Origin of the sequence: Vibrio sp. YT-17, from assembly GCF_033337375.1 — a bacterium.
Taxonomy (GTDB): domain Bacteria; phylum Pseudomonadota; class Gammaproteobacteria; order Enterobacterales; family Vibrionaceae; genus Vibrio; species Vibrio alginolyticus.
On the sequence record NZ_JAWOQP010000026.1, the window covers coordinates 1 to 57,671 of the forward strand.

At 46.1% G+C, this 57,671-nt stretch carries 50 protein-coding genes, 5 tRNA genes and 1 rRNA gene (1 of these 56 running past the window's edge); 36 read left to right on the forward strand and 20 right to left on the reverse strand.

Annotated elements, in window-relative coordinates; all coding sequences use genetic code 11:
• Nucleotides 1-9 precede the first annotated feature (9 nt).
• Nucleotides 10-126 (forward strand): 5S ribosomal RNA (gene rrf, locus R7F67_RS20130).
• Between the two features lie 91 nt (nt 127-217).
• Here the strand turns inward: rrf and ilvY are convergent.
• On the reverse strand, nt 218-1,108 hold the full coding sequence (ilvY, locus tag R7F67_RS20135) for an HTH-type transcriptional activator IlvY (protein WP_005379097.1): 891 nt from the start codon (nt 1,106-1,108) through the stop codon (nt 218-220).
• A 143-nt stretch (nt 1,109-1,251) separates the two neighbouring features.
• Here ilvY and ilvC point away from each other — a divergent pair, with 143 nt between their 5' ends.
• On the forward strand, nt 1,252-2,736 hold the full coding sequence (gene ilvC / locus R7F67_RS20140; RefSeq protein ID WP_005379098.1) for a ketol-acid reductoisomerase: 1,485 nt from the start codon (nt 1,252-1,254) through the stop codon (nt 2,734-2,736).
• Nucleotides 2,737-3,014: 278 nt separating this feature from the next.
• On the opposite strand, the gene ubiK is transcribed toward ilvC, so the two are convergent.
• The 4 genes from ubiK to R7F67_RS20160 all read right to left on the reverse strand — a co-directional run bounded on the left by ubiK (nt 3,015) and on the right by R7F67_RS20160 (nt 8,239).
• On the reverse strand, nt 3,015-3,266 hold the full coding sequence (gene ubiK, locus R7F67_RS20145; protein WP_005379099.1) for a ubiquinone biosynthesis accessory factor UbiK: 252 nt from the start codon (nt 3,264-3,266) through the stop codon (nt 3,015-3,017).
• 131 nt (nt 3,267-3,397) lie between these two features.
• Entirely contained in the window at nt 3,398-6,520 is a 3,123-nt protein-coding gene (gene vmeD, locus R7F67_RS20150; protein WP_005384257.1) for a multidrug efflux RND transporter permease subunit VmeD, read from the reverse strand.
• A 12-nt stretch (nt 6,521-6,532) separates the two neighbouring features.
• Nucleotides 6,533-7,639, reverse strand: a complete 1,107-nt coding sequence (vmeC, locus tag R7F67_RS20155; RefSeq protein ID WP_005379101.1) for a multidrug efflux RND transporter periplasmic adaptor subunit VmeC — start codon at nt 7,637-7,639, stop codon at nt 6,533-6,535.
• Between the two features lie 18 nt (nt 7,640-7,657).
• Complete coding sequence (locus tag R7F67_RS20160; RefSeq protein ID WP_005384254.1) at nt 7,658-8,239, reverse strand: TetR/AcrR family transcriptional regulator; 582 nt, start codon at nt 8,237-8,239, stop codon at nt 7,658-7,660.
• Nucleotides 8,240-8,409: 170 nt separating this feature from the next.
• Between R7F67_RS20160 and rep the strand changes: the two genes are divergently transcribed.
• Nucleotides 8,410-10,425, forward strand: a complete 2,016-nt coding sequence (gene rep, locus R7F67_RS20165; protein ID WP_005379104.1) for a DNA helicase Rep — start codon at nt 8,410-8,412, stop codon at nt 10,423-10,425.
• 73 nt (nt 10,426-10,498) lie between these two features.
• On the opposite strand, the gene R7F67_RS20170 is transcribed toward rep, so the two are convergent.
• On the reverse strand, nt 10,499-10,912 hold the full coding sequence (locus tag R7F67_RS20170; protein ID WP_005384252.1) for a c-type cytochrome: 414 nt from the start codon (nt 10,910-10,912) through the stop codon (nt 10,499-10,501).
• A 335-nt stretch (nt 10,913-11,247) separates the two neighbouring features.
• Here R7F67_RS20170 and R7F67_RS20175 point away from each other — a divergent pair.
• The 5 genes from R7F67_RS20175 (at nt 11,248) to R7F67_RS20195 (ending at nt 11,844) form a co-directional block, all read left to right on the forward strand.
• Nucleotides 11,248-11,324, forward strand: a tRNA-Arg gene (locus tag R7F67_RS20175).
• A gap of 33 nt (nt 11,325-11,357) precedes the next feature.
• Nucleotides 11,358-11,433, forward strand: a tRNA-His gene (locus tag R7F67_RS20180).
• 69 nt (nt 11,434-11,502) lie between these two features.
• Nucleotides 11,503-11,579, forward strand: a tRNA-Pro gene (locus R7F67_RS20185).
• A 48-nt stretch (nt 11,580-11,627) separates the two neighbouring features.
• Nucleotides 11,628-11,703, forward strand: a tRNA-His gene (locus R7F67_RS20190).
• Nucleotides 11,704-11,767: 64 nt separating this feature from the next.
• Nucleotides 11,768-11,844 (forward strand) — tRNA-Pro (locus R7F67_RS20195).
• 338 nt (nt 11,845-12,182) lie between these two features.
• Here R7F67_RS20195 and R7F67_RS20200 read toward each other — a convergent pair.
• On the reverse strand, nt 12,183-12,908 hold the full coding sequence (locus tag R7F67_RS20200; RefSeq protein WP_005379107.1) for an HAD family hydrolase: 726 nt from the start codon (nt 12,906-12,908) through the stop codon (nt 12,183-12,185).
• A 661-nt stretch (nt 12,909-13,569) separates the two neighbouring features.
• Between R7F67_RS20200 and R7F67_RS20205 the strand changes: the two genes are divergently transcribed.
• The 9 genes from R7F67_RS20205 to R7F67_RS20245 all read left to right on the forward strand — a co-directional run bounded on the left by R7F67_RS20205 (nt 13,570) and on the right by R7F67_RS20245 (nt 23,409).
• Nucleotides 13,570-15,285 carry a dipeptide ABC transporter ATP-binding protein gene (locus tag R7F67_RS20205; RefSeq protein WP_250654319.1) on the forward strand — a complete coding sequence of 572 codons (1,716 nt, stop codon included), beginning with the start codon at nt 13,570-13,572 and terminating at the stop codon, nt 15,283-15,285.
• Nucleotides 15,286-15,377: 92 nt separating this feature from the next.
• Nucleotides 15,378-16,931: an ABC transporter substrate-binding protein gene (locus R7F67_RS20210; protein ID WP_005379109.1), complete on the forward strand. Its 1,554-nt coding sequence runs from the start codon at nt 15,378-15,380 to the stop codon at nt 16,929-16,931.
• A 147-nt stretch (nt 16,932-17,078) separates the two neighbouring features.
• Nucleotides 17,079-18,056 (forward strand): ABC transporter permease, encoded by a 978-nt coding sequence (locus R7F67_RS20215; protein WP_005379110.1) that lies wholly within the window; start codon nt 17,079-17,081, stop codon nt 18,054-18,056.
• 2 nt (nt 18,057-18,058) lie between these two features.
• Nucleotides 18,059-19,009: an ABC transporter permease gene (locus tag R7F67_RS20220; RefSeq protein WP_258475522.1), complete on the forward strand. Its 951-nt coding sequence runs from the start codon at nt 18,059-18,061 to the stop codon at nt 19,007-19,009.
• A 157-nt stretch (nt 19,010-19,166) separates the two neighbouring features.
• Nucleotides 19,167-20,186, forward strand: a complete 1,020-nt coding sequence (locus R7F67_RS20225) for an SPOR domain-containing protein (RefSeq protein ID WP_017636150.1) — start codon at nt 19,167-19,169, stop codon at nt 20,184-20,186.
• Nucleotides 20,187-20,412: 226 nt separating this feature from the next.
• Nucleotides 20,413-21,420, forward strand: coding sequence for a substrate-binding domain-containing protein (locus tag R7F67_RS20230; RefSeq protein ID WP_017636149.1), 1,008 nt, complete (start codon nt 20,413-20,415; stop codon nt 21,418-21,420).
• Between the two features lie 55 nt (nt 21,421-21,475).
• A complete protein-coding gene (locus R7F67_RS20235) occupies nt 21,476-22,411 on the forward strand; it encodes a LysR family transcriptional regulator (RefSeq protein WP_005379132.1) in 936 nt (311 codons plus the stop codon).
• A 267-nt stretch (nt 22,412-22,678) separates the two neighbouring features.
• The gene (locus R7F67_RS20240) at nt 22,679-23,083 is read left to right on the forward strand and encodes an SMR family transporter (protein WP_005379135.1); all 405 of its coding nucleotides are present in this window, start codon (nt 22,679-22,681) and stop codon (nt 23,081-23,083) included.
• Nucleotides 23,080-23,409, forward strand: coding sequence for an SMR family transporter (locus R7F67_RS20245; protein WP_005478614.1), 330 nt, complete (start codon nt 23,080-23,082; stop codon nt 23,407-23,409). The genes R7F67_RS20240 and R7F67_RS20245 overlap by 4 nt, the downstream gene beginning before the upstream one ends.
• Before the next feature lie 891 nt (nt 23,410-24,300).
• On the opposite strand, the gene edd is transcribed toward R7F67_RS20245, so the two are convergent.
• Both edd and R7F67_RS20255 read right to left on the reverse strand, forming a co-directional pair.
• Complete coding sequence (edd, locus tag R7F67_RS20250; RefSeq protein ID WP_115385639.1) at nt 24,301-26,097, reverse strand: phosphogluconate dehydratase; 1,797 nt, start codon at nt 26,095-26,097, stop codon at nt 24,301-24,303.
• Nucleotides 26,097-26,621 (reverse strand): gluconokinase, encoded by a 525-nt coding sequence (locus R7F67_RS20255; RefSeq protein WP_005478642.1) that lies wholly within the window; start codon nt 26,619-26,621, stop codon nt 26,097-26,099. Before R7F67_RS20255 ends, edd begins: the two co-directional genes overlap by 1 nt.
• A gap of 153 nt (nt 26,622-26,774) precedes the next feature.
• On the opposite strand from R7F67_RS20255, the gene R7F67_RS20260 reads away from it, so the two are divergent.
• Both R7F67_RS20260 and R7F67_RS20265 read left to right on the forward strand, forming a co-directional pair.
• Nucleotides 26,775-28,151, forward strand: a complete 1,377-nt coding sequence (locus R7F67_RS20260) for a GntP family permease (protein ID WP_005478622.1) — start codon at nt 26,775-26,777, stop codon at nt 28,149-28,151.
• A gap of 9 nt (nt 28,152-28,160) precedes the next feature.
• Nucleotides 28,161-28,772: a bifunctional 4-hydroxy-2-oxoglutarate aldolase/2-dehydro-3-deoxy-phosphogluconate aldolase gene (locus tag R7F67_RS20265; RefSeq protein ID WP_053307267.1), complete on the forward strand. Its 612-nt coding sequence runs from the start codon at nt 28,161-28,163 to the stop codon at nt 28,770-28,772.
• Nucleotides 28,773-28,877: 105 nt separating this feature from the next.
• Here the strand turns inward: R7F67_RS20265 and xapA are convergent, their stop codons facing one another.
• Nucleotides 28,878-29,702, reverse strand: a complete 825-nt coding sequence (gene xapA / locus R7F67_RS20270; RefSeq protein WP_169644349.1) for a xanthosine phosphorylase — start codon at nt 29,700-29,702, stop codon at nt 28,878-28,880.
• 121 nt (nt 29,703-29,823) lie between these two features.
• Here xapA and R7F67_RS20275 point away from each other — a divergent pair, with 121 nt between their 5' ends.
• Nucleotides 29,824-30,729: a LysR family transcriptional regulator gene (locus tag R7F67_RS20275; protein WP_005379156.1), complete on the forward strand. Its 906-nt coding sequence runs from the start codon at nt 29,824-29,826 to the stop codon at nt 30,727-30,729.
• A gap of 81 nt (nt 30,730-30,810) precedes the next feature.
• Here the strand turns inward: R7F67_RS20275 and gorA are convergent, their stop codons facing one another.
• Together gorA and R7F67_RS20285 are read right to left on the reverse strand one after the other, a co-directional pair.
• Nucleotides 30,811-32,166, reverse strand: a complete 1,356-nt coding sequence (gene gorA / locus R7F67_RS20280) for a glutathione-disulfide reductase (protein WP_005379157.1) — start codon at nt 32,164-32,166, stop codon at nt 30,811-30,813.
• Nucleotides 32,167-32,425: 259 nt separating this feature from the next.
• Nucleotides 32,426-33,265, reverse strand: coding sequence for a 23S rRNA (adenine(2030)-N(6))-methyltransferase RlmJ (locus tag R7F67_RS20285; RefSeq protein WP_005379158.1), 840 nt, complete (start codon nt 33,263-33,265; stop codon nt 32,426-32,428).
• 399 nt (nt 33,266-33,664) lie between these two features.
• On the opposite strand from R7F67_RS20285, the gene prlC reads away from it, so the two are divergent.
• Nucleotides 33,665-35,707: an oligopeptidase A gene (prlC, locus tag R7F67_RS20290; protein ID WP_318057322.1), complete on the forward strand. Its 2,043-nt coding sequence runs from the start codon at nt 33,665-33,667 to the stop codon at nt 35,705-35,707.
• 66 nt (nt 35,708-35,773) lie between these two features.
• Here prlC and asnC read toward each other — a convergent pair whose 3' ends face one another.
• Nucleotides 35,774-36,238 (reverse strand): transcriptional regulator AsnC, encoded by a 465-nt coding sequence (gene asnC / locus R7F67_RS20295; RefSeq protein ID WP_005389595.1) that lies wholly within the window; start codon nt 36,236-36,238, stop codon nt 35,774-35,776.
• Between the two features lie 113 nt (nt 36,239-36,351).
• On the opposite strand from asnC, the gene R7F67_RS20300 reads away from it, so the two are divergent.
• The 3 genes from R7F67_RS20300 to R7F67_RS20310 all read left to right on the forward strand — a co-directional run bounded on the left by R7F67_RS20300 (nt 36,352) and on the right by R7F67_RS20310 (nt 41,105).
• Entirely contained in the window at nt 36,352-39,477 is a 3,126-nt protein-coding gene (locus R7F67_RS20300; RefSeq protein WP_053307269.1) for an EAL domain-containing protein, read from the forward strand.
• 89 nt (nt 39,478-39,566) lie between these two features.
• Nucleotides 39,567-40,346, forward strand: a complete 780-nt coding sequence (locus R7F67_RS20305) for a class I SAM-dependent methyltransferase (protein WP_005379162.1) — start codon at nt 39,567-39,569, stop codon at nt 40,344-40,346.
• A 186-nt stretch (nt 40,347-40,532) separates the two neighbouring features.
• Nucleotides 40,533-41,105, forward strand: coding sequence for a hypothetical protein (locus R7F67_RS20310; protein ID WP_262671412.1), 573 nt, complete (start codon nt 40,533-40,535; stop codon nt 41,103-41,105).
• Between the two features lie 70 nt (nt 41,106-41,175).
• Here the strand turns inward: R7F67_RS20310 and R7F67_RS20315 are convergent, their stop codons facing one another.
• Both R7F67_RS20315 and uspA read right to left on the reverse strand, forming a co-directional pair.
• Entirely contained in the window at nt 41,176-42,054 is an 879-nt protein-coding gene (locus tag R7F67_RS20315) for a carboxylate/amino acid/amine transporter (protein WP_017635030.1), read from the reverse strand.
• A gap of 64 nt (nt 42,055-42,118) precedes the next feature.
• Complete coding sequence (gene uspA, locus R7F67_RS20320) at nt 42,119-42,544, reverse strand: universal stress protein UspA (protein ID WP_005379165.1); 426 nt, start codon at nt 42,542-42,544, stop codon at nt 42,119-42,121.
• A gap of 282 nt (nt 42,545-42,826) precedes the next feature.
• Here uspA and ftnA point away from each other — a divergent pair, with 282 nt between their 5' ends.
• The 3 genes from ftnA to R7F67_RS20335 all read left to right on the forward strand — a co-directional run bounded on the left by ftnA (nt 42,827) and on the right by R7F67_RS20335 (nt 45,142).
• On the forward strand, nt 42,827-43,354 hold the full coding sequence (ftnA, locus tag R7F67_RS20325) for a non-heme ferritin (protein ID WP_005379167.1): 528 nt from the start codon (nt 42,827-42,829) through the stop codon (nt 43,352-43,354).
• 91 nt (nt 43,355-43,445) lie between these two features.
• Nucleotides 43,446-43,769: a universal stress protein UspB gene (gene uspB / locus R7F67_RS20330; protein WP_005382937.1), complete on the forward strand. Its 324-nt coding sequence runs from the start codon at nt 43,446-43,448 to the stop codon at nt 43,767-43,769.
• A 179-nt stretch (nt 43,770-43,948) separates the two neighbouring features.
• Nucleotides 43,949-45,142, forward strand: a complete 1,194-nt coding sequence (locus R7F67_RS20335) for an NAD(P)/FAD-dependent oxidoreductase (protein ID WP_318057323.1) — start codon at nt 43,949-43,951, stop codon at nt 45,140-45,142.
• Between the two features lie 93 nt (nt 45,143-45,235).
• Here R7F67_RS20335 and R7F67_RS20340 read toward each other — a convergent pair whose 3' ends face one another.
• Nucleotides 45,236-46,579: a sigma-54 interaction domain-containing protein gene (locus R7F67_RS20340; protein ID WP_238844391.1), complete on the reverse strand. Its 1,344-nt coding sequence runs from the start codon at nt 46,577-46,579 to the stop codon at nt 45,236-45,238.
• 436 nt (nt 46,580-47,015) lie between these two features.
• On the opposite strand from R7F67_RS20340, the gene R7F67_RS20345 reads away from it, so the two are divergent.
• The 5 genes from R7F67_RS20345 (at nt 47,016) to R7F67_RS20365 (ending at nt 50,339) form a co-directional block, all read left to right on the forward strand.
• Nucleotides 47,016-47,567 carry a BON domain-containing protein gene (locus R7F67_RS20345; protein WP_047103707.1) on the forward strand — a complete coding sequence of 184 codons (552 nt, stop codon included), beginning with the start codon at nt 47,016-47,018 and terminating at the stop codon, nt 47,565-47,567.
• A 45-nt stretch (nt 47,568-47,612) separates the two neighbouring features.
• Nucleotides 47,613-47,789 carry a DUF1328 family protein gene (locus tag R7F67_RS20350; protein ID WP_005379177.1) on the forward strand — a complete coding sequence of 59 codons (177 nt, stop codon included), beginning with the start codon at nt 47,613-47,615 and terminating at the stop codon, nt 47,787-47,789.
• Between the two features lie 8 nt (nt 47,790-47,797).
• Nucleotides 47,798-47,995: a hypothetical protein gene (locus R7F67_RS20355; protein WP_005379178.1), complete on the forward strand. Its 198-nt coding sequence runs from the start codon at nt 47,798-47,800 to the stop codon at nt 47,993-47,995.
• A gap of 103 nt (nt 47,996-48,098) precedes the next feature.
• Nucleotides 48,099-48,530 carry a hemerythrin domain-containing protein gene (locus R7F67_RS20360; protein WP_005379185.1) on the forward strand — a complete coding sequence of 144 codons (432 nt, stop codon included), beginning with the start codon at nt 48,099-48,101 and terminating at the stop codon, nt 48,528-48,530.
• Between the two features lie 144 nt (nt 48,531-48,674).
• Entirely contained in the window at nt 48,675-50,339 is a 1,665-nt protein-coding gene (locus R7F67_RS20365) for a diacylglycerol kinase family protein (protein WP_025768288.1), read from the forward strand.
• A 202-nt stretch (nt 50,340-50,541) separates the two neighbouring features.
• Here R7F67_RS20365 and R7F67_RS20370 read toward each other — a convergent pair whose 3' ends face one another.
• Both R7F67_RS20370 and R7F67_RS20375 read right to left on the reverse strand, forming a co-directional pair.
• Nucleotides 50,542-50,940, reverse strand: coding sequence for a hypothetical protein (locus R7F67_RS20370; RefSeq protein WP_005379193.1), 399 nt, complete (start codon nt 50,938-50,940; stop codon nt 50,542-50,544).
• 155 nt (nt 50,941-51,095) lie between these two features.
• Nucleotides 51,096-51,533, reverse strand: a complete 438-nt coding sequence (locus R7F67_RS20375) for a DUF2383 domain-containing protein (protein ID WP_005379194.1) — start codon at nt 51,531-51,533, stop codon at nt 51,096-51,098.
• Nucleotides 51,534-51,894: 361 nt separating this feature from the next.
• On the opposite strand from R7F67_RS20375, the gene R7F67_RS20380 reads away from it, so the two are divergent.
• Genes R7F67_RS20380 through R7F67_RS20395 form a run of 4 tightly spaced genes read left to right on the forward strand, consistent with a single transcriptional unit; the run spans nt 51,895 to nt 54,136 of the window.
• Nucleotides 51,895-52,143: a hypothetical protein gene (locus tag R7F67_RS20380; protein ID WP_005379196.1), complete on the forward strand. Its 249-nt coding sequence runs from the start codon at nt 51,895-51,897 to the stop codon at nt 52,141-52,143.
• Between the two features lie 48 nt (nt 52,144-52,191).
• Entirely contained in the window at nt 52,192-52,704 is a 513-nt protein-coding gene (locus R7F67_RS20385) for a phage holin family protein (RefSeq protein ID WP_005379198.1), read from the forward strand.
• Complete coding sequence (locus tag R7F67_RS20390) at nt 52,694-53,020, forward strand: hypothetical protein (protein WP_005379200.1); 327 nt, start codon at nt 52,694-52,696, stop codon at nt 53,018-53,020. Before R7F67_RS20385 ends, R7F67_RS20390 begins: the two co-directional genes overlap by 11 nt.
• 45 nt (nt 53,021-53,065) lie before the next feature.
• On the forward strand, nt 53,066-54,136 hold the full coding sequence (locus R7F67_RS20395) for an AI-2E family transporter (RefSeq protein WP_318057324.1): 1,071 nt from the start codon (nt 53,066-53,068) through the stop codon (nt 54,134-54,136).
• A gap of 18 nt (nt 54,137-54,154) precedes the next feature.
• Here the strand turns inward: R7F67_RS20395 and R7F67_RS20400 are convergent, their stop codons facing one another.
• Entirely contained in the window at nt 54,155-56,602 is a 2,448-nt protein-coding gene (locus R7F67_RS20400; protein ID WP_318057325.1) for an EAL domain-containing protein, read from the reverse strand.
• A 194-nt stretch (nt 56,603-56,796) separates the two neighbouring features.
• Nucleotides 56,797-57,671, reverse strand: partial view of a DMT family transporter gene (locus R7F67_RS20405; protein ID WP_258461188.1) — the 3' portion only. Its footprint extends 31 nt past the window's final position; 875 of the gene's 906 nt are visible here — the last part of the coding sequence; its start codon lies beyond the right edge, outside the window; the stop codon is at nt 56,797-56,799.

Genomic DNA, 57,671 nt, shown 5'->3' on the forward strand with positions numbered 1-57,671 from the left:
AAGAATTTGCTTGGCGACCATAGCGTTTTGGACCCACCTGATTTCCATGCCGAACTCAGAAGTGAAACGAAATAGCGCCGATGGTAGTGTGGGGCTTCCCCATGTGAGAGTAGGACATCGCCAGGCTTTAAATTTAAGAAGCCCGCTCGAAAGAGCGGGCTTTTTTGCATCTATAGAGTTTTAAAATTAGCTCACTTTATACCTAAAAAGTGTTCATCTAAGGTGCGATATACTTGCTCTCTGCAACCTTCCAAAAGGCTTTAACAAGCGGATTCTCCAGCTGAGTTTTGTTGCAGCAAACACCAAGTTTAAAAGGTTTAATTGGTAAGACTTTTAAACGATTTATCTTTTCTCTTACCGGACTGTTGTTGATTACAACATCAGGTGCGATACCTACTCCACACCCCAATGCAACCATACTTACGATGGCTTCATGTCCGGAGGTTTGTGCGTAGATCTTTGGCTTTATTTTCATTTGTTTGAGCCAAGTATTGGCCCTGTCCCTTGCCGTTCCTGCTTCTGGGAGTATGAATGGAATGACCGACCAGTCTGGTTTTTCTTTTTGTAGCTCTTCAGCAAACGCACTAACCCCAACAGGTACGATGACAGAAAGTGGGATTTCACTGATCGTTTCAAATGCGATTTTATTTGGCATCTGTTCTGACTTGGCTGATATGGCAATATCGGCTTCATCTGCTAGTATTTTGTCGATCGCTTGAGCTGGATCGCCGGTTGATAGTTTGAACTCAATGAAAGGGTTCTGAATACGAAAGTCAGAGATTAGCTCCGGAAGATGGCTGTAGCTTGCAGTAACAGAACAAAAGAGACGGATTTCTCCTTTCAATTCATCCTCGGTTCCCTTCAGGTGACTCTGATACTGCTGCCATTCGCCAAGAATCTTTAAGGCTACTGGGACTAGCTTTTTACCTTGGATAGTTAAATCAACGCTACGGTTGTCGCGTAAAAACAATTGTTGGCTGGTTTCCTCCTCTAATTTTTGTATCTGTCGGCTTAAGGCTGAAGGGCTAATATGCATTGCCGCTGCGGTCTTGGCGAAACTTTTACTCTCACAGAGATGAATGAAAAGTTGCAGGCTTTTGATATTCATTAAATTTTCATTTCCATGTTGCATAAATTGCAATAACTAATTGTGAATATATCACTTTAAGCAATCTCATGTCTGTTTTAGTATGAAGTTATTCGGTAAGGCAATTACTGACCTCAATGGAAGAATCTCAAAGGAGCACCCAGATGGCTAATTATTTCAATACCCTAAACTTGCGCGAGCAGTTGGACCAATTAGGTCGTTGTCGTTTTATGGACCGCAGTGAGTTCGCTTCAGAAGCGGATTATCTGAAAGGTAAGAAAGTAGTCATTGTAGGTTGTGGTGCTCAAGGTCTTAACCAAGGTCTGAACATGCGCGACTCTGGTCTAGACGTTGCTTATGCGCTTCGCCAAGCCGCGATTGATGAGCAACGCCAGTCATTCAAAAACGCAAAAGACAACGGTTTTGAGGTAGGTAGCTACGAAACGCTAATTCCACAAGCTGATCTAGTAGTAAACCTTACTCCAGATAAGCAGCACACAAACGTTGTTGAGACGGTAATGCCGTTGATGAAAGAAGGCGCAGCACTAGGTTACTCTCACGGTTTCAACGTTGTTGAAGAAGGCATGCAAATCCGTAAAGACCTAACGGTAGTAATGGTTGCACCTAAATGTCCAGGTACGGAAGTTCGTGAAGAATACAAGCGCGGTTTCGGTGTACCGACTCTTATCGCTGTTCACCCAGAGAACGACCCAAAAGGTGAAGGTTGGGATATCGCGAAAGCTTGGGCAGCAGCAACCGGTGGTCACCGTGCTGGCTGTCTAGAGTCTTCTTTCGTTGCTGAGGTGAAATCTGACCTAATGGGTGAGCAAACTATCCTTTGTGGTATGCTACAGGCTGGCTCTATCGTGTGTTACGAGAAGATGATTGCTGATGGTATCGATCCTGGCTACGCTGGTAAGCTTCTTCAATACGGTTGGGAAACCATCACTGAAGCACTGAAGTTTGGTGGTATCACTCACATGATGGATCGCCTAACTAACCCTGCAAAAGTGAAAGCATTTGAGCTTTCTGAAGAGCTAAAAGAACTGATGCGTCCGCTATACAACAAGCACATGGATGACATCATCACCGGTCACTTCTCTAGCACTATGATGGCTGACTGGGCAAACGACGATGCAAATCTACTAGGCTGGCGTGCAGAAACAGGTGAAACTGCTTTCGAAAACTACCCAGAAACTGACGTAGAAATCTCTGAGCAAGAGTACTTCGATAACGGTATCTTGATGGTTGCTATGGTTCGTGCGGGTGTTGAGCTAGCATTCGAAGCGATGACGGCATCTGGCATCATCGATGAGTCTGCTTACTACGAGTCTCTACACGAGCTGCCACTTATCGCAAACACTATCGCACGTAAGCGTTTATACGAGATGAACGTGGTTATCTCAGACACTGCGGAATACGGTAACTACCTGTTCGCTAACGTAGCAACGCCGCTTCTACGTGAGAAGTTTATGCCAGCCGTAAATACTGACGTAATTGGTAAAGGTTTAGGTGAAACGTCTAACCAAGTGGATAACGCGACTCTTATCGCTGTGAATGAAACAATCCGTAACCACCCTGTAGAGTACATCGGTGAAGAGCTACGTGGTTACATGACTGATATGAAGCGTATCGCGGTGGGCGGCTAAATGACTGGCCTTAAGGCTCCATTTCGGTGTCGAAGGTGCTCGTTTACTATCGTAAAGTCCGCGCCTTCTCCTAGAAATGAAACCTTAATACAGCGTAATTTACTTAGTCTCAAGTAACGCAGTAGATAAACTCCAGGCAGACTGGAGTGATAAATACAAAATAAAACACAACATCTAATCAAAAGGCTTGGTCGCCGTTGACCAAGCCTTTTTGTTTTTAGCCGATTTATCTGCGCGCCGATAAGAAAAACGCTCCTTTGTGAGGAGCGCTTTGATACTTATTTTTCAGCAAGCTTTTCTTCAAGTTGCGCCAACTTCTGTTCCATTTCTGTTAGCTTTTGACGTGTACGTAGTAAAACTTGAGTTTGAACATCAAACTCTTCGCGACTTACAACATCTAGCTTGTTTAGCTGGCCTTGGATTACTTGACGAACTTTCTGATCGACATCAGAGCCCAACTCTTTTACAGGTTGAGGCATTGAGTCGTGAATCTGTTTAGCAATTTGCTCTAATTTCTTTGGGTCAAACATAGTGGCTAAAACTCCTTTTGATTTGTCCTCATTTTAAGTAAATGATACGTGAAAGTCGCCACTTAGATGGCAAAAAAGAGAGCGGCAATAAAAAAGGCCACCGAAGTGACCTTTTTGAATGCCTTAATAGCTTATCTGTTATCCGCTAATTCACGATGAGCTGCTTTCGCTTCGTCAACTCGCGCTAACTTCTCCAAGTCTTTGTCTTCAACAAATACTGGCAGAGGTTTGTGTTTTTCAGCTAGGTAGCTGTAAATCACAGGTAGTACAAATAGTGTGAACAGTGTACCGATTGCAAGGCCAGCAACGATGACGATACCGATACTGAAACGTTGCGCGGCACCTGCACCTGTTGCGTACATCAGCGGGATAAGACCTGCGATCATCGCAGCAGTGGTCATTAGGATAGGGCGAAGACGCACTTTCGCAGCTTCCATCACCGCATCAATACGAGACCGTTTATTATGTAACTGCTCTTCTTTGGCTACTTCACAGATCAAGATACCGTGCTTGGTTATTAGGCCGACCAGCGTGATCAAACCAACCTGCGAGTAGATGTTCATCGAGGCTGTACCCCAGGCCAATGCGATCAAGGCACCACAGATTGCCAGAGGTACAGATACCATGATGACAATAGGGTCGCGGAGTGATTCAAATTGAATCGCCAGAACGAGGAAGATGATCGCAAGTGCAAGACCGAAGGTTGCATACAAGGCACTACCTTCCGTTACAAACTGACGAGATTCACCCATGTAATCGTGGTTATAGCCTGCAGGCAGCTTGGTTTGTGCAATATTCTCAAACCAGTCGATTGCGTCACCCATAGCAACACTAGGCGATGGTACTGCACCCACAGTCGCTGAGTTTAGCTGGTTGAAGTGTGGCAAAGAGCGAGGCTCAGCCACCACATCAATGGTAATCAGACTGCCTAATGGAACCGCTTTACCATCCACAGAGCGTACATAGTAGTTCTTCATCGATTCTGGGTTTAGACGCCATTTACGCTCAACTTGAGGGATCACCTCATACGAGCGGCCATTCAGGTCGATTCGGTTTACATAACCATCTGCCATCATCGTGCTGAGGGTGATGCCAATGTCTTGCATAGTCACACCGTAGGCACCCGCTTTGTCTTTATCGATCTTGATCTTCATCGTTGCTGAATCGTAGTTCAAATCCAGGTCGGAATAGACAAACATTGGGCTACTTGCAACATCGGTTAGAATATCGCTAGCGATAGTAAACAAGCTCTCGAAGCTATTTGGTGTTGTAATTACAAACTGAACAGGTAGACCTGAGCCTGCACCTGGAAGCTCTGGCATTTGGAATGCAGTGACAGACATACCAGGTACACTTGATACTAGGCCACCCACACGTTTCGTGATTTCAGATTGGCTTGCCTCTCGTTCACTCCAAGGCTTCAATGTTGCTAGGCCAAACGCTTGGTTTGAGTTTGGTACACCATTAAAGACCTGTGCGTATTCCACTTCCGGTTGATCTGAGAGTATTTGGTTTACGTCATCCATGGTATTTTGGATATAGTCCAAGTTCGCGTTTGATGGGGCGGTACCCATCAGCATGACCACACCTTTATCTTCAGATGGTGCTAGTTCGCTAGGAATAAACTTGAACAAGACCGGTAAGCTTGCAAATACAATGATTGCAAACGCAATAACAACCGGACGATGAGCCATTACCGCTTTCAACATGCCTTCGTAACGAGTGGTCATGCCATCAAGGATATGGTGAACTTTTTGCTCAAACTTGCTTGGCTTCTCGTTCGCTTTCAGCATCTTCGAACACATCATTGGTGATAGTGTCAAAGCGATGATGCCGGATACGAATACTGAACCTGCCAGTGTCAAAGCGAACTCTTTGAACAATGAACCGGTGATACCACCCATCAATGCGATTGGCGCGTACACTGCACCTAGCGTCAATGTCATCGCGATAACTGGAACCGCAATTTCACGCGTACCAATGATTGCAGCTCGGAATGGCGATTCCCCTTCTTTGATGTGACGGTCAACGTTTTCTAGTACAACGATCGCGTCATCCACCACTAGACCGATGGCAAGCACCATCGCCAGTAGCGTCATCAAGTTCCAAGAGAAACCCATTGCCTGCATCACCATTGCCACACCAATCAATGAAAGTGGGATGGTCACGATAGGAATGATTACCGCGCGGAATGAACCTAGGAACAGTGTGATAACCACAAGTACGATTACTGCTGCTTCAAGAATCGTTTTCACTACTTCATGAATCGATTCGTTGATGGCGATAGTTGAGTCGTACATTACGTTCATTTTGATGTTACTTGGTAGGTTGCGCTCGAGCTGAGGCAACAGTTCAAGTACGTCTGCTGCAATGTTGATTGGGTTAGCACTTGGCGCTGCGTTGATCGCTGCAACCACAGCTTCTTGACCGTTTGCACTTGCGCGATAAACGTCGTGACTCTTCTCTAGCGTTACTTTAGCGATATCACCTAGGCGGATGACATCCCCTTCACCAGTTTTCACGACCAATGCTTCAAGTTCAGCAACGTTTGATACCTGAGTATCTGCGCTACCGTTATAAAGCACGAACTCACCCGTCGCTTGACCGGTTGCAGATTGGTAGTTGTTGGCGTTAAGAACGCTCATCACATCGGTTGCGGTCAACTTCAAAGCGCCCATTTTGGCAGGATCTAGCCATACGCGCAGTGCGTACTTCATACCACCATACAGGTCAACTTTGGACACACCGTTTACGGTGAACAACTGCGGGTTGATTACACGCTCAAGGTAGTCAGTGATCTGGCTTGAAGATAACTCGTCACTCGTAAAGCCGATGTACAGTACCGCCGTTGTCGAACCTGTCGACATGGTTACGGTTGGGTCTTCGGCTTCTTTTGGTAGCTGTGAACGTACCGAGTTGGTTTTCGCCAGAATGTCAGACAACGCCGCATTTGGATCAGTATTCAACTTCATGTTGACAGTAATGGTCGATTTACCCAGTACCGATTGCGAAGTCATGTAATCAATATTATCGGCTTGCGCTACCGCTTGCTCCAATGGCTGAGTAATAAAGCCTTGGATCAAGTTGGCACTTGCACCGTAGTAACTGGTGGTCACGGTGACCACCGTATTCGTCATTTCAGGGTATTCACGAACCTGCATTTTGAACACCGCTTGCAAACCAAGCAATGCAATCAAAAAGCTGATCGATACCGCTAAAACTGGACGTTTTATAAAAACATCTGTAAAGCGCATGATGCCTCCAACTTAAAGCATTGGTGTTTCAGCAGGTGGGGTAGTTGCATCGCTTTCGACAATGCTTACTTTCGCATGGTTACTCAAACGGACTTGACCCGATGTCACCACTACATCACCTGGCTTCACGCCTTCTAGAATGTGTGCGATATCTTTAGAGCGTTCGCCAACTTTTACCACATGCTGCTTAACGCGTTTTTCGCCATCTTCTTCTGTTACGATGTAAACATTGTCGCCATACAGCGTAAATGTGATCGCGGTTTGAGGTAGCGTGACCTGATTTTCTAATTTAGGCAGAATGATGTTTGCACGCGCGAACATACCACTACGTAGTTTGCCGTCACTGTTAGGGATATCCGCTTGAACCTGAATCAAGCCACTTTGTACGTTTACAGCTGGTTCAATCGCAGAAATAGACCCTTTGAAAGGTTGGTCTGGATAAGCGTCAACAAAGATATCCACTTCTTGATCGATATTGATACGTGAAATATCGGTTTGTGGCACGGTGAAGCGCAAGCGCATCACGCTGGTATCTTCAAGGCGAACAATATCGGTGCCCGCCTGTAGGTACTGACCGAGGTACACGTTACGAATACCTACCACACCATCAAATGGCGCTTTGATTTCGCGTCGGTCGATGGTTGCTTTCAGGCTTTCAATATCCGCTTTTAAGGAGAAGTAGTTTGCTTCTGCTTCGTCATACGCTTCTTTAGAAATAGAGCCTTTTTTGAATAGGCCTTGGTAGCGTTTGTATTTCGCTTCTGCCGCTGGCAACTTAGCTTGCGAGCTCTTCAAATTTGCTTTTTCGACTTCAGAATCAAGCAACACTAATGGCTGACCCGATTTAACTTGAGTACCGGAATCAAACGCGATTTTATCGATAACACCGCTCGTTTCGTTCGCTACCGTCACGCCTTGGTTTGGCTCGATAAAACCAATTGCCTCGATGACTGGTACCCAATCCACCGCTTGCACTTCTGTCACGGTTACTGGGAACTCAGGTTCAGGACGGTTTGCCATGTATTCAGCGATCTTTTGTTGCTTAAATAAATTGAAACCTATCACGCTGCCGAACAAGAGAACGGCGATAAGTAACATAAAGAAAGTCCACTTTTTCATTCTATTAAGAACTCCAAGTTAGTGTTTAATAATTGCATCCCAACTGGCTTCAATAGCGGCCTCTAATGCCGTCTTATCCAGTTGATAAAATCCCAAAGCGTGTTTCCGAGCAAGTGCAACACTTGCCTCAAAACTTAATCCAGAAAGTACTTCGTTATCGAGAAGCTTGAATACTCCCTCATCTTTACCCTGATTAAAAAGAAGATCTACTTGGGCAAACATTTGTCTCTCAAGTTCCCGAGCTTTGCTACTATTTGAACAGGGTAAAGACTCATATTGGACTCGGTTGCTGATCGCACTTAAGTTCGAGCTCGCTAAATTCCAAATATTGAGCCACATGGTTCGATAACGCTGTTTTAAAGGCATCTCTTCACTAACACCTAGTTGCACCGCAGTAGCAACACGCTTAGCAACGTTAAGGCGTAGTTCCTCTAAAAGATGTTCTTTATCTGAGAAATAACGGTAAATCGTCCCTGCTGCGACACCTGCCTCATTGGCGAGCTTTTGCATGGAAAGCCCTTGAAAACCAGATTCAGCAATGAGTTGTTCAGCAGCGACTAAGATTTGTTCTCGTTTATCTACAGCAGGGTTATCCTTCATAATGTCACCCTTTAGTGAATGAACGTTCATTCATTATAGCTTAAATACCCGCCATTTATGCAACAGAATATTGCACTTAATTGGTGTGAAAATTACAAGAAATCAGCATAGCTTTCACGAGGCCACCCCTTTATCATAGGCGCCACATTCATCACCCGCAGAGAATTTCTATGAAGCTGAACCCTAGTCAAGATGAAGCCGTGAAATACGTGTCTGGTCCATGCCTAGTGCTAGCTGGTGCTGGCTCGGGCAAAACTCGTGTTATTACCAATAAAATCGCTTATCTGGTTCAGCAATGTGGTTACAAAGCGCGTAACATTGCGGCGGTGACGTTTACCAACAAAGCAGCACGTGAAATGAAGGAGCGTGTAGGTCAAACGTTAGGGAAAGGTGAGTCTAAAGGTTTGATGGTATCAACATTCCACACTTTAGGATTGAACATCATCAAGCGTGAGTACAAGCATTTAGGGTTGAAAGCGGGCTTCTCACTGTTTGATGACCAAGACCAGCTAGCGCTACTCAAAGAACTTACCGAAAAGCAGCTTGATGGTGATAAAGATCTGCTACGTCAGCTTCTGAGTTGTATTTCCAACTGGAAAAACGACATGTTGACGCCAGAGCAAGCCAAAGCGCGTGCGCAAGGTGAACAGCAACAATTGTTTGCGTTCTGTTTTGATATGTACCAAAAGCAAATGAAAGCCTATAACGCGCTTGATTTTGATGACCTAATTTTGATGCCCGTTTTACTCTTACGTAATCATGAAGATGTTCGTCAGCGTTGGCAGAATCGTATCCGTTACCTACTGGTTGACGAGTATCAAGATACCAACACGAGTCAGTATGAGCTGGTCAAATTAATTGTCGGAGAACGTGGGCGATTGACTGTTGTAGGGGATGACGATCAGTCTATTTATTCATGGCGTGGTGCGAAACCTCAGAACCTCGTGTTGCTGGGTGAAGATTATCCGAATTTGCGTTTGATTAAGCTAGAGCAAAACTACCGTTCAACGAGTCGAATCCTGCGTGCGGCCAACATTTTGATAGCTAACAACCCTCACGTCTATGAGAAGTCCTTGTTCTCTGAAATTCCTGACGGTGAAAAACTCAAAGTGTTGTTGGCTAAAAATGAAGAGCATGAAGCAGAGCGCGTAACGGGTGAACTAATTGCGCATAAGTTCCTAAACCGTACCGAATATAAAGATTATGCGATTCTATATCGTGGTAACCACCAATCACGTTTGATTGAAAAGTCTCTGATGCAAAACCGCGTACCGTATAAAATTTCTGGCGGCACCTCGTTTTTTGCGCGCGCAGAGATTAAAGACATCATGGCGTATTTGCGCGTTTTGGTTAATCCGGATGACGACAATGCATTTTTGCGCATTGTGAATACTCCACGACGTGAAATTGGCCCAGTGACGTTAGAGAAGTTAGGCAGTTATGCCAATATGCGAGGCAAGAGCCTGTTTGAGTCGAGCTTTGAAATGGGGCTCGAACAGCACCTAACGGGACGTGGCCTAGAAAACCTGCGTCGTTTCACCCAATGGCTAGTGGCGATTGCTGATCAAGCTGAGCGTGGTGATACCGTCGAAGCGGTTCGTTCGCTAGTTCGTGATATCCATTATGAAGATTGGCTATACGAAACTTCAGCAAGTCCGAAAGCCGCTGAAATGAGAATGAAGAACGTTTCTGACCTTTATTCCTGGATAGTGGCGGACCTAGAGGGTGACAACTACGATCAAGAAGAGAAAACGTTAAAAGAAGTCGTTCAACGTTTGACCTTGCGTGACATGATGGAGCGCGGTGAAGAAGATGAAGACAGTGATGCAGTACAACTGATGACCTTGCACGCATCAAAAGGCCTTGAGTTCCCATATGTATACTTAATTGGGTCCGAAGAAGGTATTTTACCGCACCAAACCAGTATTGATGAAGATAACGTGGAAGAAGAGCGTCGCCTGATGTACGTTGGTATTACTCGAGCGCAACGTGAACTGACTTTCACTATGTGCAAAGAGCGTCGGCAGTTCGGCGAGTTGATCAAACCGACTCAAAGCCGCTTTTTGGATGAGTTGCCATTTGATGACGTTGAATGGGAAGTAAACAAAAAGCCAGTATCAGCAGAAGAGCGTATGGCGAAAGGTCAAGCACACATTGCCAATATTCGAGCAATGTTTAAGAAGTAAAGTAACCTTGTTCTCACTGACTAAAAACAAAAAGGCTTGCCAACTGGCAAGCCTTTTTCGTTGATGTCTTTACTTATAGACCTTCAATCATGTGGTCAATTGCTGCGATGATTTCATCGTCAGAACAGTCCATACAGGTTCCTTTGGCTGGCATCGCATTGAAGCCTTCTAATGCGTGCTTCACTAACGTATCTTTGCCTTGTGCAATACGCGGTGCCCAATCATCGGCATTACCTGTTTTAGGTGCGCCGTTTACACCAGATGCGTGACAAGCAATACAAAAAGTACCATAAACTGTGGCGCCATCACGTGGACCGGTTGGTTCTTCTTTCACTGGCTCAGAGCCCGCTAGATAAACATCACCGACAGGTTGGATGCGTTCTGCGATCGCATCGTATTCAGTTTGGCTGATGTCAGAAGCTAAAGCTGCCGTAGAAAACGTTAAGGCAGCGAACAAAACGCTAATCATTTGTCGAGACATATCCATTAAACCCACTTCACATTCCCGAGGTAAGTGACTTACCTATTTATATAGTTAGAGTATTAATGCCGAGCAGAGAAATCATTAAATTCCACTGAATGGCATAGAATGATTAGACAACTTGGTTGCAGCTGTTAAATCAATGTAAATAATGGGTGATTATATCCCGATAACTTGTTGCAATAAACAACAAGTTATCCATGACAGGGCGTGAATCACATCAAAAATCCACTTTAACGGAAGATAACTGTCGAAAAAGAGACCAAACGATAAAAAAAGTAAAAAAAGTACTAGACGGCATAGTGTGATATCCGTATTATTCCACTCCGCCGATAGGGCATGCGCCCGTAGCTCAGTTGGATAGAGCGTTGGCCTCCGGAGCCAAAGGTCGAAGGTTCGAATCCTTTCGGGCGTACCATTGCCTCGGAGGATACATCGGTAAAAATCAGTGGTGGCTATAGCTCAGTTGGTAGAGCCCCGGATTGTGATTCCGGTTGTCGCGAGTTCAAGTCTCGTTAGCCACCCCATTCTTTCTTTTTTAGATTGAATGCGGTAGCATTGCTCCCAATCTTGATTCAATCAAGATAAAACATCGTCGGTGAATAGCGCAGCTTGGTAGCGCATCTGGTTTGGGACCAGAGGGTCGGGGGTTCGAATCCCTCTTCACCGACCACTATTTAGTTTATGGCTCTAATAGAGCGGTAAACAGCAAAAATTGATGGTGGCTATAGCTCAGTTGGTAGAGCCCTGGATTGTGATTCCGGTGGTCGCGAGTTCGAATCTCGTTAGCCACCCCATTAATTAAGGTGACTTCTTAGTTGAAGTGTCCTGTCTGATTTGAGAAAATCAGCAAATACAGTTCGGTGAATAGCGCAGCTTGGTAGCGCATCTGGTTTGGGACCAGAGGGTCGGGGGTTCGAATCCCTCTTCACCGACCACTATTAGAAAGCCTGCTTTTTAGCAGGCTTTCGTCGTTTTAGAGTTTATGATCTTGCTTGGACTGTATTAGTCGGTAATGTATCAATGGATTTGAACCCAAGTGGGGTTCGCCTGAAGTTAGAATTCGGCTCTTCACCGACCGCTATTTAGAGCCTCAGTCGAAAGACTGGGGCTTTTTTGCATCTCTCCTGAAAAGAATCGGCATTCCATTTCAATTTTTCCCAAAAGTGTACAGCTCTAGGGGCTTTTGACCACCTATGATCCAAATGCTTTTCGAGCTGACAAAATAAACCCCAGAGCAGTGTCTGGGGTTTTGTAGTTTTCTAATCCGCTGCTTTTATTGGGCGAGTGTTTTAAGGATTTCTTTCAGTTCTACCGTTTCTTGGATTTCAAAACTTGGCGTTATATCCGTTGAGTTGCTTGCGCCTGTCGCATTCACCCACACACTCAAAATGCCCATATTGTTAGCGCCAGCAATGTCAGCAGGTAAAGAGTCGCCCACGTGTAGAGCCTCTTCTGGTTTTACTTCGACCAAGTCGAGCGCTTTTTGGAAAATACTTGTAGCAGGTTTCTCTTCTGGCTCTTCTCCTCCCACAATAATATGGTCCACCCAGTTGCTCATTTGTGTCGCGTTTAATTTAGGGTGTTGAGAAAAAATCGGACCGTTAGTGATCACGACGAGTTTGTAATGTTGACGAAGGTCGCTGAGCATTTCTTTTACACCAGGGAAGAAGGTGAACGCGCCCATACGTGCAGAGTCAAAGTAGTCTTGAGCTTGTTGAGCCTCTTTTGCAGTGATGCTGACGCCTTGCTCCGCCAAGATGTTTTGGATCAGGCCACAACGGAAGGCATTTTCATCGGGTAGCAGAGCCACAAGGTGAGGGAACTCAGCATTCAGCTTTTTGTATACACCCTGCAAGTAGCGCTGCAAAAACGCTTTTGGTTCGGTAACTTGTGGGTAGGTCTTATGAATCCAAGTTGTAAACGCTTGTCCTGCAACTTTATCGGCTTGTGACGTTGCACATAAAGTCTCGTCCATATCAAAAAAAATCGCTTTAAGCACAGGGGCTCCTTTTATTTACGGCTTGGCTTTGACACTGTTCATCTATTATCCCACTCTCAATTGTGTCGTAAAGGGTTAAAATCGGCGAGTTTTCTTATGACGTACGAATGAGGATAGCGGTACTTTCCTTTGCTTAGTCAATAAACCGCTTAAGTGGCGCATAATCTGCGTTGGAGCAGGATTTGTGTGGTTTTGCTGTTTTGTTCACGTTTTGACCTATCCTTTCTCTTCCTAAGTTTGGCTTTTTGTATTTGCCGACTATTTTATTAATAGTTTTTTATGTTGAAAAAACACTTTTTGCATATGATATTGTTTGTTAAATGTTAATAAATGCACATGAATAATATGGTTAATGATCTTGTTTAGCTCATGTTTACTTTTAGAGCATTTTTCTAGTTTTATTGGTGCATGACGCACAAAAATAGTGTGATATGAAAATGGTTAAATACTTGTTAATGCATTTTTATTCGCTAATTGTGCGTTTATTTAATGTTTTTTCGGCGGAATATACTTTAATTGTTGCTTTTTTGTGTGATTTTTGCCAAATTATTTCCGCATTAAGATTTCAGAGTATTATTCTGAATTTGAACGGATTCATTCAGGTGATGAATGGTGCCTTTGGCATGATTCGATACCACAGACAAGGCAGTAGAGGTCTGAAATGTCACTATTAGAAGTGAAAAACCTTCGTATTGAATACCCATCCCGACACGGCGTTCACGCTGCCGTGAAGTCACTTTCTTTTCATATTGAACGTGGTGAAATCGTGGGTGTTGTTGGCGAATCAGGTGCGGGTAAATCCACCGTTGGTAACGCTGTTATCGATTTGCTTAGCCCTCCAGGTCGCGTTGCTAGCGGTGATGTATTCCTGGATGGAGAAAAAATTTCTGGCCTATCACCAGAAGCGATGCGTAAGGTTCGCGGCTCGAAAATAGGTTTTATTTTCCAAGATCCGATGACCTCGCTCAATCCACTTTTTACTGTTGAGCAACAGCTGAAAGAGACGATCCACGCCAACATGAAGGTCTCTGATGAAGAGGCGTATCAGCGCGCGCTTTCTCTTATGCAGCAGGTTGGTATTCCTCAACCAGAAAACCGCTTAAAGCAGTACCCGCATCAATTCTCTGGTGGTATGCGTCAGCGTGTTGTCATTGCCATTGCTTTGGCTGGTGAGCCTGATCTCATCATTGCGGACGAACCAACTACGGCGTTAGACGTTTCTATCCAAGACCAAATCCTCAACTTGATCCGCGAGCTGTGTATCAAGAACAATGTCGGCTGTATGTTGGTTACTCACGATATGGGGGTAGTCTCCAACGTCACCGATCGCGTGGCGGTAATGTATCGTGGTGACTTGGTGGAGTTTGGACCAACAGCCAAAGTATTGGGCGATCCTGATCACTCTTACACTCGCAGTCTAATTTCAGCGGTACCACGTTCAGACAGAAAGTTAGATCGTTTCCCGTTAGTAAGCTATATCGAAGAAGCGGCGGAAATGGAGCCACTCGATATCAAGAACCACTGGTTAGGACAAAGCCAAGATGAGCGTGAGTACACTGGCCCGCTTTTGGACGTGAAGAACGTCAATCTTCGCTTTGTGACCAAAGACTCTTTGTTCGAGAGCCGCCGAGAATACGTGCAAGCATCTAATAATGTGAGCTTTGAAGTGCACGAAGGCGAAACCTTTGGTTTGGTGGGCGAGTCTGGTTCAGGTAAATCGACCATTGCACGTGTGATTGCTGGTTTATACCAACCTAACTCTGGTCAGGTGAAATTCGAGGGCATTGACCTGACCGCTTTAACCTCTGAGAAAGAGCGCCGCCCGATGCGTCGTCAAATGCAGATGGTGTTCCAAAACCCATATACTTCAATGAACCCTCGTATGAAGGTATTCGATATTATTGCTGAGCCAATCCGTTTCCATAAATTGACGAAAAACGAGTCGGAAACTCGCCAAATCGTGAATGACCTATTGGATCATGTTGGTTTGGGTCGAATGGCTGGGCTTAAGTACCCTCATGAATTCTCCGGTGGTCAGCGTCAGCGTATTTCTATTGCGCGTGCGTTGGCGACTCGTCCTCGACTTTTGATTTGTGATGAACCGACCTCAGCACTGGACGTATCGGTACAGGCACAAATTCTAAACTTGCTGAAAGATCTGCAAAGTGAGCTGAACTTGACTATGTTGTTTATCAGCCACGATTTACCTGTTATTCGTCAGATGTGTGACCGAGTAGGTGTGATGCAAATGGGTACACTTTTAGAAGTGGCACCAACAGAACAGTTATTCACGGCACCTCAACACGAATACAGCAAAAAATTGATTTCTCTGATGCCGGAGTTTACAGGCTTGCGAGAAGATATCGAAACGGCATAAACCAAGCAATTCGCTTGGCTAACCTTTAGTCATAACAAAGACGCAAACACAACAACAAGGGATCCGTATCCCCGCATGAAGGAGTTATGCAAATGAAAACCATGAAAAGCAAATTAGCAGTGGCGCTAATGGCTGCGGGCCTAAGCTTTAACGCAATGGCAGCAGATATCAAAGTTGGCTATGCAGCTGACCCAGTATCGCTTGACCCACATGAGCAGCTATCAGGTGGCACACTGCAAATGTCACACATGGTATTTGATCCGTTGGTTCGCTTTACTCAAAAAATGGATTTCGAGCCTCGCCTAGCAGAAAGCTGGGAACGTATTAACGATACGACTGTTCGTTTCAAACTGCGTGAAGGTGTGAAATTCCATTCTGGCAATACTCTAACGGCTGACGACGTCGTGTGGACGTTCCAGCGTTTACAAAGCTCTCCTGACTTTAAAAACATCTTCGACCCGTACGAAAAAATCGTCAAAGTTGACGACAACACGTTCGATCTTGTAACTAAAGGTCCTTACCCACTAGTGCTGCAAACCGCAACGTACATTTTCCCAATGGACAGCAAGTTCTACACGGGCAAAACTGCGGACGGCAAAGACAAGTCTGAGCTAGTGAAGCACGGTAACTCATTTGCATCGACTAACGTATCTGGCACGGGTCCATTCATTGTGACTTCACGTGAGCAGGGCGTAAAAGTGGAATTTGAACGCTTTAAAGATTACTGGGACAAAGAGTCGAAAGGTAACGTTGATAAGCTAACACTTGTTCCAATCAAAGAAGACGCGACTCGTGTAGCAGCGCTGCTTTCTGGCGGTGTTGACATGATTCACCCTGTAGCGCCAAACGACCACAAACGCGTTGAAGATGCTGACGGCATCGACCTAGTTACGCTACCTGGTACTCGTATCATCACGTTCCAACTAAACCAAAACAGCAACGAAGCATTGAAAGACGTTCGCGTTCGCCAAGCGATTGTTCACGCAATCAATAACGAAGGTATCGTGAAGAAAATCATGAAAGGCTTCGCAACGGCCGCTGGTCAGCAAAGCCCGGCAGGTTACGTGGGTCACGATGACAAACTGGTTCCTCGCTACGATCTGAAGAAAGCGAAAGAGCTGATGAAAGAAGCGGGTTACGAAAATGGCCTGACGCTAACGATGATCGCACCAAACAACCGTTACGTGAATGATGCGAAAGTAGCACAAGCGGCGGCGGCAATGTTGTCTAAGATCGGTATCAAGGTTGATCTGAAGACCATGCCAAAAGCGCAGTACTGGCCTGAGTTCGACAAGTGTGCGGCAGACATGCTGATGATCGGTTGGCACTCAGATACAGAAGACTCAGCGAACTTCAACGAGTTCCTAACGATGACTCGTAACGAAGAAACCGGTCGTGGTCAGTACAACTGTGGTTACTACTCAAACCCAGAAATGGACAAAGTGGTTGAAGCTGCGAACGTAGAGACGGACCCTGCGAAACGTGCAGAAATGCTGAAGGGCGTAGAAGCGACACTATACAACGACGCAGCATTCGTACCGCTACACTGGCAAAGTGAAGCATGGGGCGCGAAGTCTAACGTGAAAGCGGCAGATATCGTTAACCCAATGGTAATGCCTTACTTCGGTGACCTAGTGGTTGAATAATCACGGTTAGTCTACTTTGAGGAGGGATGGATTTCCCTCCTCAACTTAAAGCACTCGACTCAATTTTGTTTCAGTCGGATTGAGTTGGTTATTTAGACTGAATTTTCTCTCTAATTTAGAGATCTATGGATAGTTAAGGGGCAAGGAATGTTTTCGTTTCTGGTCAAGCGCCTGTTTCAGGCACTGATAGTGATGTTTGTGATCAGTTTGGTGGCGTTTGCCATTCAGGACAACCTGGGTGATCCGCTGCGTGAGCTTGTAGGTCAGTCGGTTTCGGAATCGGAGCGTCAAGCGCTACGCGACGACTTAGGCCTGAACGATCCCTTTATCACAAAGTATACGCGCTTTGTGGGTAATGCACTGCAAGGTGATTTGGGTACCTCATATTTTTTCAAGCGACCTGCGGTTGAGGTGATTCTCGACAAGCTGGTGGCTACATTAGAGCTCGTGTTTGGCGCGACGCTTATCATCATTGTTTTCTCTATTCCGCTTGGGGTGTACTCTGCGATTCATCCTAAGAGTGTTTTTACCAAATTTGTCATGGCGATGAGCAGTGTCGGTATCTCGATTCCGGTGTTCTTAACCGCAATCATGCTGATGTATGTCTTCTCCATAGAACTCGGTTGGCTGCCTTCCTACGGGCGGGGCGAGACCGCTAATGTGCTCGGTTGGGAATCTGGCTTCTTTACCATTGATGGTATCAAGCACCTCATCCTACCTTGTATTGCGCTAGCGTCTATCATGTTGCCGTTGTTCATCCGCTTGGTGCGTTCAGAAATGCTGGAAGTTCTGAGTTCGGAATACATTAAGTTCGCCAAAGCAAAAGGTTTGAACTTACAAAAGATTTATTACCAACATGCACTTAAGAACACCATGCTACCAGTATTGACAGTAGGTGGTGTGCAGATTGGTACCATGGTGGCCTACACCATTCTTACTGAAACCGTGTTCCAATGGCCGGGCACTGGCTTCCTTTTCCTAGAGGCAATCAACCGTGTAGATACACCGCTGATCACTGCCTACGTTATCTTTGTTGGTCTGATCTTCGTGGTAACCAATACCATCGTTGACTTGCTGTACGGCATCATCAACCCAACTGTGAACCTAACTGGAAAAGGAGCTTAATCATGAGCCAATCAAATTTAACACCAGCTCCTGCTCCATCAGCGTGGCAGCGTTTCAAAGAGTCAGATTTTCTGTATTACTTCAAACGCGACAAAGTGGCGATGGCGAGTTTTACCGTCTTTATGATGTTCTTAGTATTGGCATTGGCTGCACCGATTCTTGCGCCAACAGACCCGTACGATCTGACGTCTATCGACATCATGGATTCAGAGCTACCACCGTCTTGGATGGAAGAGGGCGATGAGCGTTTTGTTCTTGGTACTGATGAGCAAGGCCGCGATGTTTTATCGACCATTCTTTACGGCTCTCGTTTGTCTTTGACGATCGGCTTTTTAGCCGTCGGTCTTCAGTTGATTCTGGGTATCATCATTGGTTTGTCGGCGGGTTACTTCGGTGGTCGTATCGATAGCTTCTTGATGCGCTTTGCGGATGTTCAACTATCGTTCTCAACCATGATGGTGGCGATCATCGTATCGGCCATTTTCAAAGCCAGCTTTGGCAGCGATTTTTACAGCCAATACGCGGTGGTGATGCTGGTGGTGATCATCGGTGTGGCTGAATGGCCGCAATACGCACGGACTATTCGTGCCTCGGTATTGGCAGAGAAGAAGAAAGAATACGTCGAAGCGGCGCGTGTGATGGGCTTTAAAGCTCCGCGAATCATGTTCCGTCACATTCTGCCAAACTGTCTATCGCCAATCTTGGTTATCTCGACGGTACAGGTAGCGAACGCGATCATGTCGGAAGCGGCGCTGTCATTCCTAGGTTTGGGTCTGCCAGTCGATCAGCCGTCACTGGGTGCGCTAATCAGCATCGGCTTTAACTACATCTTCTCTGGTGCATGGTGGATTACTGCTTTCCCTGGCATCGTGCTAGTAACATTGGTTTTGGTTATCAACCTGTTGGGCGACTGGCTACGTGATGTATTCAACCCGAAACTGTACAAAGGATAAGAATTTTCCCACCAAGCGTTGTAAATTCACTTAATTCCTTCCTAAACTGAGAGCCGGATGCAAATTCCGGCTCTTTTTTTGCTAGTTATTCTTTGTTCACATTTTTTTGGCGCTTTGCCGCCATAATGACCTTACCCACTAATTTAGAGTGAAGTGTATGGAAATGAAGAAGGCACAACACCCATCTCGTATCTTCCAAGCAAGCCTGGCTTTGGGTTTGTTGCTAGTATGCGCCCAGTTTTCTAGCCCAGTATCGGCGGAGGAGTTCCTTTGCCAAGCCACTCAAGCCAGCGAGAAAGAATTACCGATGCTTGAGAAAACGTGCCCAATTGGTAACGGAGTATGGGGAAAGAAAGTGCCGCAGGGGGGCAACTACCTTTACTGGATTCAATGCGGATTGCTACCCAAGCCTATGTCTCTCGCGAAAGCTAAGCCTCTCTATAGTAAAATCACGACTGACGTATGGATGAAGCCTGAATCCAAAGGCTATCGCTGTTTGATTGGACCTTACAAGGCATTGTCTGATGCGAGGGATGACTTACGAGGAGTCAAAACCTTGTCGAATTACAAAGAGGCGTTCATCCGAGTGGTTGGGAAAGGGACGAAACAACCAGTAACACCACCTACACCTAAATCTACTGTATCGTCGAAATCAGCCGCATCTTCGGTTAAGCCAACACCGACGGTGACCCCGAAACCCGCGCCAGTTCCTGCTGTGCGAGCTGATACCGACGCCTTTAAAGCGCGGGCAGAGAAGCCAGATACCAAGGCAAAAAGTTCGCGTGATAGCTCTTCGTCTACGCCTGTTGCTAAGACCAAAGCGAAGCCAATTGTCACTGGAAATGATGACATTGAAGTTCGGTTGAGAACTTCAGTGCAGGGCAAAACGTACGTGGTCCCATATTTACTCGATCACCATAATCAGTTTTACATGGAACATGGTAAGCCGTGGAACCGCCTCAACTACGAAAACTCGCACAAAGTATGTCAGCAACTGGGTATGAACTTAGCTAACCCTGCAGAGTTTAAAGCGCTGAGGGCGTCTGGGGTGATGGAAAAAAATCAATGGCCACTGCAACTGCCGTATTGGGGCAAAGATAAGAAAGGTTTGTTCGCCGATCGTGAGCCCAATCAGCTCACCGGGACCTCATTGTTGAACGTGGTGTGCGTGAAATAACGACTCAGATATTGCGGTCAAAATATAGAAGAAAGCCCCGAGTTCGGGGCTTTTTTGCGGTCTCAAATATTATCGCTATTTAAGTGGCGTTTCTTTGTGATGCGTTTGCTAATACGCTCTACCACTGATATTCATCTCATTTTGCGAATTATTTTCACTGAACTTGTCGGCAGAGAGTCTATTCGTCATAATGTTACTTGTAACATTACTGATAAATCACATATTTATGGCTCAACAGAATAAGAAAACTCGTACGACATTGCAGGATGTCGCAGACCAGGTTGGCGTCACGAAGATGACCGTTTCACGCTATATGCGTAACCCTGAATCGGTGGCAGAAAAGACTCGGGCCAAGATTGCGACTGCGATTGAAGAGATGGGTTACATCGAAAACCGTGCACCGGCGATGTTGTCAAAGTCCTCCAGTAAAGCCATTGGTATTTTACTGCCGTCTTTGTCCAACCAAATTTTTGCTTCCTTTGTTCAGGGCATAGAGATGGTGACCAAAGCCAATGGCTATGAGACGCTTTTAGCGCATTTTAGCTACGATGAGCTTGAAGAAGAGCGCAAGATCGCGTCATTACTCTCTTATCAAGTCGATGGGCTTATTCTAACTGAAAGCCATCACACGCCGCGTACATTACAGATGATCAAAAATGCGGGCATTCCGGTGGTCGAAACCATGGAACTGCCATCGGAGCCGATTGATATGGCGGTTGGACTCGATCATGAAGATGCGTCGTACACCGTGGTTAAGCAGATGCTAGATACGGGGAAGCGTACAATCGTCTATTTTGGCGCGCGTCTGGATACGCGAACCAAATTGCGGATGCAAGGTTACGATCGCGCGATGACAGAAGCAGGGCTAGAACCCAAACATGTATTAACTGGTGATCATTCTAGTTTTTCTTTAGCGCATGATTTGCTCGAACGCGCACTGGAAACGCACCCAACGCTCGATGGGGTGTTCTGTACCAACGATGACATCGCAATTGGCACCATGCTGAGTGCGCAGCAACGTGGCATTCAAGTTCCACAGCAATTGGCAGTGGCGGGCTATAACGCGTTGGATATCGGTCAAACCATCAGTCCGAAACTGACCAGCGTTGATACGCCGCGTTTCCAAATTGGTGTAAAGAGCGCAGAGCTATTAATTGCGCGCCTGAAAGGCGAAACGCAAGAAGAAAAAGTCTTCGATATGGGTTATCAGATCACGTCGGGAGAGAGTGTTTAACTAATTGTTAACTGCTCTTTGTATTCGCTCATCAATGGTATTGGTAGGTTAGGGTATGGCACATCAGCTGGATGCATTGGATCTCAACTTAATGCGTTTATTAAAAGCCGTGGTGGAAAACCGCAGCATCAAGCTGGCCGCAATGCAGCTTGGCATTTCTCAACCGAGCGCTAGCCGCGGCGTGATGAAGTTGAAGCAAGTGTTTGATGACCCGCTTTTTGTGCGTAAAGCACATGGGGTAGAGCCATCACCCATGGCGATTCGTCTCGCCGCCGAGTTCGACAATATGGTTGCACCACTGGAAAAAGTGGTGCAAGAATTTGAAGTGTTCGACCCACTGCAATACCAAGGGCAGATTGCGATTGTAACTGACCCTTATTTGATGGATGAGCAAGGGCAGCGACTGCTCACTGGTTGTCATCGAGCCTTTCCCAAAGCGCACTTTGCCTTTTCCAGCTGGAATACTTACTCGCACGATGAAATGTTAGAAGGCGAGCACGATTACTGCATTCTTGACCAAGAGACCGAGCTGTCGAAAGACATTTACATGCGCCCGTTATTCGTTGAAAAACGAGTGATTTTGGCGCGCAAAAACCACCCAACGTTGTCGAAAGTCAGCAATGATTGGGACACGGTGTCCAAACTACCACTCGTCTCTTTGCCTGCGCCTGCGTCATATAAACCGCTTTGTACCGTGGAGTCCGAGTATCGACGCATGGGTTATGAGCCAGTAGTGTTACTGAAGTCCTATAATTTGCGTTTGGCTTGCCAAATGTTGCAAGAAACCGACGCGATTATGTATGCCAGTCAAAGCTCAGCATTGTTGATGCCAGAACTCGCCTCTTACGCAATGCCACCCGTTAATCGTGAGTTTAGCCAGTTTGTTGTCTCTGGCGGTTTCCTTCAAACCAACCGCAACCATCCTTTGCACAGACACCTGCATAAAGTGGTGCGACAAACCCTCAATACGCCGCTGATTTTTACGCAGTGATGTCACTTTATGGCATCGGCTGAATGAGAGTAGATGCTTTAACCTTATCAATATTGTGTGATTACATAGACAACTTACTTCTTAAGATATTCAAAAATGAATATCTCAATTACCTGTCTCTTTTTCCTACCCAGCGCTAACCTTATCTCAAATAGTCAGGAGAAGTGGCTCATTTTTATCTTTTTAACTTTTTGAATGTCGATACAGGTACGCGGCATTCACCATTCTCCGTTATGCATTTTTTTAATTTCTGATGGAGGATTAATCATGCTAGTTGCACGTCTATTTTTATTGCTCGCCATCGTTGCCGAAGTGGCTGGCACCAGCACTATGTCTCTTATCGGACAAGGGCACGGGTGGTGGGGCTACATCGTAATGTATGTGCTGATCGCAATCTCTTACTACTTTCTCGCGTTTGCCGCGAAGAAAATATCGATAGGTGTGGCATACGCTGTTTGGGAAGGGTTAGGTATCTCGTTGATCACCGTGGTGTCGATCATCGCCTTTGATGCCAACTTAAACCATCAAGAATTGTTTGGTTTGATGTTAGCCGTTGTTGGCATTGTGTGTGTGACCTTAGGGGAATCACATGGTCAACCTAACGCCAAGAAAAATGCCGATAAACCGGCAAAAGAACGTTCATTTTCTACTAGTACAAGGTGCGAATCATGAGTCAATTTTTTACGATGTCATTTGGATTTGTCGTGATGGCTGCCTTGGTCGATATCATGGCCAATATGGCGCTGACACGCTCAAAAGGCTTTAAATATAAAGGCTGGGGCATTGCGGCGATTGTGTTGGTACTGACAGCATTCACACTGTTGGCACAAGCGGTGAAAGAGATCGACTTAGCCATTGCTTATGCCTCTTGGGGTGCGATCGGTATCTTGGGTACCGCAGTGGGTGGAGCCTTGCTGTTTAAGCAGAAACTCAAGCCAATCGGCTGGTTTGGTATCTTTGTGGTGATTGCTGCCGTCGTAGTGATGAAGACCGCTTGATGTAATTTACTGAATGCTAGATATCGTCATTCTGAGCAGCAAGAGACGAGCGTGATTCAGAATCTACCAACAAAAAGTGCTGTGGAAGAGGGGTTTTCTCTGGCTTCACAGCACCTTGATATTAGATTCCTGATCTCGCCTAGGCTCGTCGGAATGACGGACTCATTCATTTTTAAAAAGAACAGAGGCCAATCCTAAAGTTCGTCATTTTGAACAGCGAGGGACGAGCGTGATTCAGGCTCTACCAACAAAAAAGTGCTGTGGCAGAGGAGTTTTCTCTGGCTTCACAACACGTTGATAGTAGATTCCTGATCTCGCTTAGGCTCGTCGGAATGACGGATTCATTCGTTTTTTAGAAAGAACTGAGGCTAATCCCAAAGCTCGTCATTCTGAACAGCGAGGGACGAGCGTGATTCAGAATCTACCAACAAAAAGTGCTGTGGCAGAGGAGTTTTCTCTGGCTTCACAGCACGTTGATAGTAGATTCCTGAGCTCGCCTAGGCTCGTCGGAATGACGGATTCATTCGTTTTTAGAAAGAGCGGTGGCCAATCTCAAAGCTCGTCATTCTGAACAGCGAGGGACGAGCGTGATTCAGAATCTACCAACAAAAAGTGCTGTAGCAGAGGGGATTTTCTCTGGCTTCACAGCACGTTGATATTAGATTCCTGATCTCGCCTAGGCTCGTCGGAGTGACGGATTCATTCGTTTTTAGAAAGAATAGAGGCCAATCCTAAAGCTCGTCATTCTGAAAAGCGAGGGACGAGTGTGATTCAGAATCTACCAACAAAAAGTGCTGTGGCAGAGGTGTTTTCTCTGACTTCACAGCACGTTGATAGTAGATTCCTGATCTTGCTTAGTCTCGTCGGAATGACGAGGTCTTTCTTCTCGCCTTAAACAATAAAGCTTGCGCCTTCTTCTGCACTCGATACGTTTTGGCGGATCACGCTAAACAAGCCTCGTCCCCAAGTTTGTTGGGTCGATTCGGTATCGAAATGAATCAACTCGCGACCAGTGGTGTCGCTTAAGTTGTTCAGTTCGCCCGTTTGGCAATCCAGACGAATCAAATCGCCGTTGCGCACCAAACCAATCGAGCCACCACGAATGGCTTCTGGAGAAACATGAATCGCAGACGGAATTTTACCGGATGCGCCAGATAAACGACCGTCAGTAACTAGCGCCACTTTAAAGCCCGCTTTCTGCACGTTGCCGAGGATTGGCATCAGTTTATGCAGTTCAGGCATGCCGTTTGCCGCTGGGCCGTTGTGTGTGACCACAACGATGCAGTCTTTGTTCAGCTCGCCACGTTTGTAAGCGGCTTCCACTTCGTGTTGGCATTGGAATACGATCGCTGGTGCCACAATCACGCGTTGCTCTTCTTTCACCGCAGACACTTTCACCACGGCTTTGCCCAAGTTACCGTGAAGTACGCGAGTGCCGCCGGTGTTTTGGAAAGTGGCGTCTGGTTTGGCGATCACGTCACCGTCTTGGCTGCCTTGGCACGGCCTCCAAGTCAGTTGGCCATCGACAAGGCTCGGCAGCGTCATTTGGTCTTCAAATTCACCAAACACGGGTTTCACATCGCGATGCAAAAGCTCGGATTGGTTCAAGCGGTGCAATAACGCGGGCACGCCCCCCGCGTCTTGGAACGCGTTCATATCGGCTGGGCCGTTCGGGTAAACGCGAGCTAACAAAGGAACCACATCCGACAGATCGCTGATGTCTTGCCACGTGAGCAAGATGCCAGCAGCACGCGCCACGGCGATCATATGAATGGTGTGATTGGTACTGCCGCCAGATGCGAGTAGAGCGATGATGCCGTTGACCAAGCTCTTTTCTGTGACCACTTCTGCCAACGGACGGAAGTGTGCAGAACCCGCCGTCATTGAGGCGATTTTCAGAGCCGCGTGATCGGTTAACGCTTTACGCAGTTGGGTATGGGGATGGATGAATGCCGAACCTGGCAGCATCAAGCCCATGGCTTCGAACACCAACTGGTTGGTGTTGGCTGTGCCGTAAAACGTACACGTCCCCGCAGAGTGGTAAGCGCGACACTCCATATCCAGCAGAGCGTCTTTGCCGACTTCACCCGCTGCGTATTTTTGGCGCACGTCGACTTTCTCTTCATTGCTGATGCCTGTTGCCATCAGACCCGCTGGTACAAACGCAGTCGGTAGATGCGCGTAAGACAGCGCGCCCATCAGTTGCCCCGGGGCGATTTTGTCACAGATACCAAGCAGTAATGTGGCATCAAAGACATTGTGACTCAAAGACAACGCCGTTGATTGCGCAATTAAGTCACGTGAAAACAGCGACATATCCATGCCTGCTTGACCTTGAGTCACCCCATCGCACATCGCTGGCACACAACCTGCGACTTGCGCCGTATGGCCGTAGTCCGCCAGCACTTGTTTGATTTGCACTGGGTAATCTTGGTACGGCTGGTGGGCGCTCAACATGTCGTTGTAGGCGCTGATCAGCGCGACATTGGCATGAGTAAAATCGAGAATATTTTTCTTTTCAGAAGAGCAAGAAGCGGCGACTGCATGGGCTAAGTTACCACAAGATAAACCAACGCGGCCTTTGCCCGCTTCGGCTTGCACTTCGGTGCGAGTAAGAAAGGCAGCGCGCGCTTCACGGCTGCGCTCGGTCAAACGTTGTGTGACCTCAAGAACAACAGAGTGAGTCATTACGCCACCTCGATCGCTTGCATTTTGATTAGCTCAGCGGCAGAGCGTTCCACCACGTCGCTGATGTCTCCGTCGATACTGATGATCAGAGTTTGAGGCTCGTTGTCTGGGCGCTCTAGCGTCTCGAATTGGCTCTTCACCATGTTTTCTTTCATGAAGTGGCCTTTGCGCATACGCATGCGATTAAGGATCAACTCCATATCGCCATCAAGGAACAGGAAGGTCACGTTGTCGTTGCCTTCGCGGATCTGATCGCGGTAAATCTTTTTCAGTGCTGAACAGACAATAATGCCGTGTTCGTTTTTGCTTTCTAGGCTGTACGCCGCATCACGAATGCGTTCTAGCCATGGCTTGCGATCATCATCGTTCAGAGGCTGGCCCGATGCCATTTTCTGAATGTTCGCTCGTGGATGAAGATCATCACCATCAATGAATTTACGCCCTAGCTTTTTCGCTAGATGCTCACCAATTGTGCTTTTACCACTAGCACAAACGCCCATAACGATGACACTACTACCAGCCATAACTTATCCTCATAACCAAATTTGCGCGTGATCTCAATTTTTGAATTCACTTTAAAATATGGGTTTATCTTATTCATGTTATCGGTAACATGTTACCGGTAACTGAAATAAATGTGAACCATAACACAAACAATAATTCTTAAAGGTGAACCTATGGAGCAATTAACCCAAGCCCCAGATCCTACGTTCCTACTGACGATTGCAGGCCTTGCCATTGCAGCGTTACTCGTTCTGATCATTAAACTGAAAGTCCATGCTTTTGCTTCCCTTACTATGGTGAGTTTAGGCACAGCAATCGCCACTGGCGTTCCTTCTGAGAAAGTCGTATCGACCATGATGGGCGGCTTCGGCGGCACACTGGCTTCCGTGGCATTGCTGGTTGGTCTTGGTGCGATGATCGGTAAAATTCTTGAAGTGACTGGCGGTGCGAAAGTGCTGGCAGACACTTTGATTGGTCGCTTTGGTAAAGAGCGCGCACCATTTGCTTTGGGCGTCGCTTCATTACTGTTTGGCTTCCCAATCTTCTTCGATGCTGGCCTTGTAGTGATGATGCCAATCATCCTAAGTGTGGCGGCTCGTTTTGGTGGCTCACCAATTAAATACGCGTTGCCAGCAGCCGGTGCTTTTGCGGTTATGCACGCGTTTGTTCCACCACACCCAGGTCCGGTTGCAGCGGCAGAATTCCTTGGCGCAAACATCGGTCTGCTATTGGTGGTGGGTATTTTGGTTGCTATTCCAACTTGGTACCTTGGCGCTTACCTATTTGGTTTGTACGCGGGCAAAAAATTCGATATCCCACTATCTAAAGCCTTCTTTAATGGCGAAGCGATGGTGGATGAGCGCAACGCACCAAAATTTGGCACGGTTATGACCATCCTTGTGCTGCCAGTCCTGCTAATCTGTTTGGATACGGTATTGAACACACTGGCGGTTGCAGGTTTGATTGATGGCAAAACGGCACTGGTTGAGTTCCTACGCATGCTAGGTAAAACCCCAGTTGCGTTGCTGATCACTTTGATTGTCTGTCTGGCTGTGTTTGCCAAAGACTACGGCATGGCAAAACTAGAAAAATTATGTGGTGAGTCATTGGCTCCTATCTGTGGTGTTATCCTAGTAACGGGTGCAGGTGGCATGTTTGGCGGCGTACTGCGTTCAAGTGGTATCGGTGATGCACTGGCTGACGTTCTTACAGATACAGGTATGCCTGTGATTGTGGCGGCGTTTGTTATTTCAACCTGTCTGCGTGTTGCTCAAGGCTCGGCAACGGTAGCGCTAACCACTACGGCAGCTCTTATCGCGCCAGTTGTGGCTGCATCAACAGGTTTGAGTGAACTCGACCTTTGCTTTATCGTAATCGCGATTGCGGGTGGTGCAACGGTACTGTCTCACTTCAATGACTCTGGTTTCTGGTTGGTATCTCGTTTGCTTGAGATGGATGAGAAAACCACATTAAAAACTTGGACGGTAATGGAAACGTTACTTGGCGGTATCGCGTTTATTATCGTCGCAACATTAAGCTTTATTCTTTAGAGGTTCCCCATGACAACACTTGAACAACGATTAAGAGAAATCAAAATCGTCCCAGTTATCGCAATCAACGACGTAGCACACGCTCTGCCACTGGCAAAAGTGTTGGTAGAGAACGGTTTACCATGTGCGGAAGTGACATTCCGCACCGAAGCTGCGGCGGAGTCGATTCGCATCATGCGTGAATCGTACCCAGAGCTGTTGATTGGCGCGGGCACCGTTCTGACCACAGAACAAGTGGATATCGCAATCGAAGCGGGCGTGGACTTTATCGTTAGCCCAGGCTTCAACCCAACCACAGTGAAATACTGTCAGCAACGTGGTGTGACTATCGTACCGGGTGTAAACAACCCAAGCTTGGTTGAGCAAGCGATGGAAATGGGTTTGCGTACGTTGAAGTTCTTCCCTGCTGAGCCATCAGGCGGCGTAAACATGCTGAAAGCACTGACGGCGGTTTACCCAGTGGAATTCATGCCAACAGGTGGCGTAAGCCCATCCAACGTGGAAGATTACCTAGCGCTGAAATCGGTTGTAGCTTGTGGCGGTACTTGGATGGTGCCAACCGCAATGATGGACAACGGCGATTGGGAAGGCATTGCTGAATTGGTTCGTGCAGTTAAGTAAAACGCACAAACGGCTCCGAAATACCCCCGAACGTTAGAAAACGTGACACAAAAAAGGGTCATCAAGTTACTTGATGACCCTTTTGCTTTTGGGAATGAAACAGCTTTAGAAGTGATGCTTCATAAAGCGCTTAATAAAGCGAATGAAATCGGCTTCGGCTAGCTTCGCGCACTTCAATGTTTGGGCGTGAGACAGTTCTACATCACCCAAACCTTCTGCCATGTTGGTGATCGCACACACTGCCAATACGGGTAAGCCGCAATGCGCCGCAGAAATCACTTCTGGCACGACCGACATGCCCACTACATCACCACCGATGATCTGCATCATGCGGATTTCGGCTGCGGTCTCAAAGTTGGGGCCTGTGTAAGAGACAAACACACCTTCATTCAGGTGAATGCCATTGGCTTTGCCGACTTCAAACGCTTCTGCGCGCAGGTCTTTGTCGTACGCATTGGCGAGGCTGAAGAACCTCGGGCCGTACTCTTCATCATTCGGACCGATCATTGGCGATTCAGGCATGGTATTGATGTGGTCATGAAATACCACCAGAGAACCGACGTCGATGCGTTCAGGGCGAAGTGAGCCTGCCGCGTTGGTGACGAGCAGAAACTCACAGCCCAGCTTTTTAAAGGTGCGTACGGGCGTGGTCATGACCTTCATTGAGCCGTGTTCGTAGTAGTGACCGCGACCTTTCATGCACACGACGTCTACGCCGCCCATGGTGCCAAGTACCAACTCACCAGAGTGGCCTTGCACGGTGCTAACCGGAAAGCCTTCGAGCTCTTCGTATGGAATGACCACTTTGTCTTGTAGCTCGTCTGCCAATACGCCTAAGCCAGAGCCTAAAATAAACGCCGCTTTAGGTTGGAAGTTTGGTTTGCGTTCGTGAATGGTTTGTAGCGCGCCGATTACTGGATCGTGATTCATGTTAGTCACCTTCTGGTTGTGTGTTGATTCCATTGTGTGACTTTCTGCGCTGGTTATCTTTGCTTTATTCGCTACTATCATCCTTAAAAAGAGGATGATGAAATTCGCTAGGACTCAATGCATGAAGTCAGAACCATTTGAGCGCGTGACGCTGAAGATGCTGCGTTACTTTTACGAGGTCGCACAAACCAAGCATTTCACTAAGGCCGCCGAGAACCTTAATATCACCAATTCGCCGTTGAGCAATCGCATCAAAGAGTTGGAAGAGGTGCTTAACGTCAAACTGTTTGAGCGTGATTCAAGAAACGTCATGCTAACGGAGGCCGGGCGATTGTTGGAGTCCAAATGCCAACTGATTTTTCAGACCTTAGATGTCTCGCTCAATCAAGTGCAGCAAGTGGGTTTGAACCAGAGAAACATCTTGCGAGTTGGTGTGGTAAGTAGCGCATTTTGGGGCGGATTTGATCGTCTGTTACAGCGCTTCCATGCTGAGCATGACACTTATCACGCCGACATTTTTGACCTTAACCCAGAGACGCAAAAGAAGCACCTGAGCGAGAAGAAAATCGATGTGGGCATTGTGCGTTTTGCCGATGCACTCAACATTTATCCGTATCAGTCGGTGTCTTTGGGCAAAGATGTGTTTGTGGTGGCGGTGTCGGAGCAACATGAGTTAGCCAGCAAATCTTTGCTGCGACTCCAAGATTTAAAGACGTGTGAGTTTGCGTTTATGAGTTTGGCGAATTCTGCCTCGGCAAACTTCATCATTAATGCCTGTCTGCAAGAAGGCTTTTCACCCCATATTGGCAAACAAGTGGTGGAGCCAAGCACCTTGATGGCGTATGTGGCAAACAGCAATACCGTGACGTTGGTGCCGTCGACGTTTTCTCAGCATCATTGGCATGGGATTCGTTTTATCAAGCTGAAAGAGTCACTGCGTGCAGACTTGTGTCTGATTCATGACGGTAAGCAGGAGAGTGCTATCAAAGCCGAGTTTATTCGCACGTTATTGGAGAACGCGAGTTAAGCATGGGCTAACAAAAAAAGGTCACCCTAAGGTGACCTTTTCAAATGATTCGCTGAAATCAGCAATGCGATTAGCGCGTAATTAACGCATCGTTACGAACTCTTCAGAGCCCGTTGGGTGGATAGCCACAACAGAGTCGAAGTCTGCTTTGGTTGCGCCCATCTTCATTGCTACGCCGAAGCCTTGGATCATTTCATCTACCGTGAAACCGATGCCGTGTAGGCCAACAACCGTTTCTTCTTCGCCCGCACATACAAGCTTCATCTTACATGGTTGACGGTGCTTAGTAACAGCGGTGTACATCGCAGTAAAGCCAGATGTGTAGACTTTGATGTTGTCTTTGCCGTACTTCTCTTCTGCTTCTTGCGTTGTTAGACCGATAGTGCCGATTGGTGGGTGGCTAAATACCACAGTTGGTACTAAATCGTAGTCCATCTTCGCGTTTGGTTTGTTGTTGAACAAACGCTCAGAAAGTTGACGACCCGCTTTCACTGCTACTGGTGTTAGTTCGATACCGCCTTCCATGATGTCACCCACACAGTAGATGCCTTTCACGTTAGTTTCTTGGTATTCGTCTACCTTGATGTAGCCTTTTTCGTTCGTTGCCACGCCGGTTGACGCTAGGTTGATTGCGTCTGTCGCTGGGTGACGACCGATTGCCCAAATCAGTTGGTCAACGTTTTGGCTTTCACCGTTTTCTAGGTGCAGAGTTAGGCTGCCATCGGCTTCTTTTACCACTTCTTTTGGTACAGAGTGGGTGTGCAGTTTTGGACCTTCTGCGTCCATCACTTCAACCAACGTATCGATGATCATTGGATCGAAGCTACGCAGTGGTGACTCTTTACGTACGAACAGGTGCGTTTCTGTACCTAGCGCGTGCAGTACGCCAGCAATTTCAACTGCGATGTAGCCAGCACCCACAACCGCAACGCGTTTTGGTTGCTCTGCTAGGTCGAAGAAGCCGTTTGAATCGATGCCGTATTCAGCGCCTGGAATGTTTGGAATAGTAGGACGACCACCAACCGCGATCAGGATGTGATCTGCTGTGTAGTGTTCACCGTTTACTTCGACAGTTTTTTCGTCAACAAACTTAGCAAAGCCTTTAATCACGTTTACTTTGTTGTTGCCAAGAACGCGATCGTAAGATTGGTGAATACGACCGATGTATGCCTGACGGCTCTCAACCAGTTTGCTCCAGTCGAAACCTTTCACGTCGACATCAAAACCGTAATCTTCTGCGTACAGGTTCATTGCTTCTGCGATTTGCGCGCCATGCCACATCACTTTTTTCGGTACACAACCTACGTTGACACAGGTACCGCCAAGGTCTTGAGCTTCGATTAGCGCAACTTTCGCGCCGTACATCGCCGCACGGTTTGCAGATGCGATGCCGCCACTGCCGCCACCGATACAGATATAGTCAAAATGAGTCGCCATTACTTTCTCCAAGAGCTTATAAATTTTATCTGGTACATAGATAGATTGGGATGACCTTGTCCGAACTCAATGCCACCGTTATCCCACTATCATAAATCGAATTCGACTAATTCCTAAATGGGAAAAAGCGACAATACTTATGACAAATAGCGATGAGAGGCACAAAAAGAAGAATAAGCACGACTGGAGGGAGAAGGTGAGAGCATAAAAAAGCGCAACGAGAATATCGTTGCGCTTGAAGATATCGGTACTGAAGTGCTTACTCTGGCACAATCCAGTCCACTTTCCAGTGGCCAGTTGCTGGTGCGATCGCGTCTTGCAGGAATGGCAGAATCTCTTTCATCTGGCTTTCCAGTTTCCATGGCGGGTTAATCACAATCATGCCGGATGCCGTCATGCCGCGCTCGTTGGTATCTGGTGCAACACCTAACTCGATTTGCAGAATTTTACGAATGCCCAGTGCTTCCAAGCCTTCGATCATATCTTCGATGTCGTGACGGTTTACCACTGGGTACCAAATCGCGTAGATACCGGTTGCCCAACGTTTATGGCTCTGATGAATCGCTCGTACCACATCGCGGTACTCTTTCGCGAGTTCGTATGGTGGGTCAATCAGCACCAAACCACGACGCTCTTGTGGCGGTAGGCTTGCTTTGAGGCGTTGGAATCCGTCTTCTTTGAAGATGCTCACTTGGCGATCACGATGGAATTCTTGCTCTAACAATGGGTGATCGGCCGGGTGCAACTCGGTCAGCACCATGCGATCTTGTGGGCGGATTTGCGCGCGCGCCACACGTGGTGAGCCTGGGTAGTAACGCAGCTTCTCGCCGTTGTTGAGCACTTTAATGGCATCGATGTAGCTTTTGATGTCTTCAGGAATGCTTGGGTTATCCCAAATACGTGCGATGCCTTGTTTGTATTCGCCCGTTTTTTCAGACCATTCGTGAGTCAGATCGTAACGGCCTACACCCGAGTGGGTATCGTGATAAACGAATGGCTTATCTTTTTGTTTCAGCGCATCAAGAATGAGGCTTTGAACGATGTGTTTGACCACGTCGGCATGGTTGCCAGCGTGGAAGCTGTGGCGGTAACTTAACAAATTAAACTCTCGAAACACTCTTTGGCTGAGTGTGGTCTGTGATTTTCACTCTATGGCGGTATTATACTCAAGTAACTTAAAGATGTAGAACTTCCAATCAAATCTGTTCCTCTGATAAGGGGACGCTATTGAAATTTCTTTAAGTCACCCACACTTACTATTGGTAATCGAATTGAACTAGGTAAGTTTCTCGCACTCAAAAGGGTGTGAAATCTCATTTAGGTATAACAAGACTCAAGGACAGAGTAGCGCTGGTTGACTATAAGATGGTCATCGCGGCATAGAGAAAGGGAACGGAGCTCCCCCAATCCATGTTGCTGGCTCGTCTGTACATTGAGTTGGCCTATCTACACAAAATAGACAGGCAATCACAGAGTCAAAACACAAAAGGAATTATTCATGTCTAATCCTCTTCTGACGTTTACGGACCTACCTCCGTTTTCTCAAATTAAACCAGAACACATCAAGCCTGCCGTTGAGCAAGCGATTGCTGACTGCCGAGCAAAAATCGATGAAGTTCTACAAGACAACGCTCACCCAACTTGGGACAGTGTGATTGCGCCAATTGAAGAAGCGGATGATCGCTTAAGCCGCATCTGGTCGCCAGTGGGTCACATGAACTCGGTAGTGAACAGCGAAGAGCTACGTGAAGCTTACGAAAGTTGCCTACCAATTTTGTCAGAGTACGGCACTTGGGTTGGTCAGCACAAAGGGTTGTACGAAGCGTACAAAACCATCAAAGCGAGCGAAGAATTTGCAACGTTAACTCGTGCCCAGCAGAAAACCATCACTGATGCACTGCGTGATTTCGAGTTATCAGGCATTGGTTTGCCATCCGATGAGCAGCACCGTTACGGCGAGATCAGCAAACGTATGTCTGAGCTGAGCTCTAAATTCTCTAACAATGTGCTGGATGCCACCATGGGTTGGACCGAGCACATCACAGACGAGAAAGACCTAGCAGGTATGCCAGAATCGGCGCTGGCAGCAGCGAAAGCTGCCGCAGAAGCAAAAGAGTTAGATGGTTACCTAATTACGCTAGATATCCCATCTTACCTACCTGTCATGACGTACTGCGATAACCAAGAGTTGCGTAAAGAAGTGTACGAAGCGTACGTGACGCGCGCTTCTGATCGAGGTCCAAACGCAGGCAAATGGGATAACTCAGAAATCATTACTGAGCAGCTAAAACTGCGCCATGAAATTTCACGTATGCTAGGTTTCAATACTTACAGTGAAAAGTCGTTAGCAACAAAGATGGCTGAAACGCCGGATCAAGTGCTGGGCTTCCTGAATGACCTAGCGACACGAGCGAAACCGCAAGGTGAACGTGAAGTCGAAGAGTTACGTCAGTTTGCGAAAAGTGAGTTTGGTGTTGAAGAGCTGAACGTTTGGGATATCGCTTACTACAGCGAGAAACAAAAGCAGCACCTGTTCCAAATTTCGGATGAAGAACTGCGCCCATACTTCCCAGAGTCAAAAGTCGTGAGCGGTCTGTTTGAAGTGCTAAACCGCGTGTTTGGCATGACCGTTACTGAGCGCGAAGGCGTAGACACTTGGCATGAGTCCGTGCGCTTTTTCGATATCTTTGATGCTGAAGGCACACTCCGTGGCAGTTTCTACCTAGATCTCTACGCTCGTGAACACAAACGTGGCGGCGCGTGGATGGATGATTGTCGTGGTCGTCGCGTTACGCTATCTGGCGAGCTGCAAACGCCGGTTGCGTATCTAACGTGTAACTTCAACCGTCCAGTGGGCGACAAACCAGCACTGTTCACGCACGATGAAGTCGTGACGCTATTCCATGAGTTTGGTCATGGAATCCACCACATGTTGACGCAAGTTGATACAGGTGCTGTTTCAGGTATTAATGGCGTGCCTTGGGATGCGGTTGAGCTACCAAGTCAGTTCCTAGAAAACTGGTGTTGGGAAGAGGATGCGCTGGCGTTCATTTCTGGTCACTATGAGACAGGTGAGCCGCTACCTAAAGCGATGCTAGACAAAATGCTCGCAGCGAAAAACTTCCAATCTGCGATGGGTATTTTGCGTCAGCTAGAATTCGGCTTGTTCGACTTCACGCTTCACACCGAATATGACCCTGAAGTGGGTGCGCGTGTACTGGAAACTCTGGCGAAAGTGAAAGAGAAAGTCGCGGTAGTTCCTGCGGTTGAGTGGGCGCGTTTCTCACACAGCTTCGGCCATATTTTTGCTGGTGGCTACAGTGCGGGTTACTACAGCTACCTGTGGGCTGAAGTGCTGTCGTCAGACGCGTATTCTCGCTTTGAAGAAGAAGGCATCTTCAACAAAGAGACGGGTCTAAGCTTCCTGAACAACATCCTAGAAATGGGGGGCAGTGAAGAGCCAATGGAGCTGTTTAAGCGCTTCCGTGGCCGCGAGCCACAAATCGATGCACTGTTGCGCCATTCGGGTATTGCGGCGTAAATTGAGCAAAAAACATCAAGGCCAACCGTTCGGTTGGCCTTTTTTGTACAGTTTTTATAAAAAATTTTACGGATTTACGTTTCGGTTGATCGGGTTCTGCAACGATATCAATGTCTCCGTGGACTGAACCTCATCAATGGCTTGCAGCTTGTCGATCAGTACAAATTGCAGCTCTTCAATCGATTTGCACATCAATTTGACGAATATGTTATACGCGCCCGTGGTGTAGTAAGCTTCAACGACTTCGTCGAGCGCGTTGAGTTTTTCTAACGCGGAGTGGTAATCACGAGCTGCATTGAGGTTAATACCAATAAAGCAGCACACATCGTAGCCAAGCTTTTTAGTATTGATGATCACCTCCGTTCCTTCGATGATGTCAGCCGACTTCATCTTCTCGATACGCACATGGATAGTGGCAGGGCTGACATCGAACTGCTTTGCCATTTCTGCGTAGGGCGTTCTGGCGTCAGCCATTAGTGTTTTTAATATTGCGCGGTCAAGGTCGTCGAGTTTCGGCAGGCTCGCATTCATACTATGATTTCCGTTAGGGATAGAGTTTTACCTCCCTTTTATACTCATAGCGGATAGGATTCACAAGGTTTGGCAGGAGTAACTGCGGGTTAACTCCGAGCTATGGAGATAATGTGCAGCGTTTTCTGGTTATTGCCGCGCTATGTTGGAGCGCGTTTGCTACGGCCTCAGATCCGAAGGTGTTGGTCGTGCACTCCTATCATCAGGGTTTTTTCTGGACGGACTCCATACAGCGAGGCATCGAGCAACAGCTGGGCGATCGAGCGCTGGACATGCGTGTGCTCTATCTAGACTCGAAACGTAACCAGAGTGAGCAGTTTTTTGCACAACTAAAATCCTTATATCTTACGAAATTACGCAAAGAGCGATTCGATGCCATTTTAGTGAGCGATAACAATGCGCTTGAACTCATGCAGCGTTTAGCCCCAATCATCAAAGACACCCCAGTTATATTTAACGGCATTAATAACTACCATCCTTCTTTACATCGTTCTCTGAATGCAACCGGAGTCATGGAAGATGTCGATTTGGAAGCGAATCTCGCTCTTATTGAGCGCTTACATCCGAACTACACACAAGTTCTCATCGTCAGTGACCACTCGGTGACCGGTGAGGTGTTGCGTTATCAAATCGACAATTTTGTCCTCAAGTTCCCGCAATATCGAGACAAAATCGTACAACTTGTCCCAGACAGCATCATCGATCTAAAACAACAAGTCGCAAAACTGAGTTCCGATAAAGTCGTCTTGTTCTGGACCTATTACCGAGATAAACAAGGTATGGTTGGCAGCGAGCGTGACTGGGTTGGTGTCAACAAAGTCTCAAACGCGCCGCTGTTTATGGTGCATGACATTGGTTTGGGTCATGGCGCAGTTGGAGGGGTTATTCAAAGTGGTTATCGGCATGGTATTGAGAGTGCAGAGATGCTTGAATTCGTTTTGGATAACCCTGATCAGCCTCTGCCTGCCGTGAAAAAAAGTGATTCTGAAATAAAGCTCGATTACCAAGCGGTAGCGCGTTGGGGATTGGGGGCTGAACAAGAGGTTTCTGCGGTATTTTTTAATAAGCCAATGAAGCTTTCTGAACGTTTTGCCAAGGAAATTCGCCTGTTTGGTAGTCTGTTTGTGGTGATGTCGGTGGTCATTTTGCTGATGGGTTATTATTTACAGCGGATGCGTCGCAGTGAGAGCGCTGCGCGAGAAAGCCAGGCTATTCTAGAATCGATTTTCGATCAGAGCATGCAGTATATGGGCATTTTGGATGCCAACGGTGTGCTTAAATCGGGCAACGATCACCTTCAATCCTTACTTTATCACCAAGGACTGCGTTTAGACCGACCACTTTGGTTTCATCCCAACTGGAGTGAGAAAGCCCAAGCGCTGCTAGAGGAGTATTTCCATGCGCCTCACCATCAAGTGTCGACGTTTGAAGCTGAAATTTGGAGTAAAGAACACGGCGCCTTGGTGTTAGAAGTTTCGCTCAAGCCTTTTTCTCAGCAAGTAGGGAATCATAAGCAATACTTGTTTGAAGCGCGCGATATTACCAGTCGTAAATTGATGGAGGACAAGCTCTACCAACGTGAGTCAACCCTACGCAACTATTATGAGCAGCAGCCCGTGATGATGGTGACGCTTGATAGTAATAACCGAATTCAAGAAGTGAATCGATTTGCTCAACTACTTCTTGGCTACAAACCGATGGACATGCTCGGACATCGCCTGAGGGAGTTCTATTTTGATGACAAAGTGCTGTTCCCTCGCCAAGTGTTATTGCAACCCAACCAGCAAGTGCATGGTGTTTGGCGACGTGAAGTCGAGTATCGTCATGCAAATGGTCATCGTGTTTGGGTGCGCGAGAATATTCGTCCGCTGAGTGAATCTGAGCAACTGCTGATTGTGGGCGAAGATATTACCGAAACCAAACTGCTCTCCGAGAAATTGGAATACCAAGCTCGCTATGACTTACTGACGGGGACTTACAACAGAAACCATTTTGAACTAGAGCTTAAGACCGCACTGTGCGAAGTGGACAGCCATCGTCGAGTCCACGCCATGTTGTACCTCGACTTAGATCAACTAAAAGTCCTCAATGATACGGTTGGGCATGATGCAGGTGATGCGGCGATTCAATTCTGCGCAAGTATGCTGGAAGGCGTTCTGCCGTACAATTCCATCTTGGCTCGAATGGGAGGCGATGAGTTTGCGGTGTTACTCAAAGACTGTGACGAATATGGCGCCATCAATATTGCCAAACTGATCATCTCGACACTAAGCGAACACCTCTTTATTTGGGAAGACACACGCCTGTTCATCAGTTGCTCAATTGGTATCCGTATCATCGATCATACCGCTGATACGCCACAAATGGTGCACGCTCAAGCAGACTCTGCTTGTCACGCCGCTAAAGAGCAAGGCCGTAACCGCTATAATCTATTCAGCTTAGATAACGAAGAGTTGCAGCGTCGTCAGATGGAAATGCAGAGCGTCAATTTGGTGCATGAGGCATTGTCGAATCAACGTTTAGAACTGTTTGCTCAACCGATAAAAAGCTTACAAAAGCACGAGACTCAAATGTATTTTGAGATTTTGGTGCGTATTCGCAATGGGTACGGTGATTATGTTTCTCCTGCGCTGTTTATCCCTGCTTCCGAGCGCTACAACATTGCCCATTGGATTGATAAGCAGGTTATTACTCAAACACTAGAGTGGTTTGAACAGCGTCCTGAGGTGGTTGAACAGCTTGGTCGCTGTTCGATAAACCTTTCAGGTCAATCTATGGGGAATCAAGAGTTTATTGACTTCTTATTGGAGCGATTGGAAAGTTCGACTCTGCCGTGTGAAAAAATCTGCTTAGAAATCACCGAGACAGCGGCGATGAGCAATCTGGATCAAGCCATTGAGTTGTTTACCAAGCTAAAGTCTTTGGGTTGCATGATTGCATTGGATGATTTCGGATCTGGATTGTCTTCATTTGGTTACTTAAAGAAACTTCCTGTCGATATCGTGAAAATTGATGGTCTTTTCGTGCAAGATATCAACGTAAATGAAATGGACCGCGTGATGGTTCGTTCAATCAATGACTTGGCGAAGCAACTAGGCAAAGTGACGGTGGCGGAGTTTGTCGAAAATGACCAGGTCATGCAGCATTTGATAGACCTCGGTGTGGACTACGGCCAAGGCTACGGTATTGGCCATCCTAAGCCGCTTTCTGAGCTAGTGGAGCAACTGACGGCTGTATAACCTCTGCGTAGCAAGCTCAACCTAGCATTAATAGGTAACTTAGGTATACACTCAGCGCCAGTTACCTCGATTTTTATTGGAGCCTCCTTTTGCAACTGCAATTGATCTGTGAAAACCCGTCTCAACAATCTCATCTTGATGAACTCGCTGCGCGTTGGCAGCTTTCACACACTGACGATAGCGATTTTGCTTTGGTGCTAACCACCGAGCGTTTGGAGCTACGTAAAGTGGATGAGCCAAAGCTGGGTGCAATCTTTGTGGATTTGATTGGTGGTGCGGTCGGTCATCGTCGCAAGTTCGGTGGTGGTAAAGGCCAGGCAATTGCGAAAGCTGCGGGGTTGAACAAAGGGGCAACGCCAACCGTGTTAGACGGCACGGCAGGTCTTGGTCGTGATGCGTTTGTGCTCGCCTCGCTAGGTTGTAAAGTGCAGATGGTCGAGCGTCATCCAGTCGTTGCGGCTTTGTTAGATGATGGCTTGGATCGAGCGAAACAAGACCCAGAAATCGGCACCTGGGTATCTGAGCGCATGTCGCTAATCCATGCTTCTAGCCATGATGCGTTGGAACAATTGGCGCAAGATAAAGACTTTGTCCAGCCAGATGTGGTGTATCTTGACCCGATGTATCCGCATCCAGAAAATAAAAAGAAGTCGGCGCTCGTGAAAAAAGAAATGCGCGTTTTCCAATCGTTGGTTGGCGCCGATTTGGACGCCGATGGCCTACTAGAACCAGCCATGGCGTTAGCCACAAAGCGTGTAGTAGTTAAACGCCCAGACTATGCTAACTGGCTGAACGAGAAAAAACCGACCATGGCGATTGAAACGAAAAAAAATCGCTTCGATGTCTATGTTAAAGCATCGATGGCATAACTTCCTGACGGCTCAACTTTTCTTGTCACAGTACGGTGTATCGTGCTGTGACTCAGCTTCTCTTTCCTCGTCTCTATTGATAGTTTTCTCTTGCTAATTCCCTTTCCTGACTGTATATCTAACTAAGAATTATTATTATTTCACTTGTTGTGATGCGGTCGATAACTGGGAAGCTGGAGTAGTAGAATGGCTAAACGTTTATGTAAAATGAGTCGCAAACAGATCGCGGCAGAACTTGGTGATATCCATCGTTTAGTTGTCGCACCAAAATTCGTTTGTCGTTCTTGCGCACGCTCTTCATCGGCCAAAGATACCCTTTGTAAGCCAGCCGCAATTCCTCCACAAAAATGCCAAGACAAGCCATTGAGTGAGCAACAAGCATGTGGCTTATTGGTTGAAGCTCTGCCATCACAAGCGATTCCAGTGACCACTAAACAAAGCAACGAAAAAGCCGCGATTGTGAAGCGTGTTGTTGAGCGCGTGAAAGAGAAAAAACAAGCCGAAAAATCTCCGGAGCCAGTAAGAGCCGACGCATCAGTATGGTTTGATTTAGCGGATAAAAAATCGCTCAAGAAAGCGAAAAAAGCACTGAAAAAGCACTATAAGCAGCAAAAGAAGTTGCTAAAAGTGGCGAAAAAACAACAAAAGTTACTTAAGCGTCAGCGTAAACTGGAAGCGCGTAATGCGAAACTAGAAGTGTTTCTGCCAACGCCACCTAATGCTTTGATGAACGCAATCTCACAAGCCAAAGTGCATTAATCAAATAAAAAAACGCTCTCCAGTCGGAGAGCGTTTTTTATTGCTGGAATATTTGTTAGTAGCGATGGCGTTACTTATTGGCGTAGCTCATTTCGACGCGCTTTTTCACCCAGGTTTCGTTAATCCATAGGGATAGCATGATGATCGCACCGCCAATGGCGAGTCGCATGACATCAACATCGCGGTTCCAAATCACAATGTTTACAATCAAGCCCGCCGGAACCAATGCATTGTTCATTACTGCCAGTGCACCTGCGTTCACCATAGTCGCGCCTTTGTTCCAAGCAAAGTAACCAAAACCAGAAGCAATCAACCCAAGGTATGTCAGAATGCCCCATTGTGTTGCAGTGGTAGGTAGTTTGTCGAGGTTACCCATGAGCGCGAAAGCCACGGTTGCTACACAAAGTGCACCTAAGTAGAAGTAGCCAAACACGGTGTGTTGTGGCAAATCGACGGGTTCACTCTCCATGATATATTTGTAGCCCACCTGACCGATGGCAAAGCAGAGGTTTGCTCCTTGTACGACCAAAAAGCCCAGTAGGAAATCTTCATTAATGCCTGCAAATTTAATCCAGGCGGCACCAAATACGGCTATTGCAGCGGTAACTAAGTACCAAGGTGAAAAGCGACCTTTCAAGAAGTCATAGATTAGCGTGACGTAAATGGGTGTGAATACGGTGAACAGCAATACTTCTGGCACGGAAAGGAGCAAAAAAGATTGGTAGTAGAAGCAATACATCAAGCCGAGCTGGAAGCCACCGACGGTCATCAGTTTCGCGATCAGGGGTTTGCTAACGCCACGGAATTTCAAAAAGGGAATGAAAACCAGGCTCGCCAGTGCCACGCGCATGAACACCGAGAACCAAGAATCAACCTGACCGGCGAGGTAAACGCCGATCAGGCTAAATGAGAATGCCCAAAGTAGGGTAACTGCGGATAGATAAGCCATGGATGAGAATCTTTATCAACAACAAATGTGCCCGCAGTCTAACCAAGTTTTATCGCTGCGCCAATCAGTCTTTTAGCGGTACGACCAGCATATCGACTGGTGAGCAGTTAATCAGCTGTCGAGTCGAAGATAGAATCTTGCTCCAGAAATCTTGGTGATGACCACAAACCACCAAATCAATACTGTAATCTTGAATGGTATCGCACAGCTCATTACTCAAATCGCCACTACCGACTAAAGTATGGGCAATTGGGTATTGCGCATATTCAGCGAAGTTTGCCAATTGTGTGCGCGATGCTTCCATTGCTTGATGTTGCGCTTCTGCCATATTGATATCGATAAGCCCGGTGTAGAGTTCTGCGTAGTTCACGTCGATGTGAATAAAAGAGACTTTCGCATCCAGAGGTTTAGCCAGTGATACGGCTTTCTTAATCAACACTTTACTGTCGTCTGAAAGGTCGACTGCCACAAGTATGTGTTTGTAACTCATATTGCTATCTCCTTGTAAGGTCATAGTTTTAGATTAGCACCAACCCCAAAAAAAATTTGCTGAAGTGATCTCATATCGGTGCCGTAGGTACAAAGTCTTGTCTCAGTAATCATGTTATAGTGGCGTTATACCCAAGTGACTTTGATATGCTGAAATAAGCGTAGTGTTACTGACTAGAGTTGAAGTGAAACTTCGCCGTGTCTGCCAGACCAAGCTATTCTCGCAGCGTCACTTATTTCGAGGTTACTTGGGTATATTGCATGCACAATAATAGGAGTTAACATGCTGTCTCAAACTATGGTCGAACAATTGAATGAGCAAATTAACCTAGAATTTTTCTCATCCAATCTATACTTACAAATGAGTGCTTGGTGTGAAGACAAAGGTTTTGAAGGTGCGGCTGAATTTTTACGCGCTCACGCCGTAGAAGAAATGGAGCACATGCAACGCCTATTCACTTACGTGAGTGAAACTGGCTCAATGCCAATCTTAGGCGCTATTGATGCGCCAAAGCATGACTTTGCGAGCCTAGGTGACGTTTTCCGCGAGACATTTGAACATGAGCAAATGATCACGGAAAAAATCAACAAACTGGCGCACGTTGCATTTACTAGCCAAGACTACTCAACGTTTAACTTCCTACAGTGGTACGTGTCAGAACAGCACGAAGAAGAGAAGTTGTTTAAAGGGATTTTAGATAAGATCGAACTGGTAGGTGAAGACGGTAAAGCGTTGTTCTTCATCGACAAAGATCTAGCACAAATGGCGAAAGAAGGTTCATCTTCAATCATGGATGCTCCAGCTGCGTAAACGCGTTTTGGGACGTTGTAAGTAGCGGGTAAAGACGAAGTCTTGGTCGTCTTTTTCTCTTGAGCATTGTTGAAGATGTAGGGAGGAAAAGATGATCAGTGGAGACACAATCTTATTTGCGCTAATGGTGGTAACTGGAGTTAATATGATCCGGTATCTCACCGCTCTTCGTTCTCTAATTTATATCATGCGTGAAGCGCATCCGCTGTTATATCAGCAAGTTGATGGTAATGGTTTTTTTACTACTCATGGAAATGTCACCAAGCAGGTGAGGTTGTATCACTACATTAAAAGTAAAGAATATCATCATCACCACGATGAAATTTTTACTGGTAAGTGTGAAAGAGTGCGTGAATTGTTTGTTCTATCGACCGCGTTGCTCGGCGTGACGCTACTTGCGGCCTTCATTCTCTAAGAGTCAATAATCCAGAAGTTGTTCTGTCTGAGATTTTGCGGACATACAGAGCGCTTAGAGTTTAAGCGCTTTTCCCTTTCGGTATTTGTCGGTAGAATGTCGCGCCTAGAAAGCAAGGATGTGCAATGTGCACATCCTTTTTTATTTTGATTCGATACCAATCAGTCTAAGAGCTACCGATGAGTGAGAAATTTGATGTTGTTGTAATTGGCGCAGGCGCAGCAGGTTTAATGTGTGCTGCAGAAGCAGGCAAGCGAGGCCGCCGTGTTTTGGTGCTCGATCATGCTAAAAAGCCAGGACGTAAAATCCTTATCTCGGGCGGTGGTCGTTGTAACTTCACTAACTACGACGTTTCAGCTAATCACTATTTGTGTCAAAACCCGCACTTTGTTAAGTCGGCGCTCTCCCAATACACTAACTGGGATTTCATCTCGATGGTGTGTAAACATGGCATTGAGTTCGAAGAGCGTGATCACGGCCAGTTGTTTTGTGTCGATGCATTTACGGCCAAAGATATCGTGAAGATGTTGTTAGCTGAGTGTGACATGCCGAACATCGAGCAGCGTTACCAATGCGATGTTCATTCGATTGAAAAAATTGATGAAGGCTTTCGTTTGCATGTTGGTACTGAGATTGTCGAATGTGAGTCTTTAGTTATCGCAACAGGTGGCTTGTCGATGCCAAAACTGGGAGCGACACCATTTGGTTATAAAGTCGCGGAACAATTTGGTCTTCGAGTTATCCCAACCACGGCAGGTCTTGTACCATTTACTCTGCATAAAGAAGACAAAGAAGATTTTGCTGAGTTATCTGGTATCGCGGTACCTGCGGAAATTACGGCTGAAGATGGCACCATGTTCAAAGAAGCCCTGTTGTTCACACATCGTGGGTTATCTGGTCCAGCAGTGTTACAGATTTCTTCATTCTGGCGGGCCGGACAAAAGGTTTTGATCAATCTTGTGCCAAACGATGATGTTGCTGAGTTATTAGAACGCAGTCGTGAGAAGCATCCAAATCAGTCACTCAAGAATACGCTTGCCAAAGTGCTGCCTAAGCGTCTGGTTGAAGTCTTAATTGAACGTAAAGAGCTAGTCGATAAACCGCTAAAACAGTTCAATCAAAAGGAGCTTGCGGCGATTGTGGAGCGTCTAGAGCATTGGGATATCGCCCCGAATGGCACTGAAGGCTACCGAACTGCGGAAGTGACACTCGGCGGTGTCGATACTGATCACTTATCCTCGAAAACCATGGAATGCAAAGACATTAAAGGGCTTTATTTTATTGGTGAAGTGATGGATGTGACTGGTTGGCTAGGGGGCTACAATTTTCAGTGGTGCTGGTCGAGCGGCTTTGTTGCGGGGCAGTGGGTTTAATCAAACACCAAACGCAGCCTAACTGCATAAAAGATAAGATACAAAAAGAGCACTGAGTTTTATTCAGTGCTCTTTTTGTATTCCCATAGCGAGTTACTCGTCTTGATACTTTTCGAGTTTGTTATAGAGCGTTTTCACGCTAATGCCTAACTCCTGCGCTGATTCCGTTTTATTACCTTGATTCTCTTCAAGGGTATTGAGAATGGCGGCTTTTTCTAGCTCTTCTAGCGAAACGCCCGCCGGAATAAGGTCTTCGATGCTGGTGCCTGTTTCCAATGGTGGTGTGTCGAAGATAAGGTGTTCATCTCGGATGGTGTCATCAGCCAAAATAAATGCACGCTCGATCGTGTGTTTGAGCTCACGGACATTACCTGGCCAGTCGTGTGCAGCGATTTTTTGGATCGCAGAGTCAAGAATCGTTTTGGTTTTTGCCTCATTGGCGTTGCGGTGCGCAATAAAGTGCTTGGCCAGACCGACGATATCACCGCCTCGTTCTCGCAGTGGCGGTATCGTTAATGGGAAATGCGATAAGCGGAAAAACAGATCTTCACGCAGGAACTGCTCCTCAATGGCGATTTTAGGATCACGGTTTGTAGCAGCAATGATGCGAGTATTAGCGATATGAACTGTATTACTGCCAACTGGGCGATACTCTCCGGTTTCTAGCACCCGCAATAGCTTCACTTGATGCTCGATAGGCATCTCGGTGATTTCATCTAAAAATAGGGTGCCGCCCTCTGCCTGCTTAAATACACCTTGGTGAGTTTTATTTGCTCCGGTAAAAGCGCCTTTCTCATGGCCAAACAGTTCACTATCAACCAATTCAGGGCTAATGGCACCACAGTTAATCGCTATAAAGGGCTGCTGTTTACGCTCACTCGCTAAGTGGATGGTCTGCGCCACCAGTTCTTTGCCTGATCCACTTTCACCGACAATAAGGACGTTGGCTTCTGTTTTAGCAACGCGCCTGATCATACGATAGAGCTGATGCATCGGAGAGGAAGAGCCGACCAAAAGACCAAATTGGTCAAGATCGCTGGTGGACACTTTACGCCCTTGATCTTGTTTGTGTTGATAGTACTGGCTGACTTCACTCAGGGTGTCCGTCAGAATGGCAATATCAACGGGCTTTCTGTAGTGAAAAATAGCACCCAAGTTCATCAGCTTATCCAAGTTCTCGTTTGGAGCGCCAGAGCTAATGATGATCAAGTCCATATCGTAGATGTCTTCGATATTAGAAAGACGTTGATAATCTGCACTAGTAAAGTGGGCGACTTCAACAATCGCAACTTCCGGTTTGAGTTGTAGGAAATCTTCAATCCATTGGTCTGCGGCATCGATGTCATGCAGACGAAATTTGTTCAGTTCCTGGCAAGAAGCGATGGCATTTTTAAGTGATGGATCTTGTATTCTTAGAAACAGGCTTGGCATCGACATAGAAATGTCCTCTTTACTATGACAGAAACAATGTACGTGGATTATTCTCACTTCACAAGACAAAATATTGTCAGCATAGATTTAAGGATTTGTTCGGTATTTTTATGTTGTTAGCCCCTTTTTGATATATATCGGTGAGAGCCATCAGTAGATATTTCCTTTTGTTCAGATTTTTATTTTTTAAATAATAATTTTGCTATTAATTGATTCTGGAGAAATAGCCTTTCTGTTTTATCAGGTTATTTCGGCACAAGTGACGGAGGCTTTATCACCGATTAAAAATTACATTTTTTACGTGTAAATAATTCATGCTTATACTTTATTGCTCATCTCATTTTTACCTCTTTTCTTTATTAGTTAATTAAAAACAATAAGTTATAAAGTTGGCACATGGTTTGCTCCTAGGGAAGTGCAACGTCAATAAAGGAGAATTACCATGAATAACATCGCAGCTAAAATTGTACTTACGTCAGTTCTTGCTACTTCATCTACAGCAGTCTTAGCGAGTGATAAATGGGAAAAAGAATCCATGGACGCTTGGCTAGATGGTAAAGCTGAAACCACGCTACTGCTAAACAGCAATCTCAACTCTTTTGATATCAATACCGATGTTGAGAATCAGGTCGTTACCCTTTCTGGTTCGGTAAACAATGATCTTGAAAAATCACTTGCCGAAGAGCTTGTTACTGGTCTTGATGGTGTGAAAAAAGTAAACAACGAATTGTCAGTAGTGAATGAAGGCAAGAAAGAAACTGATTCAGAAGCTTTAGCTACACTGACCGATTCTAAAATCACGACTATAGTTAAAACGCGCCTACTAATGGATACCAATGTGAGTGGCACGGATATTGATGTAACGACAGAACACAAAACGGTAACGTTGGCAGGTAAAGTTAATTCAGATGCGGAGCATGATCTTGCAATTTCAATTGCAAATAACACCAATGACGTAAATAAGGTGATTGATAAGCTAGAAGTGGTTCAATAATAGCGAGCCGAGTGATTTAATCCACTTTTATTAGGAGGTAACACTATGGTTCGTTGGATGTTTATTTTTCTGGCACTGGCACTAATTTCTGCACTATTAGGCTTTACCGGTATTGCAGGAGCTGCTGCCTCTATCGCGCAAGTGATATTTTACCTATTCCTATTGTCATTAATTGTATCAATAGTGATTGTTCTGCTGGGAAGAAAAAACGTAAATAGATAGGAGATTCCATGCGACTTACGTCATTTATTTACCGTATCGCCGCAGTATTCGGTTTGGTGTTTGCGTTGGCAGCTTGTAGTGAAGAAGGGCCAATGGAACAGGCCGGCAAAAAGATAGATGAAGCCGCCGAAGAAACCCAAAATGCGATTGAAGATGAATGTGAAAACATTAAAGAAAACCTAAACGCTGAAGACCAAGACTGTTAGCCGAATCAGGTTAGGTTTTTACGCATAGCTATGTAAGAGAGGGGCGGTCAATCACCGCCCTTCCTTTTGTCCCAATTGTTTACAATCAGATAAGGAGTCAAAGATGAAAAACATATTTGATGTACTGAAAGAGAGTCATGAAAAGCAACGCCTTTTACTCGATGCTCTGATGGAAACGTCTGGAGATTCCCCCGCTCGTGAAGAGTTTTATCACAACCTTAAAGAGGAACTCGAACAGCACGCAGCGGCAGAAGAGCGATTTTTCTACGCGCCTTTAATAGATAGCGATAAGACCATTGATCTCACTCGCCATGGCATCGCAGAGCATCATGAAATTGATAAAGTGATTGCACAGCTTGATGCAACCGATATGAGCTCGCCAGCGTGGCTCAACCTAATGAAAACCTTGCGTCACAAAGTGTTGCACCATCTTGAGGAAGAAGAGCAGCGTTTCTTCCAGTTAGCCGGTAAGGTAATGACCGATAAGCAGAAAATGAAACTAGCGGATGGTTATGTTGAAGAGATGGCAAGCTAGGTAGAGTGTTGGACCTTTTCGTGCCATTTCGGCACGGGAAGGCACTCAATCAAGGCGTTTACTCAAGTTCATGTATCCAAGCTCAATCCCCCGCGTATTCTAAATTCCACTAAAAAGTGCACTCGCTGAAGGCAAGGAGAGCGAATGTTTATCATCAAATATTATATTCTTGGCGCTCTGATCAGTTTATTGGCCGCTATCTATGCGCCTCAAATTATCGTTAGTCTGCTGTTCTTGTGGATATCTCTTTCTTTAGCGTTGGTCAGCGTAGCCTACGTATTCGACATTCCCTCTATTTTTAGAAAAAACCAAGATGGCAAGATTGTCAGATGGATTCGCTGGGCATTCATCCCATTTTTATTGGGGGCTAGAGCGTATAACGCCTGGGAAAGACGGCGTGATACAGTACCTCCAATCCAAAAAGTCAGCGACAATTTATACCTATCTCGCCGTTTGTTTCAGAGTGACTTAGATTTTCTCGAATCCAATGAAATCTCTTGTATTGTCGATGTCACCGCAGAATTTGCAGGCCTTGAAAGCGCGATGACCGACAAGCAGTTTCATTACCTGTCGATTCCGGTACTCGACCACAAAGCCCCAACGCTAGAGCGCCTTCGCCATGCGATTAACTGGATTGATACTCAAATCTCGTGCTCGCGGGCAGTGGTTGTGCATTGTGCGTTAGGGCGTGGTCGTTCAGTGTTTGTTGTGGCGGCGTATTTACTGAGCAAAGACCCGTCACTGACGGTTGAATCCGTGATGAAAAAAATCAATGACGTACGCAGTACCGCGAGATTGAATAAATTACAGATTAGAACGTTACGAGCGATCAGTGAAAAAGGCGTACTGGGGCTGGATCAATCCACTTGGATGGTGGTTAACCCTGTTGCAGGTGGCGGAAAATGGGAGGAAAACGAACAGCACCTGATTCGTGAACTAACCAAAAAATATCGCTTGAGTATTCATCAAACCACCACAAACCTCAGCGCCGAGCAGCTAACACAACAGGCAAAAGAAAGTGGAGCTAAGCAAATCATCGTAGCTGGTGGCGATGGCACAGTAACAGAGGTGGCGAGCCAATTGGTGGATACCGACCTAAAACTCGGTATTGTTCCGCTCGGAACTGCCAATGCGTTATGTCATGTGCTCTATGGCGTTGGCGCAAAATTCTCACCGGTCGAAAAAGCGTGTGAAGCGTTGCTTGGCGGACACTGCCAACGTATTGATACTGCGGAATGTAATCAGCGGCTTATTTTATTGGTCTTAGGCATTGGGCTAGAACAGAAAATGATCGAGCACGCTCAGCGAGAAGAGAAAAATGTTTTTGGACAACTCGCTTACCTCACCGGCTTTTTTAATGCTGTAGTGGCGGAAGAAACGCAAGCTTTAACCGTATCGTTAGACGCTCCAACTGAAGATGGAAACCACGACAAGAATACACAAACGCTTGACGTCCATAGTTTTGTCGTTGCGAATATCGCTCCATTTAGTACGTTGCTTGCCCAAGGTGGTGATGCGCCGCAGCCTGATGATGGCAAGCTGCATATCACATATTTAGATAACACCGAGTCTTTAGGCGGACGTCTTATCGCATTGTCGGATCTGACATTAACGAGCGTAGGCGCACAGGAAGAATCGACACATTTTCAATACGCGACGGCTCAGAGCGTCACTATTTCTGCGAATAAACCGATTGAGTATGTGATTGATGGTGAACTGTATTCTGATGAGCAACTGGCAATCAAGCTGCGTCCAAAGTCATTGAACGTATTTGTTCCAAGCCAGAGACGTAAATCAGCTTCGCTTTAACACAGATAATCCGCGGATTACGCGCCATTTGCTTCGTATTCTACATGGCGCTTTTTCTGTGTTGTTTGATGATTTGGTGTGCGTCGTAAAAAGGCTATTAAGGTCGCTGCGTAGATGCAGCGGCTTTTGTCTATCTGCACCTTTTACTAGGTTGATTGGGGATGTGGTTTAAACAAAGTGAAAGAAAGAAGGGCGAGTATAATTACTCACCCTGAGGTAAGTGCTTTTCAATTTCATCGTTTTCAACTTGTAAAGCAGCTAACCAATAAGAAACAAGTGCGGTTAAGTTGGTGTCGTCAATGGCTCTAAGCAGGGCTTTTAAATCATCTAACAGTAATTTATTCATAAAATGCATTTCTTTGTAATTACCTAGCTCGGCAACGCCGTATTCGGTGGCATTTTCTGCAATGAATTGTTCACCATCTTGGTCGAAAAACAGCTTCGCCATCTTTTTGATCATCACTTTTTCTATTTTCACGAATCGATATGCCGCTCTTGCGAGTGTCATATGTGATTGCGGGTTAACGAGAGGCAAACACGTTTGGCGATGGTGTGTCATTTTTACGAGTAGCTCCCTTACTCGATTGTTATCCAATGTCATAGTGACCTCTTTATTTGTGATTATTGTCGTGGGACATTTCTCGTGACGGTTATGTTAATGCGCCTGTGGGCTTGTCAGAAATGGCCAAAGCAAGTTGGCCATTTCTTTGTTCTTTGCTCAATACCGAGCTTTATTGCAAAGGCGACCACCAGGTTTTAGCTAATAAGGCTGATGCTGCTGAGTTTTTCTTTGCAGCTTTTTATATCGCTACGAACTTTCAGCAGAACCGAGTTATCCGCCTGCTCTGGGTGGGAAGTAATCAAATTCTCAATCTCTTTGAGTACCTTGCTTTCGACACCTTCAAGCTGTTCTAAATACATAGACTCTTTGTCAGAGGACACTTCCTTCATCACGTCGCTGTAGACCTCACGCGCCTTGATGGTGTAGGAAACCGGAGTGTCGTCGGCAGATTCTTCATTGTTACTTGCTAGAGAGTAGGGAGTGAGCTCAATGACTGCACGCTCACGTACTCTGAGCAGTTCTACCAACACATTATTCAAAGAAGTGTTGTCGATGTTCTCGATGGCCTTGTTGTAAATTTCATTTCCGCTTTCGATAAGCTCAATGATTGAGGCGATGTTTTCATTTTTCATATGCCACTCCTTATTTACTGGTGATAGGGGTGTTTGAGCGTATGGAATACAAACACGATGTTTCATCTTTAATTGCAGGTTGTATGCCAATGAATTTTAAGTCTTATTAATCAGTGACTTAATATCTTTTTTTGCAATAACTTACTAACAGTCGGTAAGGCGCTAAGAAAAAATTACAAGAATGGCGGGGAAAGCTTGGAAAGAATTACACGTACAGATACGGCTTTTTATCGAAATGAAAATAAAATCAATAAAAAACAATAACTTAAAATTCTGGCATGGATATGGCTTTGTAGGGAGTAAGTGAGGTCAAACATTGTTTCACTTGATTCACTATTCAACTCATTAATGGAGGCTAGTTATGGCTACTACAAAAGAAAGCACAGTAAAACCTCAAGAGCAGTTAGAAGAAGCATATCACTTAGCGGAACAAGCCACGACGGAAGCCGTTGGCGCGATGAAAGACCAAGCCAAAGAGAAGCTGGATGTCGGTGCACAGCAAGTTCAGCAGGCGACTAAGTCGGCAGAAAATGTAATCAAGGAGCGCCCATTGCTGAGCATAGGCTGTGCCTTCCTTGCTGGTTGGGCGGTTTCGAAGCTGATCAAATAATAGTGGTCACCAAGGATTAAGCCACACAACAGAAAGGCGAGGCTTCACATGAATAACTCAGGGCAAGTTACCAATCAGCAATCAGGCTCGGCGGCTTCAGACAGCGGCCGAGCCCCTGATGGGGCAGAAGAACAGGATATCCAACAAACCATTAATGGTTTGAGCAGCATTCTTGCGCAATTGGACCAACTGACGAAATCGCTAAAAGCATGGTCAGGTTCAACGTTGGATTTGTTCCTCTTGGAGATGAAAGTTAACGTGTCCGCAGTGCGTCAGATTTTGCTGTGTACCGTTGTTTTTACCCTATTGTCGGTATTGTTCGTATTCAGTTTGTGCCTTGCCTCTGGGGTGGTGGCTTATCAGTTAACTGCCAACGTATATGTTGCCGTGGGTGTATTTATCACATCATTAGGCTTGGCATTATTTGCTTTAGCCTGGTGGCAGAAGCGTTTAGTTGGATTTCTTGGATTCAAAAATACGACAGAACAATTACAGGAGGGGTGGGATGCGCTCGCTACAAAAGCTCAATCGAGCCATGCGGATCAAGCGGATGGAAGGTAAAGCATCTCTAGAGCAATGTTGTTTGTCGATGGAAATGTTCACGTTTACCACCAAGAAGTTTGTGAGAGAAAACCCTTGGACGACATTAGGCATTAGTGCTGTCGTTGCCGTTACCGCAGCAAAAGCAGGTCGATTGTCTCGACTGACTTCTTCTATTTCGTCAATGGGGCTATTGGTTAGCAGCGTGTCTGATATTACCGATTCGCTCACAAAGCCGGTCGCGGCAGCTTCTCTGGATGAGTCAGATGCGGAGCAAAATGGAAATGCAGCAACACAAGTAAGCAACGCTGCGACGACAGAGGGCGAACCACTCTAATAGCGGATTTCACCGCAAAATTTTCTTACCGATTCTGAGCTTATTATGACAGCGAAATTGAACATTCCTGCCAACACTGCGATTGGTGCAACGCTTCTCGTCCTGTTACTCGTCCCAGGGCTGTATTTTGCCAAGCCAATATTGTTACCTATTGTGCTTAGCACCTTTATTTCTCTGCTGTGCAGCCCTTTCATTAATTATCTTGAAGACAAAGGTTTACCACGTGCTATTACCGTCGTGTTGACGCTGTCATTCCTCGTTGGCGCTTCAATTATTGGTCTTGCCGCCATGTCGGAGCCCGCCAAGCAATGGTGGTCTGACCTGCCCAGTATCGTGAAAAATGTGTCGCAAGAAGTAAGCGAAGTTACTAAAGCTTCGGCTGATCACCTTAATACTCCATTGAATATCGCCAACGATATGAGTATGGATGAGGTCGGGAACAACACCGTATTTTCTTTGGTAAAAACGCTCGCGACCACTACGCCGACGATTTTGACACAAGCGATGATCGTGCTGTTTATGGTTTACTTTATGCTCAATCATGGACGAAGCTTATTTCGAAAGTCAGTGTCTTACTTACATGGGTTCGCCAAACAGCGCCAAGCGATTGAGTTGGTCAAAGCGCTACAGAAAGACCTATCTCGATACATTGGCACCATCACTTTAGTGAATGCGGGGCTGGGGTTGAGTGTTGGGGCCGTGTTTTTTGTTCTAGGTCTTGAAGATCCATTTCTATGGGGCGCATTTGCAGGCGTGATGAATTTTGCGCCGTACCTCGGCCCTGTCATATCCATGGTGAGCTTTGGCTTTGTTGCTTATCTTCAGTTGGAGTCGGTCAGTTTTATGCTGACGGTGGTGTCTATCTATTTACTGCTCAATTTGATTGAAAGTCAGTTTGTTACACCGACACTATTGGGGAAAAGGTTTAACTTAAACCCGTTAGTGATTTTTGTTTGGCTTGTTTTTTGGGGCTGGCTTTGGGGCGGAATGGGACTATTGATCGGTGTGCCGTTGCTGGTTTGTATCAATATTTTGGTTGATCGTCTAGAGCTATGCCAATCACCCCAAAATCAAGCAAAACAAATCACCTCCGCGGACGTAGCACCGCGAGAGTGACTTGAGGAGCAAGCTGGTTCAACGAAACAGTTTTTCAGCGCTCACTGGCTGACTAAATAAATATCCCTGACCATAAATACAGCCTTTTTCGAATAAATAATCGGCTTGTTCCCGAGTTTCTATCCCTTCCGCGACGACTTTCAACGACAGCGTTTTTCCCATGGCAATAATGGCATTCACAATCGCGTTGCTGTCGCTATTACTTGGGACATCACTGACAAATGAGCGGTCAATTTTCAGTTTGTTGATTGGCAAACCTTTCAAGTAAGACAAAGACGAATAGCCAGTTCCAAAGTCATCCAGAGAAATCTCAATACCCAGCTCTCGTAATTGATTTAACGATGCAATGGCTTGTTGAGGGTCGATCAGTAAAAAGCTCTCTGTGATCTCCAAATCTAACCGTTGGGCAGGGTATCCGGTGTTATCGAGGATAGTACTTAATCGCTGAATGAAATTTGACTGCTGAAGCTGCAACGCAGAAACATTGACGGCGATTTTGCCAAACTCGATGCCTTGGTCCAGCCAAGCATTACCTTGCAAACAAGCTTGTTGTAACACCCACTCACCAATACTTTGAATCAGCCCTGTTTTTTCTGCAATTGGAATAAAGTCTGCTGGTGGTACAAGGCCAAACTCTGGATGCTGCCAGCGTAATAAAGCTTCCACGCCGACAATCGAATTTTGTTCCAAGTTGTATTGCGGTTGGAATTCTAACCGGAGTTGTTGTTTTTCTATTGCTTGATGCAAAGCGGATTGAATGCGTACATGGGATACGGATTTATCGGTCAAATCCGGTGAGTAAAACGCGTAGCCGTTGCGTCCATTTTTCTTCGCTAAGTACATCGCGGTGTCTGCGTTTTTCAGTAAGGTTTCACTGTCTTGACCGTCTCTTGGGTACAAGGCAATACCAATACTGGTCGAGACACGAAGTGAGTCGTGGTTTGCCAAGTCGAATGGTTGCTGGAATACGCTTAGAATATCGCCGACGGTTTCCAGTAAGGCAACATCACTATGGATGTCTGGCAAAATAATCACAAATTCATCGCCGCCAATGCGAGCCACATGCGCATTGAGGTGAAGAACATCTTGCAGACGAATCGCTAACTTAGACAGCAGTTGGTCACCACAGAAGTGGCCCATGCTATCGTTGATGTGTTTGAAATGGTCGATATCTAAGAATAGGGTGGCAAACGTCTGCTGGTTTTTGTGTCCGGTTTCGATGTGTTGTTCGAGTAAGCTGAGTAAATGGGTGCGATTGGGTAGATTGGTTAATGGATCGTAAAAAGCCATGCGCTGCAGCTTTTCTTCGTGTGCCTTACGCACAGAGATATCTTCAAACACACAAATGTAGTTAATAAGGTGGTTTTTATCGTCCATTACGGCGCTAATGGTCGCTAATTGCGGATAAATGCTGCCATCTTTCTTTCTGTTGATGAATTCGCCTTTCCATTGGCCTTTGTTTTCGAGTTGATGCCACAACTGTTGATAGAAACCTTGATCATGATGGCCTGAGCGCAGAATTCGTGGGTTTTTTCCTATCACCTCTTCAGAGCGGTAACCTGTAATTTGGGTAAAAGCCGTGTTTACATCAATGATGTTGGCATTGCGGTCTGTAATGACCATGCCTTCTTGCGAATTGTTGAAAATTTGGGAAGCTAAGGAGAGCTGCGTTTCTACCATTTTTCGGCGGGTGATGTTACGTGTCATCCCCAGAATGCCGATTAAGTTTCCCGCATGATCACGGACAGGAGACTTAATGGTTTCTAGCCAAGTGGGGTTATTGTTTTCATCAATTTGACGGCATTCTTCAACAATATTTTGCGTGCCCGTGGCTACCACCAATTTATCGGCATCAATGAATTTTTCCGCACGTTCATGGCTAAACAGAGCAAAATCGTCTTTGCCAATGATTTCACTGTTGGTTTTTTGCCACGCATTTTCTACGCTTCGGTTGGTCATCGAATAAAGACCATCCATGCCTTTTATCCATACGTGGTCTTCAAGGCAGTCGATAAACTCTTGTAGTGTTGGTGTTGGCTTTATTTCCGCGCTTTGATGTCGCGTTTGTTCTTGCTGACAGTACAAGTTGATATCAAAGCTGAGCCGCCCCGCGATTGCGCTTAGCCATGCCGAAACAACCGTTGATTGATCATTAGGGTGAGTCAGTGTCAGTACGGCAAGCAATTCGCCATTAGGTAGCCAAACTGGTCCAATGCTCAAGGTTTGCTCTTCAAAGGGGGTATGGCTAACTGTAAAATCTGTCGGCGTAAAGTGATCGACAACTTGCGTTATCACATCGACGATAGCACGATGATTTTGGGTTGAAGTGGACACCTCAGTCGATAGCCACTGCTGAGTATCGCTCAGAGTATAAAGCTGTCCCTGAGCTTGAGTTACATTACAGCATTGTCGCAGAACGTGTTGCCAGTCTGCCATCAAAGGCGAAGGAATAGCGAAGCGAAACATAATTAATAACGAGTCCTAAATCGCCCAAAGGTAATTATATTAGAATCTAGCGTAAGCTATTGGGCTTTGTGAGTATCGTATCCAACGCGTAGCTAAATCCTAGCAGCGTAAAGTGCTTTCTATCATTAAAATGTTATCTATATCTCTTTTTTATCCAACTTATTGCATCGTTTTTTAGGGCTTTTGATAGGTGATTAAGAAGCGTTTACCGCTTTGGTTTTCTTGCCCCATGAGACTTGCTGAATGACTAAGCCACTGATGATCAATACCAGGCCAATCAAGGTTGAAGGATGAATTTCTTCGCCGATGATGGTAGCTAACAACATGAGTGAGATAAATGGAGAAGCAAAGATCAGATTACTGATACGCGCGGTGTTTTGCGTTGATTTGAGTGCGCTTAGCCACAAAACGAAAGTGATCCCCATTTCAAACAATCCGACATACGTCACCGCTGCCCAGCCTTTAATTGAGATTGCCTGCCAGCTCGCACCTTCATAAAGACTTAAACCAATGGCGAATGGAATAGCGACCAAAAAGCCGAGCAGAACGCCAATCACAGGGTCGGCCTTATTTTTGGTATTTAAAATCCAGTAACCGGCCCACAGCAGCGTTGATAGCAGCGCAAGACCAACACCCAACGGGCTCTCAAATTCCATGCCTAAAAGATTGCCTTGTGTGGCAATCACTATCACGCCGACATAACTAAAACCGCAAGCTAGCCAGTCCTTACCACGGATCTTTTGTCCTAAGAAAACAGCGGCCATTAGCGTTAAGGTGATGGCCCAGCTGTAGTTGATCGCTTGAGCCTGAGATGCGGGCAGCAAGTCATATGCTTTGAACAGAATAACGTAATACGCCAAAGGGTTAATCAACCCAAGCAGTAGGTAATACCAAGGGTTTGAGAAAAATGTAGCGCTTAACTGGCCCAGTTTACCTTGCACACCACAGATTACTGTTAGTGCAATCGCAGAGACGATGCTGGCAATGCATAGCATTTGAATCGGCGTAAATTCTGCCAGCGTGAGTTTAAATGCGGTTGCAACGGTAGACCAAAGTAATACTGCTGAGA

What these genes read in the sequence shown, in the direction of transcription:
- uspA (WP_005379165.1), bottom strand. Translation starts at nt 42,544, where the DNA reads ATGAGTTACAAACACATACTTGTGGCAGTCGACCTTTCAGACGACAGT.
- R7F67_RS20355 (WP_005379178.1), top strand. Translation starts at nt 47,798, where the DNA reads ATGCGACTTACGTCATTTATTTACCGTATCGCCGCAGTATTCGGTTTG.
- R7F67_RS20220 (WP_258475522.1), top strand. Translation starts at nt 18,059, where the DNA reads ATGAGCCAATCAAATTTAACACCAGCTCCTGCTCCATCAGCGTGGCAG.
- R7F67_RS20390 (WP_005379200.1), top strand. Translation starts at nt 52,694, where the DNA reads ATGGAAGGTAAAGCATCTCTAGAGCAATGTTGTTTGTCGATGGAAATG.
- R7F67_RS20240 (WP_005379135.1), top strand. Translation starts at nt 22,679, where the DNA reads ATGCTAGTTGCACGTCTATTTTTATTGCTCGCCATCGTTGCCGAAGTG.
- R7F67_RS20385 (WP_005379198.1), top strand. Translation starts at nt 52,192, where the DNA reads ATGAATAACTCAGGGCAAGTTACCAATCAGCAATCAGGCTCGGCGGCT.
- R7F67_RS20235 (WP_005379132.1), top strand. Translation starts at nt 21,476, where the DNA reads ATGGCACATCAGCTGGATGCATTGGATCTCAACTTAATGCGTTTATTA.
- R7F67_RS20365 (WP_025768288.1), top strand. Translation starts at nt 48,675, where the DNA reads ATGTTTATCATCAAATATTATATTCTTGGCGCTCTGATCAGTTTATTG.
- ilvC (WP_005379098.1), top strand. Translation starts at nt 1,252, where the DNA reads ATGGCTAATTATTTCAATACCCTAAACTTGCGCGAGCAGTTGGACCAA.
- R7F67_RS20160 (WP_005384254.1), bottom strand. Translation starts at nt 8,239, where the DNA reads ATGAAGGATAACCCTGCTGTAGATAAACGAGAACAAATCTTAGTCGCT.
- R7F67_RS20225 (WP_017636150.1), top strand. Translation starts at nt 19,167, where the DNA reads ATGGAAATGAAGAAGGCACAACACCCATCTCGTATCTTCCAAGCAAGC.
- R7F67_RS20395 (WP_318057324.1), top strand. Translation starts at nt 53,066, where the DNA reads ATGACAGCGAAATTGAACATTCCTGCCAACACTGCGATTGGTGCAACG.
- R7F67_RS20350 (WP_005379177.1), top strand. Translation starts at nt 47,613, where the DNA reads ATGGTTCGTTGGATGTTTATTTTTCTGGCACTGGCACTAATTTCTGCA.
- R7F67_RS20340 (WP_238844391.1), bottom strand. Translation starts at nt 46,579, where the DNA reads ATGTCGATGCCAAGCCTGTTTCTAAGAATACAAGATCCATCACTTAAA.
- vmeD (WP_005384257.1), bottom strand. Translation starts at nt 6,520, where the DNA reads ATGCGCTTTACAGATGTTTTTATAAAACGTCCAGTTTTAGCGGTATCG.
- R7F67_RS20360 (WP_005379185.1), top strand. Translation starts at nt 48,099, where the DNA reads ATGAAAAACATATTTGATGTACTGAAAGAGAGTCATGAAAAGCAACGC.
- R7F67_RS20370 (WP_005379193.1), bottom strand. Translation starts at nt 50,940, where the DNA reads ATGACATTGGATAACAATCGAGTAAGGGAGCTACTCGTAAAAATGACA.
- R7F67_RS20215 (WP_005379110.1), top strand. Translation starts at nt 17,079, where the DNA reads ATGTTTTCGTTTCTGGTCAAGCGCCTGTTTCAGGCACTGATAGTGATG.
- prlC (WP_318057322.1), top strand. Translation starts at nt 33,665, where the DNA reads ATGTCTAATCCTCTTCTGACGTTTACGGACCTACCTCCGTTTTCTCAA.
- R7F67_RS20400 (WP_318057325.1), bottom strand. Translation starts at nt 56,602, where the DNA reads ATGTTTCGCTTCGCTATTCCTTCGCCTTTGATGGCAGACTGGCAACAC.
- asnC (WP_005389595.1), bottom strand. Translation starts at nt 36,238, where the DNA reads ATGAATGCGAGCCTGCCGAAACTCGACGACCTTGACCGCGCAATATTA.
- R7F67_RS20275 (WP_005379156.1), top strand. Translation starts at nt 29,824, where the DNA reads ATGAAGTCAGAACCATTTGAGCGCGTGACGCTGAAGATGCTGCGTTAC.
- gorA (WP_005379157.1), bottom strand. Translation starts at nt 32,166, where the DNA reads ATGGCGACTCATTTTGACTATATCTGTATCGGTGGCGGCAGTGGCGGC.
- R7F67_RS20375 (WP_005379194.1), bottom strand. Translation starts at nt 51,533, where the DNA reads ATGAAAAATGAAAACATCGCCTCAATCATTGAGCTTATCGAAAGCGGA.
- R7F67_RS20345 (WP_047103707.1), top strand. Translation starts at nt 47,016, where the DNA reads ATGAATAACATCGCAGCTAAAATTGTACTTACGTCAGTTCTTGCTACT.
- R7F67_RS20310 (WP_262671412.1), top strand. Translation starts at nt 40,533, where the DNA reads ATGGCTAAACGTTTATGTAAAATGAGTCGCAAACAGATCGCGGCAGAA.
- R7F67_RS20265 (WP_053307267.1), top strand. Translation starts at nt 28,161, where the DNA reads ATGACAACACTTGAACAACGATTAAGAGAAATCAAAATCGTCCCAGTT.
- R7F67_RS20205 (WP_250654319.1), top strand. Translation starts at nt 13,570, where the DNA reads ATGTCACTATTAGAAGTGAAAAACCTTCGTATTGAATACCCATCCCGA.
- R7F67_RS20245 (WP_005478614.1), top strand. Translation starts at nt 23,080, where the DNA reads ATGAGTCAATTTTTTACGATGTCATTTGGATTTGTCGTGATGGCTGCC.
- xapA (WP_169644349.1), bottom strand. Translation starts at nt 29,702, where the DNA reads ATGAATCACGATCCAGTAATCGGCGCGCTACAAACCATTCACGAACGC.
- vmeC (WP_005379101.1), bottom strand. Translation starts at nt 7,639, where the DNA reads ATGAAAAAGTGGACTTTCTTTATGTTACTTATCGCCGTTCTCTTGTTC.
- R7F67_RS20315 (WP_017635030.1), bottom strand. Translation starts at nt 42,054, where the DNA reads ATGGCTTATCTATCCGCAGTTACCCTACTTTGGGCATTCTCATTTAGC.
- R7F67_RS20255 (WP_005478642.1), bottom strand. Translation starts at nt 26,621, where the DNA reads ATGGCTGGTAGTAGTGTCATCGTTATGGGCGTTTGTGCTAGTGGTAAA.
- ubiK (WP_005379099.1), bottom strand. Translation starts at nt 3,266, where the DNA reads ATGTTTGACCCAAAGAAATTAGAGCAAATTGCTAAACAGATTCACGAC.
- edd (WP_115385639.1), bottom strand. Translation starts at nt 26,097, where the DNA reads ATGACTCACTCTGTTGTTCTTGAGGTCACACAACGTTTGACCGAGCGC.
- R7F67_RS20210 (WP_005379109.1), top strand. Translation starts at nt 15,378, where the DNA reads ATGAAAACCATGAAAAGCAAATTAGCAGTGGCGCTAATGGCTGCGGGC.
- ilvY (WP_005379097.1), bottom strand. Translation starts at nt 1,108, where the DNA reads ATGAATATCAAAAGCCTGCAACTTTTCATTCATCTCTGTGAGAGTAAA.
- ftnA (WP_005379167.1), top strand. Translation starts at nt 42,827, where the DNA reads ATGCTGTCTCAAACTATGGTCGAACAATTGAATGAGCAAATTAACCTA.
- R7F67_RS20380 (WP_005379196.1), top strand. Translation starts at nt 51,895, where the DNA reads ATGGCTACTACAAAAGAAAGCACAGTAAAACCTCAAGAGCAGTTAGAA.
- rep (WP_005379104.1), top strand. Translation starts at nt 8,410, where the DNA reads ATGAAGCTGAACCCTAGTCAAGATGAAGCCGTGAAATACGTGTCTGGT.
- R7F67_RS20260 (WP_005478622.1), top strand. Translation starts at nt 26,775, where the DNA reads ATGGAGCAATTAACCCAAGCCCCAGATCCTACGTTCCTACTGACGATT.
- R7F67_RS20230 (WP_017636149.1), top strand. Translation starts at nt 20,413, where the DNA reads ATGGCTCAACAGAATAAGAAAACTCGTACGACATTGCAGGATGTCGCA.
- R7F67_RS20335 (WP_318057323.1), top strand. Translation starts at nt 43,949, where the DNA reads ATGAGTGAGAAATTTGATGTTGTTGTAATTGGCGCAGGCGCAGCAGGT.
- uspB (WP_005382937.1), top strand. Translation starts at nt 43,446, where the DNA reads ATGATCAGTGGAGACACAATCTTATTTGCGCTAATGGTGGTAACTGGA.
- R7F67_RS20170 (WP_005384252.1), bottom strand. Translation starts at nt 10,912, where the DNA reads ATGGATATGTCTCGACAAATGATTAGCGTTTTGTTCGCTGCCTTAACG.